Consider the following 54,412-nt stretch of genomic DNA (forward strand, 5'->3'; position numbering starts at 1 on the left):
AGGCGCGCGGGGTGGGTGGGCGGGAGCGTGCCTTGGCCGCCTTATCCCAGATGCCGCGCCGCTTCCTTGCGGGCGAAGGACTTCAACCCGGCCCCATGCGCGTCGATCCACGCCCGGCTGCGCTCAGGGTCGTGCTTGGAAAGATCGCGCACCCACCAGGCGACGGCTTTCTGCATGAACCAGTCGCGATCCGCGACGAAGCCTTCGCACCAGCCCAGAACCCGCTCTCGCACGGCCAGATCGGCCTCTTTCGGGTTCGCCATCCGCGCCCAGGGCAAGGTCATCACCAAACTCGCGCGCCGGGTCCACATGTTCTCATGCGCAATCCAGCGCTCCAGCCGGTCCAGCCGCGACGGATCGGCCACCAGCCGCCGCCCGCCCGCCGAACTGGCGTGATCCGAGACCGCCCAGCCGTTGAAGCCCTCGGCCCAGCTTGCGATCAGCGCCCAAGCCGCCTCGTCCGGCCGCAGCCGCGCCTGCGTCAACAGCTTCGCCGCCGCGACCATCGCCTCGTGGATGTCGCTGGCCCAAAGCCCCGAGGCCAAAGCCACGCGTTCCTCGACCGAGGCCTCGGCCCGCCATGCGGCGACGAGGTCATCGACCTGCGGGTTCGCAAGGCCCAGATAGGGGCGGTCGATCTTGTGATAGGCCCGCATTTCTTCGGCGCGGGCCGGATCGGCAAGGGCGGCAAGCTGCGCAAGCGCGTTTTCGGTGGCGGTGTCGGTGCTGGGTTCGGTCATTCTCGGGTCATCTCGAAGCGGACGCGCCCGACAGGGAGACCCCAGCGGCGCACAATCGCCTCGTTGATAACCTTTCCATCGGGCGCGCGGTAGATCACGTCGGAGAAAGCCAGGCGCGTCACTCCCTCGAGCGATTCGAAATCGGCGGTGTAATCCATCCTGATCGATTCGCCCTCCTCGATCACCACGGCCTCGCCCACGGTATCCTCGCGCCGTCCGGTCCAGCGGCCCGGCCCGGCGCGGTCGAAAACCCAGGTCAGCCGACCGGTCTGTCCGTCGTCATAGGTGAAGTCCTCGGCCACGGTCAGCCGATCACCTTCGAGGCGTCCGTGGAGCTGTGCATCGAAGCGACGCTCATCGCCGGTCAGATCGACGCGGAACACGCCCCGCCCCCGGATCTCGCCCACGAAGACATCGGCGAGGGTCAGGGACCCGGCGGTCTCGGGCGCGGTGGGGGTGCGGGCGCAGGCCGACAGGGCGAGCGCGGGGGGCAGCGAGCAGGATCAGGCGGCGGGAGACGTGCATGGGGACCTCCGAGGGGCTTTCCCCAAGGTACGGCCCCCTGCCCCGCCTGGATCACTCCTCGGCGTTGATGCCGGTCGGGAAGCCATCCAGCGTGCGCGTGTTCTTCTCGTCCCAATAGGCGGCCATCGCCGCCTCGTCGCGCTGATCCGCCCATTGCCGCAAGGTGTCACGATCGCCGCTGAACTCAAAGAACGGCACGGCATAGCCGCAGGAGGTCTGCACGAGGTCGACCTCCATCACATAGATCTGCCGCGCGCCCGGGATCGGATCGAACAGGGCGTAGAGGTCCGTCCACTCGGCATCGCGCTGATGCACGGCGCGGGCCTCGCCATAGGCACGCAGGATCACCGGGCGGCGGTCGAAACTGCACCACATCAGCGTCATGCGCGGGTCGAGTTGTAGATGCCCGGCGGTCTCGTTGCCCGAGCCCGTGACGTTGAGCCAGACCACCCGGTTCGGCCCCGTCACGCGCAGGCTGTCCATGCCCTTGGGCGAGATATTGACCCGGCCCGTGGGCGCGGCAGTCCCCACGAAGAACATGTGCTGCGCCGCGATCAGGCGCAGATGGTCGTCCTCGAAATGCGGGAACTGCTTGGCCATTATTCCACCGTCACGGATTTCGCGAGGTTGCGCGGCTGGTCCACGTCGGTGCCGCGCGCCAGCGCAGTGTGATAGGCCAGCATCTGCGCCGGGACCGCGTAGACGATGGGCGCGATCAGATCCGAAACCGTGGGCATCGCCAGCTGCGCCCAGACCTTGCCGGCCTCATCGAGCCCCGCGCGGTCCGAGATCAGCACCACGAGGCCCTGACGCGCCATGACCTCCTGCATGTTGGACACGGTCTTCTCGTAAAGCGCGTCGCGGGGGGCCATGACGATCACCGGCAGGGTCTTGTCGATCAGCGCGATGGGGCCGTGCTTCAGCTCGCCCGAGGCATAGCCCTCGGCGTGGATGTAGCTGATTTCCTTGAGTTTCAGCGCAGCTTCCAGCGCCAAGGGGTACATCACCCCGCGCCCCAAGAAGAGCACGTCCTGCGCCTCGGCGATCTTGCGGGCGAGCGCCTTGATCTCTTCCTCGCGGTCGAGGGCCTGGGCCAACGTGCCAGGCAGCATGCGCAGCTCGGCCAGCTTCTCGGCCAGCGCCGCATCGTCGAGGCGGCCCCGGTCATGGGCGGCCTTCAGGGCCAGCAGGCACAGGACCAGCAGCTGCGCGGTGAAGCCCTTGGTCGAGGCGACCGAGATCTCGGGCCCGGCAAGGATCGGCAGCGCCACATCGGTTTCCCGCGCGATGGACGAGGTCGGCACGTTCACCACGCCGATCGTCCGCTCCAGCTTGCCGTCCACATGGCGCAGGGCTGCCAAGGTGTCCGCGGTCTCGCCAGATTGGCTGACGAAGATGCCGATGCCCTTGTCGCTGAGGACCGGCTGGCGATAGCGGAATTCCGAGGCGATATCGATGTCGCAGGGCAGGCCCGCGATCTGCTCGAACCAGTATTTCGCCACCTGCGTCGCGTAATGGCCGGTGCCGCAGGCAACCATCGTCACGCGGTCGCATTGGCTGAAATCGACGCTCTCGGGGAAGGCCAGCGATTGCCCGTCCGGCGCAAGGTGGAAGGCCAGACCGGCGCCAAGCACCGAGGGCTGCTCGTGAATTTCCTTGGCCATGAAGTGCTTATGGCCCGCCTTGTCGACCCGCGTCTGATCCAGACGGATGGTGGTCACGGCCCGGTTCACGCGGTTGCCCGACAGGTCATAGAAGGTCGCGCCGGCGCGGGTCACGACGACCCAATCGCCTTCCTCAAGGTAAGTCACGCGGTCGGTCATCGGCGCCAAGGCAATCGCATCAGAGCCGAGGAACATCTCGCCCTCGCCCCAGCCCACGGCCAAGGGCGAGCCCTTGCGGGCGCCGATCATCAGGTCTTCCTCGCCCTCGAACAGGAAGGCGAGCGCGAAGGCCCCGTCCAGCCGCGCCAGCGTTGCGCCGACGGCCTGCTGCGGGTCCATGCCCTGATCCATGTGGTGCCGGGTCAGCAGCGCGACCGTCTCGGTATCGGTATCCGTCTCATGACCCAGACCCGCCGCCGCCAGCTCTTCACGCAGGCTGCGGAAGTTCTCGATGATGCCGTTGTGGACGACGGTCACCGGGCCCGACCGATGCGGATGCGCGTTCTTAACGTTAGGTTCGCCATGGGTGGCCCAACGGGTGTGGCCGATGCCGGCCTTCCCGGCGAGGGGTTCATGCACCAGAAGGTCCGACAGGTTCACCAGCTTGCCGACGGCGCGGCGGCGGTCGAGCTTGCCCGTGTTCACCGTGGCGATGCCCGCGCTGTCATAGCCGCGATATTCCAGCCGCTTGAGCGACTCGAGGATCAGCGGCGACACCTCATGCGATCCCAGAACCCCGACGATCCCGCACATGCTCTCAACCCTCTTTCTTTTTCGACGCTTTCAGCGCCTTCAATCGGTCCATCAGCCGAACGGCCAGACCGGGTTTGTTGTCCTGACGCGCCCGCGCGATCGCCAAAGCCTCGGCCGGGACGTCCTGCGTGATCACCGAGCCCGAGCCCGTCATCGCCCGGTCGCCGACCTTCACCGGCGCGACCAGCATGGTGTTCGAGCCGATGAAAGCGTTCTTGCCGATCACGGTGCGGTGCTTGAAGACACCGTCGTAATTGCAGGTGATGGTGCCCGCGCCGATATTCGTGCCCTCGCCCACATCCGCGTCACCAATATAGGTCAGGTGGTTCACCTTGGCGCCTTCTTCGATATTGGCGTTCTTGATCTCGACGAAATTGCCGACATGGGCATGTTCCGCCAGATAGGCATCGGGGCGCAGGCGGGCGAAGGGGCCGACCGTGGCGCCGCGGCTGACATGGCAACCCTCCAGATGGCAGAACGCGCGGATCGTGGCATCGGTCTCGACGGTGACGCCGGGGCCGAAGACCACATTGGGGCCCACGACGGCGTCGCGACCGATCACCGTGTCCAGCGCGAAATGGATGGTCTCCGGCGCGATCAGGTTCACGCCATTCTCGAACGCCTCGGCCCGCATCCGTTGCTGGAAGGCGGCCTCGGCGGCGGCCAGCTCGGCGCGGGTGTTGATGCCCAGCGTCTCGGCCTCGTCGCAGCGCACGGCGCCGACCGAGAGACCCTTTTGTCTGGCAATAGCCACAATGTCGGTTAAGTAGAATTCACCGGCAGCATTCTCGTTTCCGACACCATCGATAAGTTCGAAAAGTGTCATCGCATCCGCGCAAACAACGCCCGAGTTGCACAGGGTGATGGCGCGGTCGGCCTCGGTCGCGTCCTTGTATTCGACGATCCGCTCCAGCTGCTCACCGTCCATCACGAGGCGCCCGTAGCGGCCCGGATCGGCGGCCTCGAAGCCAAGTACGACGACGGCGTGACGCTCGCGGGCTTCGCGCATCGCTTCTAGCGTTTCGATGCGGACAAAAGGCGTGTCACCATAGAGGATCACCGCATCACCCTTGAAACCGCCGAGGGCCTCGCGCGCCTGAGCGACGGCATGGGCGGTGCCCAGCTGCTCCGCCTGATGGGCGATGTGAACCTCGGGATCTTCAGCGCGGGCGGCTTTGGCGACGGCCTCGGCACCGTGGCCGGTCACGACGACGACGCGCTCCGGCGACAGCTGCGCGCCGGTGCGCAAGGCATGGGCCAGAAGCGGTGCGCCACCCAGCGGATGCAGGACCTTCGGAAGGTCAGAGTTCATCCGGCTGCCAAGGCCGGCGGCAAGGATGACGAGGGAGACGGACATGCGGTACCTGCTCAAGATTTTCGCCCGTTTTACCCCACGGCAGAGTCAATGCAAGGCGGGGCCCGATCACAGCGCGTGACAGGCTGAAACACGGGCAGGAACCCGCGCGCGAAACGGTCACGATGATGCCTTGCGCGCCGCGGTGCGGCCCATGCTAGGCTGGGACTTCTCCCGGCAATCGGGAGGACGGAAAGACAGGGACGGTTTCGTATGAGGATCTTCGGAGCTTTCGCGGTGATACTGGCGCTGATTGCGGTCGGCTTCGCGGTCTATGTCCGCGTGGCCCCGTCAGACCCCGCGCGCTGGCATGTCGACCCGCTGACGGTGGCCGATCCTTTCCAGCCGCATTTCGCCCGTGTCGACCGTGTGGTCGCACAGCCGCCGCAGATCGTCGCGCAAAGCATTGCCCGGCACGCAGACATGGAGGGCGCCGTTCTGCTGGCCGGCGATGCGCAAGACGGCACCTGGGTGGCGCGGACACCGATCATGGGCTACCCGGATTATGTGTCGATCCGCCTGATCCCCGAGGGCGAAGGTACCCGCATCGTCGCTTTCTCGCGCTCAAGGTTCGGCTATTCCGACCGGGGCGTGAACCGCGCCCGGCTGGGTCGGTGGTTGCCCGAGTGATCCCCCAAAGTGAGCCGGCGTAGGGTGGGGTTTCACCCCACCGCTCGCGTCCCTCAGACCGCGTGCCCCATCCGTCCCGCGAGGTCGCAGAAGAACTGCCACGCCACCCGGCCCGAGCGCCCACCGCGCGTCGCCTGCCATTCGATGGCCTCGGCCCGCAGTTGCGCCGGGTCCACGACCAGCCCGTGCTCGGCGATATAGCCGTCGATCATCGCCAGATAATCGTCCTGCGAACAAGGGTGGAAGCCCAGCCACAGGCCAAAGCGGTCGGACAGCGAGACCTTCTCCTCGACGGCCTCGCCCGGCGTGATCGCGGTCGAGCGCTCGTTCTCGATCATGTCGCGCGGCATCAGGTGGCGGCGGTTCGAGGTGGCATAGAGGATCACATTGGCCGGACGGCCCTCGATCCCGCCATCCAGCACCGCCTTCAGCGATTTGTAATGCGTGTCGTCATGCGAGAACGACAGGTCATCGCAGAACAGCACGAAGCGGCGATCCGGCGCGCTGCGAAGATGGTTCAGCAGCCGGCCGACCGAGGGCAGATCCTCGCGCTGGATCTCGACCAGCGTGCAGGGGTGGCCTTGGGCCAGAACCTCGGCATGGACGGCCTTCACCAGCGACGACTTGCCCATCCCGCGCGAGCCCCAGAGCAGCGCGTTGTTCGCCGCATAGCCGCGCGCGAATTGCAGCGTGTTCTGCAGCAGGATGTCGCGCGCACGTCCGATGCCATGCAGCAGCGAGAGCGGCACGCGGCTGACCTGCGGGACGGGTTCCAGCCGGTCGGGCGTGGTGTGCCAGACAAAGGCATCGGCCCCGGTGAAATCCGGGGCCGGCGCGGGTGCAGGGCTGAGACGCTCAAGCGCCTCGGCGATGCGGGTCAGGATCAGATCAGTCATTCTTCCAGGTCTTCAGGGTCCAACAGGCCTTCGGCGATCAGCTCGGCGTTGCGCTTCTTCTCCACGCGACCAACGAGGATTACCGAGATCTCGTAGAGCGCATAGACGACCGTGAACAGGATCACCTGCGTCACCACATCCGGCGGCGTCACGAGGGCCGCGAGCACCAGGATCCCCACGACCGCCCATTTGCGACCCGCGCGCAGGGCCGCGGCCGAGATCAGCCCGGCCTTGCCCATCAGCGTCAGCAGCACGGGCAGCTGGAAGCACAGGCCGAAGGCGATGATCATCTTCAGCGTGATGTCGAGCGTCTCGTTGACCTTGCCGTTGAAGACAATGTCGATCCCTTGCGAGGCCGCCATCTCGACCGGCGTGGACCCTGCCCCGCCTTCGGTAAAATAGGCGGCGATCAGCGAAGGGACGTCGGCAAAGCCCAGAAAGAAGCCCATCGCCATCGGCACCACGACGTAATGCGCGAAGGCGGCGCCCATCAGGAACAGCACGGGCGAGGAGATCAGGAACGGCAGGAAGGCGTTCTGTTCGGATTTGTAGAGGCCCGGCGCCACGAAGCGCCACAGCTGGTAACCGATCACCGGGAAGGCCAGCACGAAGCCGCCGACCATCGAGATCTGCACCAGCGTGAAGAAATACTCCTGCGGCGCGGTGTATTGCATCACCGGGTTCGGGTTGCCCAGCGAGCGCATCGTGTCCTCGATCGGATGGAGCAGGAAATCGAGCAGCTGGTCACCGAAGGCGAAGCAGAAGACCATGGCCACCACGAAGGCGACCACGGACCAGATCAGGCGGCTGCGCAGTTCGGCCAGATGCTCGATCAGCGGGGCCGAGCTGTCGTCGATGGTATCGGCTTGGGGTTTCGCGGCCATGGTCAGCGTTCGGCTTCCGGCTGGGGACGCGGCGGGGTGGCGTCCGCGTCAGACGAAGTCTCGGGGGTCGTTTCGGCACGCGCGGAGGCCTCTGCCTCGCGGCGGGCACGGATATCCGCGGCCTGCTGGCGCGCGGCGTTCGATTTCTCGACCCGTTTCAGGCGCTCGGCCTCAGTCGCCGACAATTCGGCATTGCGACGGGCGAGGTCCTGCGCGGCGATTTCGTCATCCTCGGCCTCGGCCACATCCTCGATGGAGACCGGGCTGACCTCGGCGGAGGCGGGCGGCATCGTCGGGTTCGCCTTCGAGCCCGCAGCGGGGCTGCCGGGCTTCCGCACATCCGGTCGGTTGACGCCGATATCCTTGAATTCCTTCTCGATATCGTCGAATCCCGTGGCTTCCTTGAAGCCCTGCCCTGAGGCCGTGCGCTTGAAATCCTTGACGATGTCGTTGACGCCGGTTTCCTTGGCGGCCGCATCCATGGCGCGCTGGAACTCGCGCGCCATGCCCCGGGCCTTGCCGGTGACCTGGCCCAGCGTGTGGAACATCTTGGGCAGGTCCTTGGGACCGACCACGATCAACGCCACGACGCCGACGACCAGCATTTCGGACATGCCGATGTCGAACATGAGCCGCTCCTTGCGGTGTCAGGAAGGAAAGCGCGAAATCACGCGCGGTCGCGCGGCTCGGTCTGCGGGGTCACGTCGCGGGCGTTCTCGGCCGGGGTCTCGCGCTGGTTCTCCAGCTCCTCGCTGCCGTCCTTCACGCCGCGCTTGAACGCGGTGATGCCTTTGCCGACTTCGCCCATCAGGCTCGAGACCTTACCGCGGCCAAAGAGCACGAGGACGACCACGGCGATCAGGAGAAGGCCGGGAATACCGATATTGTTGAGCATGGCTCTGTCCTTTTCTGCGGGGCCCATTCGGCGCGGATCGGCCGGCCGGGCGCTGACTTCTCCCCTGAAATAGGCCTTTGCGCGCCGCGATCCTAGACTGATTCCGGCGCCAAAGGGGGTGGCGGGGCGGCTCTCCTGACAGTATTTTGTCAGTTGCTCCCGTCGAAAGTGAGGCGCCATGAACCGTGACCAGAGGCTCTATGACCTCGTGCAGATCCTGCGCGACGGCAAGTTGCACACGGCGAGCGAGCTGTCCGACCGGATGGGGGTTTCGACCCGGACAATCTGGCGCGACATGGCGATGATGGCGGCGACGGGCATCCCCGTCGAGGGCGAGCGCGGGCTTGGCTATATCCTGCGCGGGTCGCTGGTCCTGCCGCCGACCGCGTTGACACCGGACGAGGCCACGGTGCTGGGCGAGGCGCTGCGCAGCGTGGCCGAAGATGACAGCCATCCCCGTCAGCGTGCCGCCCGGACCCTGTTGTACAAGATCGCAACATTGCTACCGCAGGCCGGGCTGGGCGACATCTGAGCCTTGCTTCCGCCCTTGCACACGCAGGACGATCCTCACCGATTTACGATATCCGGACGACAGGCGCGGTGCTACGGATTTCACAGTTAACCCGTTCAGGATCGCCCATGATTCGCGCCGTTACCCTCCCCGCCCTTCTCGTTCTCTCGCTGTCGACCGGCATGGCCCTTGCGCAAACTGACAAGGACCCCGGCCAGCCCGCCAGCGGCGCGGCCCCCCAGCCAACCGTTCTTGGTCAGGTCGGGGAATGGACCCTGACCCGCTATGGCTCGGCCCAGCAGCCGGCGTTCTGCACCGTCTCGCACATCACCGCGAGCGAGCATGGCCTGTGGTTCAGCGCCGATGGCGTGAGCACAGCCTTCGGTTTCTCGGCCCTTGGCAGTGCGGCAATCGACACGACGATCCCGGTGACGATCGCGTGGGTCGGCAACCAGCGCGGCAGCGAGCAGGTCAACATGGTGCTGGATTGGAGCGAGGGTTTCCCGTGGCGCAGCTACCGCGCCTCGAACGCCGAGCCGGACGGGTGGATGGATGTGTTCCAGAACGCCTCGTCGATCAGCTTCCGCTATGACGGCGGCATGGCGGGCCAGCAGGAGGCGAGCTTCTCGCTGGCCGGGTCGAGCCGCGCGATGCGGGCCGCACTGGATTGCGCGATGCCGGGCAATTCCTCCGCGCCAGTGCAGCCCGATGCGGCGACGGCGGCCGCAGCGCCCCGCGTCGCGGGCGAGCCCTATGTGATCCGCGGCACCTGCCGACTGGTGGTCGAGGGCGTGACCTATATCGACCGGCGCGGCGATTGCCCGATCTGGATGGAGAATGACGGCTCGGGCGGTTTCTGGATCAACACCGACCGCGAAGGCACGCTGCCCGACTATTTCGCCGAGCTCTCGCCGATGGGGGATGGCACGGCCTCGGGCCATTGGAACGGCTCGCCCGGCGCGACCCATGCGCAAGGGTTCCTCGGCGAGGATTTCCGCATGGGCGCCGGCGGTTGCTGGATCGGTCAGCGCGCGACGATCTGCGCGGCGCGGTAAGGGAAGCCGGGCAAGCGCCGGCCCGTGGGATGGCGCTGTGACGGCTGGATGGGGCACTTTATCGGGCCAAATCCGCCTGACGGCCGAGCCGCGCTTGCGGCAACCAAAGCGCCAGCCCGTAGGGGCGGGCCGGCGCTTGCCCGGCGCCTTCGGCTTTTTCCGGGCTGACGGGTGGCAAGCGTGTCAGACCTCGGCCAGCACCCGTTGCGCGTCCACCGCGCCGACCGCCCCACGCACCCAGCCGCGGGCGCCGAAGCGGGTGGCCAACCACTCGCCGGCCAGCGGGCTGTCGGCCAGCATCACCGCGCCCGTGAGCAACATCGCCAGTGATTCCGCGAACCAGCGGGCTTCGGCTTCCATAGGCAGCCCCGGCCACCGTTCGCGATGCGCCGCCAGCGCGGTGTCGTAGCGCGGATCAAGCCCCCGCGCGCTGTCCAGCCGGGCGTTGAGCTGGGCCACGGCCTCGGGCTCCTTCACGCAAGAGCGCAGGATATCGAGGCAGATCACATTGCCCGACCCTTCCCAGATCGAGTTCAGCGGCGCCTCGCGGTAGAGCATCGGCAGGGGCGTGTCCTCGACGTAGCCCATGCCCCCCAAGGCCTCCATGCATTCATAGACCATGTTCGGCGCGAGCTTGTTGTTGAGGAACTTCGCCAAGGCCACCGACAGCCGCGCATAGGGTCTACGCGCCGGATCGTCGAAGGATCGCGCCACGTCCATCGCCAGCAGGAAGGCTCCCTCGGCCTCGAGCGCGAGGTCGGCCAGCGTCGCGGCCATCAGCGGCTGGTCAATCAGCGTCTTCTGGAACACCCGCCGCCCGCGCGCCCATTGCACCGCCTCGCCCAAAGCGGCCCGCATGAAACTGGTGGGCGCAATGGCGGTGTCGAGGCGGGTGTGATGCACCATCTCGATGATCGTCGGCACGCCGCGACCGGGCTCGCCCAGCAGATGGGCATAGGTGCCGTCGTACTCAATCTCGGACGAAGCGTTGGCCTTGTTCCCCAGCTTGTCCTTCAGCCGCAGGATGGTGAAGGGGTTGCGGGTGCCATCGGGTAGCCAACGCGGCACGAGGAAACAGCTGATCGCCCCGTCGAGCTGCGCCAAGGTCAGAAACCCGTCGCACATCGGGGCCGAGCAGAACCATTTGTGGCCGTGCAGCCGATAGCCCTCGCCATCCTTGACGGCGGTGGTCGCATTGGCGCGCACGTCCGAGCCGCCCTGCTTCTCCGTCATCGCCATGCCCAAAGTGGCCGAGCCCTTGCGGTCCACCGACACCCGCGCCGGATCATAGGCGGGCGCCATCAGCCGGGGCTGCCACAGCGCCGCCAGATCCGGGTTCGCCGACAGCGCCGGGATAGCGGCATAGGTCATGGTCATCGGGCAGCAGACCCCGGGCTCGACCTGCCCCATCATGAAGTTGATCGCGGCGTGGCGCGCGTGACTGCCGGTCCCGTCCCAAGCGGTAGCGGCATAGCCGGCCTCCATCCCCAGTTGCATCATGCGGTGATAGCCGGGATGGAAATGCACCTCGTCGATGCGGCGGCCGGAACGGTCGAAGGTCCGCAGTTGCGGCAGCACCGTCTGGGCATCGCGCGCGGCCTCGCGGACTTCATCCGAGCCCAGCGCGGCGCCCAAGGCCGCCAGCCCGGCGTCCTCGCCCATCAAGCGGCGCAGCGTGGCATCCTGCGCCCAGGGATCGCGGTGTCGCATCTGCGGCTGGTTGAAAACCTCATGCGTGCCCAAGCGGCTGCGCGGCGCGGCGGCGTCGGTCATACTCTCTCTCCCCTTTGGGCCGGAGCCTGCGCCCGTGCCCCGGGGTGTGGCAAGCATGACCCGGCGTCGGTGTTTCGCCGCCCGGTTGCGGCCACGGGGATTCCCTTTGCCCCCGGTTTCTGGCAGGGTCTGCCCAGACGGCCCCCAAAGAGGCTGCGAGCAGGTCCCATGAGCAGAAAACGCCCCGCCTTCGGGCCGGTCATCTACTACGCGATCACCGGCACCTTCGGCGCCTACCTGACCTTTGCCGCCGTGCAGGGGGAATACGGGCTGTTCCGTCGCATCCAGATCGAGGCCGACGCCGCCCAGCTGGAGGTCGAACGCGACCGACTGGCCGCCGATCTGTCCGAGATCGAGAACCGCACGCGGCGGCTGTCGGACGAGTACCTGGACCTCGACCTTCTGGACCAACAGGCGCGCGAAGTGCTGGGCTATGTCCGCGCCGACGAGATTGTCCTACGCTAACAGGATATCCATGCTAGTTTGATCCGCGAACCCTGCCATTTCGGGGGGGCGTCGGCGTGCGTTGCACAGGGCTGGCAGCAGCCCTGCGGAATTCGCCCTCGCTTTTCGACATGGCTTGGTGTAGTAGATTGTTTAATGCTAAACTATCCCGTACGCGACCAGGGGGAGGCACCGATGGCTGCGAGAAAAACCACCGAGAAATCAAACGTCTCGGGTGAGGAACTGCTCAAATATTACCGCGACATGCTTTTGATTCGACGCTTCGAAGAGAAGGCGGGTCAGCTTTATGGCATGGGCCTGATCGGTGGTTTCTGCCACCTCTACATCGGGCAGGAAGCCGTTGTCGTGGGCCTCGAGGCTGCGGCCAAGGACGGCGACAAGCGCATCACCTCGTACCGCGACCACGGCCATATGCTGGCCTGTGGCATGGACCCCAAGGGCGTGATGGCCGAGCTCACGGGCCGCGAAGGCGGATACTCGAAGGGCAAGGGCGGCTCGATGCACATGTTCTCGAAAGAGAAGCATTTCTACGGCGGCCACGGCATCGTCGGCGCGCAGGTGCCGCTGGGCACCGGTCTTGCCTTCTCGGACAAGTACAAGGGCAACGACAACGTCACCTTCACCTATTTCGGGGACGGCGCGGCGAACCAAGGCCAGGTCTACGAGAGCTATAACATGGCCGAGCTGTGGAACCTGCCGGTCGTCTACGTGATCGAGAACAACCAATACGCCATGGGCACCTCGACCAAGCGCGCGACCAAGTCGCCGAACCTGTGGGAGCGCGGTGCGGCCTACGGGATCAAGGGCGAGGCCGTCGACGGCATGGACGTGATGGCGGTCAAAGCCGCGGCGGAGAAGGCGATTGCCGCCTGCCGCGCGGGCGAAGGCCCCTATATCCTGGAAGTGATGACCTATCGCTACCGTGGCCACTCGATGTCGGACCCGGCCAAGTACCGGACCCGCGAGGAAGTGCAGAAGATGCGCGAAGAGCGCGACCCGATCGAGCGCGTGCGCGAGATGCTGGTGTCGAGCGGTCAGGCCTCGGACGAGGACCTGAAAGCCATCGACAAGGAGATCAAGGCGATCGTGAACGAGAGCGCCGAATTCTCGAAAGACAGCCCCGAGCCGTCGCTCGACGAGCTGTGGACCGATATCTACGCCTGAGGGAGGAAACTGATGGCAACGCAAATCCTGATGCCCGCCCTCTCGCCGACGATGGAAGAGGGCACCCTGGCCAAATGGCTGGTCAAAGAGGGTGACACCGTAACCTCGGGGATGATCATCGCCGAGATCGAGACCGACAAGGCGACGATGGAATTCGAAGCCGTGGACGAAGGTACCGTCGGCAAGATCCTGATCGCCGAGGGCACCGAGGGCGTGAAAGTGAACACGCCCATCGCGGTTCTGGTCGAAGAAGGCGAAAGCGCCGATGACGTGGAGGCTCCGGCCGCTGCGGCACCGGCTCCGGCGGCGGAACCCGCGCCGGCTGCGGCGCCCGCCGCTTCGGCCCCTGCGGCTCCGGCCGCACCTGCTGCTGCGCCCACGCCCGATTGGCCCGAAGGCACCAAGATGAAGTCGATGACCGTGCGGGAAGCCCTGCGCGAGGCCATGGCGGAAGAGATGCGCTCGAACGAGAACGTCTTCCTCATGGGCGAGGAAGTCGGCGAGTATCAAGGCGCCTACAAGATCAGCCAAGGCCTGCTCGATGAATTCGGCGCGCGCCGGGTGATCGACACGCCGATCACCGAAGCCGGGTTCGCCGGTCTCGCCGTCGGCGCCGCCTGGGGTGGTCTGAACCCGATCGTCGAGTTCATGACCTTCAACTTCGCGATGCAGGCGATCGACCATCTGATCAACTCGGCCGCGAAGACCAACTACATGTCGGGCGGCCAGCTGCCCTGCCCCATCGTCTTCCGCGGTCCGAACGGCGCCGCCGCCCGCGTGGGCGCGCAGCACAGCCAGGATTACGCCGCCTGGTACGGCCATGTGCCGGGCCTGAAGGTGGTGATGCCCTATTCGGCAGCTGACGCGAAAGGCCTGCTGAAATCGGCGATCCGCGACGGCAACCCGGTGGTGTTCCTCGAGAACGAGATCCTCTACGGCCGCACCTTCGAAGTGCCGGACATGGACGATTTCACCGTGCCGATCGGCAAGGCGCGCATCGCCCGTGAGGGCAAGGACGTGACCATCGTCTCCTTCGGCATCGGCATGACCTATGCGCTGGAAGCGGCCGAGAAGCTGGCCTCTGAGGGCATCGACGCCGAGGTCATCGACCTGCGTACGATCCGCCCGATGGACACCGCAACCATCCTCGCCTCGGTGAAGAAGACCAACCGTCTGGTCACCGTCGAGGAAGGTTTCCCGCAATCCTCGGTCGGCAACTTCATCTCAGCCACCGTGATGATGGAGGCCTTCGACTACCTTGACGCGCCGGTGATCAACCTGTGCGGCAAGGACGTGCCGATGCCCTATGCGGCGAATCTCGAGAAACTGGCGCTGGTTACCACCGCCGAGGTGATCGAGGCCGTCAAAAAAGTCACCTATCGCTGAGGAGGTCATCATGCCCACGGAAATCCTGATGCCCGCCCTGTCGCCCACCATGGAAGAGGGCACGCTGGCCAAATGGCTGGTCAAAGAGGGTGATACGGTCAGCTCGGGCGATGTCATCGCCGAGATCGAGACCGACAAGGCGACGATGGAATTCGAAGCCGTCGACGAAGGCGTCATCGGCAAGATCCTGATCGCGGAAGGCAGCGAAGGGGTGAAGGTCAACACCCCGATCGCCGTACTGCTGGAAGAGGGCGAAAGCGCCGATGCCATCGGGTCTGCGCCCAAGGCGGAAGCCAAGGCCGAGGCCCCTGCCCCGGCTGTCGCTCAGGCCGCGGCCCCTGCTGCGGCTCCGGCCGCCGCGCCGGCTCCGGTCGCGGATGGCAAGCGCGTCTTCGCCTCGCCGCTGGCCCGTCGCATCGCCGCGGACAAGGGGCTGGACCTGAGCCAGCTCAAGGGCTCGGGCCCGCATGGCCGCATCGTGAAAGCGGATGTCGAGAACGCGACCGCCACGCCGAAAGCGGCAGCTCCGGTGGCGGCGACTTCTGCCCCGGCAGCGGCGGCGGCTCCGGCCAAGGCCGCGATGGCCACGGGTCCGGATGCCAACACCGTGATGAAGATGTTCGAGGGCCGCGACTTCGAAGAGGTCAAGCTCGACGGCATGCGCAAGACGGTGGCCGCGCGCCTGACCGAAGCCAAGCAGACCATCCCGCATTTCTACCTGCGCCGCTCGGTGCAGCTGGATGCGCTGATGAAGTTCCGCGCGCAGCTGAATGGTCAGTTGGAAAGCCGTGGTGTGAAGCTGTCGGTCAACGACTTCATCATCAAGGCCTGCGCGATGGCCCTGCAGAAGGTGCCGGATGCCAATGCCGTCTGGGCCGGCGACCGGATGCTGAAGCTGAAGCCCTCGGACCTCGCAGTCGCGGTGGCCGTGGATGGCGGCCTGTTCACCCCGGTGATCAAGGACGCCCATCTGAAGTCGCTCTCGGCCCTCTCGGCCGAGATGAAGGACCTCGCCACCCGCGCCCGCAACCGCAAGCTCGCGCCGCATGAATATGTCGGCGGCAGCTTCGCGATCTCCAACCTCGGGATGTTCGGCATCGAGAATTTCGACGCCGTGATCAACCCGCCGCATGGCTCGATCCTGGCCGTCGGCGCGGGGATCAAGCAGCCGGTGGTCAAGGCGGATGGCGAGATCGGCGTTGCGACGGTGATGTCGATGACCCTCTCGGTCGATCACCGCGTGATCGATGGCGCACTGGGGGCCGAGTTCCTCGGGGCGATCATCGAGAACCTCGAGAACCCGATGGCCATGCTGGCCTGATCCTGCCCCAACAGAAACGCAGAACGGCCGCTCCTTCCGGGGCGGCCGTTTTGATTCTGGGTTTCAGAATATCGACATTCTGCACTCGGCATGCCTTGCACTAGCGCAGAAATGTCACTTTCCCAACATTGCCCCAAAGGCCTGACCTTCGCCCTTTCACTTTGTCGGAAATACTCGCGGGGGATCCAAGGGGGCAGCCAGCCCACTTGGCCGCGCTCTCGACAAGCGGGCGTCAGTTCTTGAAGCGGTGATCCATCGACAGCGCAGGCTGGGCGCAACCTGCCTCGCCGACGATCTTGGCAGGAATGCCAGCGACGGTCTTGCAAGGCGGCACATCGGCCAGCACGACCGACCCCGCGGCAATCCGCGAATTGGCCCCGACGGTGATGTTGCCCAGCACCTTCGCACCGGCGCCGATCAGGACGCCGTCACCAATCTTCGGATGACGGTCGCCGTCTTCCTTGCCGGTGCCACCCAGCGTCACCGAATGGAGCATCGAGACGTTGTCGCCGACCACGGCCGTCTCGCCGATGACGATGGAATGCGCGTGGTCGATCATGATGCCCTTGCCGATCCGGGCGGCGGGATGGATGTCGATACCGAACATCTCCGAGATGCGCATCTGCACGAACAGCGCCATGTCGCGGCGACCGGAATCCCACAGCCAATGGCCAACGCGGTAGGCCTGCACGGCCTGGTAGCCTTTGAAATACATCACCGGCTGCAGAAGACGGTGGCAGGCCGGGTCGCGCTCGTGCACGGCGACAAGGTCGGCACGCGCCGCCTCGCCCAGCCAAGGGGCGGCGGCATAGGCCTCTTCGGCGATCTCGCGGAGGATCTGCTCGCTGATCTCGGCCGAGGAGAGTTTCAGCGCGAAGCGATAGGCCAGCGCGCGCTCCATCGTCGGATGGTGAAGCAGATTGTTGTGCATGACCCCGCCGAGAAGCGGCTCGTCCTGCACGACTTCACGGGCCTCGTCACAGATGCGCTGCCAGACCGGGTCGAATTGCGAAAGGCGGGCTTTGATCTCGGGCATGGCGCATCTCCGGGGTTCGTCTATTTCGCAAAATAGCGATCCCGCGGAAGATTTCCAGTGGCCGAGGCTCAGGCCGGCGGCGAATGACGCAACAGCGCCTCGGTCACCTGCGCGAGGCAGGCAAGGTAGTCCCGCGCGCCGGGGCTGTCCGGATCGCGAGAGGGATGGGCGAGCGCGGCTTCCAGCAAGGTGCCGTGGCCATAGGCCGGGTGGCCGCGTCCGGCTTCACGTCGATGACGATCCGCCGTCTCAGTGCGGGCGATGAGCGCCGCCATCCCCGCCGCCCGCTGGGACTCAGGCAGAGCCAGAAGCACGCGGGCGGCGGCGGCAAGGTCCGTCAGCGTGACCGGACGCATCAGGGTGCGACGGACAGCGTGGCCCACAGGCCCGGCCCGTAGCTGCCCGAGACCTGCGCGACCTCGACCTCGACCAGGCCTGAAACACCGTCGCCCGATTGCATCGCCGCAGTATAGGTGAAGGCCGGCGCGCTCAGCGAGACCTCGCGCAGCAAGGTCCCGCCCTGACGGATGCGCAGGAGATAGGCCTCGACCTCCTCGCCCAGCGGCACGTCGGGGGCGTCCCAGCCATCGCCCGCGACGCGGGTTCGGCGGATCCAAGTCAACGACAAGTCACCGCCCGAGCGTTTGGCGGTCAGATGCGCCGGCGCATAGGGGCGCTGGCCGTTGCCCGCAAAGGTCTGGGTGCTTTCGACATAGATCGGGTCGTCATAGGCCAGCGCCGCCGGACCGACGCGCCAACGCCGGGCAACCCCGCGGGTCGAGGCCGGCAGGTCCAGCTGCTCCGGCGCGCCATCCATCAGGACGACGACGGCACCGGGTGCCCAGGCCTGCGGGATCAACGGCTCGGTCCCGAACTGACCGCGCAGCAAATCCTGCAGGCGCCAGACGCCGGGTTCGATCAGCGTGGCCGATTGGTACTGGAACAATTCCCAGCCATCCCCGGTCGAGATCGCCGCGAGGTTCTTGCCGTCCAAGAGTTCGGCCTCGGCAATCGAGGCGGGACCGACCGAGGCCGGGAAGCGCACCTCGACCCCGGCCCCACGTTGCAGCAGCGAGGGGGTTGCGGCGTCCAGCGCAGTCCGCGTCTCGCCCACGCTGGCGCGCAGGCCGATGAGCGTGTTCAAGGCAAAGCTGCCCTCGCTCGCCGGTGCGTCATAGACGGCGATCACGCCCGGCCAAGGCGTCCCGGTCACGGCCAGATGCGGCGCATGCGGGATCTCATCGCCCCGCATCAGCGGCAGATCCATCCAAAGGGGCAGCACGGGCACCGGACCGTCATAGCCCCCGACCAGTGGCAAGTCGTCCGAAGCGTCGCGATGGCGGTAGAGGCCGGGCTCGATCCGAACGGCGTCGAAGGCGCGGGCGCCGGTCAGCTCCATGCGGTCGATCCGGTAGTGCCGCGTGCCATCGCCCTGCGGCAGGGTGACGATATCGCCCACCCCCAGATCCGAGGACATCGGCAGGCCGAACCGGGCGGTATCGCGGCCGATCCGCGCCTCGGTCAGCCAACGTTTCACCGCCGTGCGGGCCTCGCCCCGCGTGAGGCCCATCGGCAACTCGCTGGTGGCTGCATCGCCCGCGGGGTCTTCCGGATGGACGGCTTCGGCCGAGCGGATCTCGAAGCTGCCCTCGGCCTCGACATAGGACAATCGCACGCGGCCCGCCGTTTCCGGGTCCGGGGCGCGGGTCAGTTCCAGATCGCCTCCCTCCCGCGCGACGAGCGTCGCGGGGTCCAGCGTCACCGCCGCCCGTCCGGTGCGCATGCGGAAAATGAGCTGCCCGTCACGCTCTAGCGCCTCGAAGCCATGGGCGAGCATCAACGGTTGCAGGGCCGCGCGCCCGGTCGCCGTCGAGGCCACGGTATAGCCGCGGACCACGCCGTACAGGTGGCTCACATCATAGCCGGTGATCCCGGCGGCATCGCAAATCTCGGCCACAACGGCGGCCAGCGGCTGGCTGGCGGACCGGCCGGTCAGCCAGTGGCCGCGCGTCCAGTTCTCGCCGTCCGACCACGTCCCGGTCAGGGCCGGGAACCAAGGCCAGGGCCGCGCATCCCACGCCCAGGCATGGCTGCGAGACCAGTCGACCATCGGACCGCCGTAATACTCCGACACCGGGTTGTTGGCCGGATCGGTCCAGAAACCGTGCATCGCCCGCAGGTATTGCATCTGCATCAGGTCGTCGCGCACGCCGGTGGAATAATAGGGCGCGAAGCTCTCTGAAGACTTGGGGTCGAGGAAGACGTTGGGCTGGTTCGCGCCCTTGTCGATCGCCGCGCAGCCGTATTCGGTGAACCACACGGGCTTGGAGCGCGGCAGCCATTCGGTGGCGTCGTCCTGCTTCACGCCGCCAAGACGCTCGGTATGGGAATTCTCCCACCACGCGCGCAGGTCCTTGTAGCGCCAGATCCAGGGTTCGGCCTCGCCCTCATCGGTGATCGGCGTGCGCAGCTGGGCGTCGCGGTTCTGCGGCGTCTCGTAGTACCAATCAAAGCCCTCGCCCGCGGCGACGTTGCCCGCGAGGTAATCGAGGTCATAGATATCGCGGAAACCGGCCTGCCAATCGGCATGCGCCTCGCCCTCGCGCCAATCGGCGAGCGGCATGTAATTATCGATGCCGATGACGTCGAGGTCATCGTCCGACCACAGGGGATCGAGGTGGAAATAGCGGTTCCCCTCTCCGGCGTCATAGCCGAAATACTCTGACCAATCGGCGGCGTAGACCAGCTTGACCGAGGCCCCGAGGATCGTACGGACCTCGCGCAACAACTCGATCAGCGCGGCGACGGCGGGGAAGCTGTCCCCCGCGCCGCGGATCTGGGTCAGGCTGCGCATTTCCGAGCCGATGCAGAACGCCTCGACTCCGTCAGACGCCGCGCAGAGCGCCGCGTAATGCAGGATGAAGCGCCTGTAGGACCATTCCGCGGGGCCGGAATAGTTGACCGCGCCCGGCATGACGGTGAAATCCGAGGCTTGCGCGGTGCCGAAGAAGGCCGCGACCTCGGCCTCGGCTGCTGCCGTGCGGTCGGTCGTTCCGGCCTGGCCGGGCGCCTTGGATGTGGTGATCCGGCCCCGCCATGGCAGCGCGGGCTGGTCGTCGGCCTCCGACCACGGATCCGGCAGGCCGTTGCCCGCCAGTTGCTCCATCAGCAGGAAGGGATAGAAGACCACCGCCTGCCCCGCCGCGTTCATGGCCGCAATCGCTTCCAGAACCGAAGCGTCATCGGGCGTGCCGCCATAGACCGGGCGGTCGGACACCTGTGCCACCACCTCTGCCGTGCTGCGATCCAGACCCGCGACGCTCCACGGCTGGCCGGGGTTGTCACGCTCGGCACTTTCGACCTTGGGGCGGATCTGGCAGTCACCACAGCGCAGATCGTCCCCGAACCACGAGGCGATCAGCAAACCGGACTGCACGTTCGGCAATTCCGCCTGAAGGGCATTCAACGAGGTGGTGAAGTCGCTGAAACCCGACGGCGTATGCACGTTGACCGAGGCATCCTGCGTGGCCTCGATGACGGAGAAGTCGTCAATGAACACATCCGTCTGGTTGCCCGAGACATGCCCTTTCGTCGTCGCCAGCGCGTATTCCCCCGCGCCGGGCAACCACGCCACCCCCTGCACCGCGTCTTGTAACGTGGTGACGCTCTCCGTCTGGGCCGCGCGTATCACCTCGAAGGCGAAGTTCGGCAGGCGGTTGCCGAACGGGCCGAGGTCCAGATCCTCAATCACCACATAGGCCGTGCCGCGATAGGCGGGCGCCGACGCTTCGCCCTCGACCGCAAGGATCTTGGGATCGGGCGACTGGTCCAGGCTGCCAGTGTAGACGCGCAGGTTCAGATCGGCCGAGGCGATCTCGTCGCCATAGGCCCAGATCCGCCCGATGCCGCCGATCTCGCCCTCGCACAGCGCGATGGCCACACTGACGATATAGCGCGACTCCTCGGTGATGCGCGGACCACCCTTGCGTTGGGACGAGGCACCCGGGATTTCCTCGAATCGCGACGCCCAGATGACGTGGCCCGCGGTGCGGACCCGGCCCCAGACGCGCGGCAAGGCCACGCCCTCGCCGGCACCGGTGATCTGCAGCCGTTGGATGCGACCGGTCTCGACCGCGCCCGAGCCTGATCCCAGCAGGCGCTGATCGATGAGACGGCCGAGGGTCGCCCCCACGGCCCGGCCAATCACCATGCCGGACAGGCCCAGGATCGCGCCGCCGAAATTCGCGCCGATCGCCGCGCCGGCACTGGAGAGAAGAAGCGTCGCCATCCGTGGGCTCCTTGTTTGGATCGGGGTTCAGATCAGGTCGAAGCGCGCCACGATCCGGCGCGCCCAGGGGCGGCTCAGCGGGCTCTCGACGACCCCGTGGCCGCTGTAGGCATGGATGAAGCGCGGGCTTGGCCCAGCCTCGGACAGAACGCCCAGATGCTTCGCGACCGCCCCCGCGCGCATGCGGAAAAGCACGATGTCACCCGGCTGCTCGGCGCTGTCCGCAGGACGCAAATGCCGCGCGAGCGCTTGCCAAAGCGCCTCGTCGCCGCGGCATTCCGCCCAATCGGGGCCATAGGCCGGCAGCGCCTCGGGCTCGGCGCCATGGTGCGCGCGCCACAGGCCCCGGATCAGCCCCAGACAATCGCACCCCGCCCCTTTGACCGAGGCCTGATGCCGATAGGGCGTGCCGATCCAGCCCCGAGCCTCGGCCACCAGAGCCGCGCGTTGCTCACTCATGGGTCAGGCTGCCGCCCGTGTTCCCGCCATTCACACGCGGTGAGGCCTGCAGCCAGTCCTCGCCCGGAACATGCGGGAAGCCCTGAAAATTCAGCTGGTTGAGGAACTTTAACCGGCAGGTGGCGAAACGCTTGTCGCACCCTGCCTCCAATCGCACCAGATCCCCCGCCGCGGGCTCAAACCCCGGCCTGGACCACAGGTGAAGCCGTCGCGCAGCAGCCCGACCTTCTTCACGGCGGATGGACACCGCCTGCCCCTCGGCAGCCCCCGTCAGGAAGCGCGCGGTGCCATCGACGAACCAAGCGGCGGTGAATTCGGGTAGCAGATCCACGTCGATCACCGCCCCGCCGTCTTCCACCGCCAGCAGCGGCACCTCGGCCGAGAAGCCCGGCTGCGACAGATCGAAACCGCAACGCGCATCGCCCAAGACTGCCGGACAGAGCGCGCCGAACACCCGCCCGCCCGACTTGGACAGCGGTTCCGTGAGGCCCCGCAGCTCTGCCCGGAAGGCGCCGCCCGCGCGGGTGATCTCGCCCAAGGTGCCGCGAAACAGCAGGCGGCGGGCATCGGGGTCGGCCCAGTCGACCTCCCAAATCACCAGCCCCGCGTTGTCATAGAGGCCCGCAAGGATGTCCCCCTCGGTCAGCGCCGCATCCGACAGCGCGCCCGAGGCCTCGGTGTTGTCCACCGCCAGCCCAGTGCCCTGCGTGATCGCGCTCGCGCTCATGCCGGTGCCGGCGCGGAAGGTCAGGCCCTCGAAGCTAAGATCGCGGTCATGGTCGGTGAAGCCCAGCACCGTGCCATCCTCGCGCGTCAGCGCCCAGGCGCGGGCGCGGGTCGTGGTCAGATCGTTCATTGCCGCACCTCGATCACCGGGACCTTGGGCACGTCGCCCGCCTGGAACGAGGCCACCGAGACCTGTACGAGGTCGGTGTCAAACCGCACCGGCACGTCGAATTCGCAGCCGATTGTCACCTCGGCGCCCACACCCGGCGGCGCGACCAAGGTCACAAGGCCTGTGGTCAGGTCGACCGACCACGCAAGCCCCTCAACCAGCTCGGTCCCGGCCACGGCGACGCGCACCGTGCCGTCGACCGGCTTCGCGATCACCCGCGCCGAAGCCCAGTCGCCCGAGCGATAGGTCTTCGCCAACTGAAACACGGTCTTGGCCCCGTCGCCAAAACCCAGCGACTGGTCCAGCGCTGTGACCTCGCCCGAGGCGCGGCAGGTCTTGAAGTCGGCCCAGTCCTTCCAGCGGAAGCCGTGCAGCATGCCCTGCCGCGCCTCGAAGAAGGCGATCAGCCGCTCCACATCATCGAGCGAGCGCAGTCCCAGCCCCGCGTCATAGCGCCGGCGCGCCTGCGCCCAGGGGGTGTTGCGCTCCTCATGGCCATTGGCCAGCGTGACGATCTCGGTCCGGCGCTCAGGCCCGCCGAGCGAGCCGAAGCTCAGGTTCGCGGGAAAGCGGATCTCGTGGAAAGCCATGTCAGTAGTTCCTTTGCCCCTGTGCGAGGAGCCGCTGCATTTGCGCGGCGATCTGGCTCTGGCTGCGCTGGAAGCCGGCGACATCGGGCGTGGTCACGTTGATGGTGACATTGGCGCTGCGGCCGCCCGCGCCCCGCACGCCCAGCTTGCCATCGGCGCCGCGAGCGAGGGGCAGGATCGCCTCGGGCCCCGCCTCACCCATCAGGCCGGTGCCGCCTCGCATCGGGAAGGTCACGGGCGAGGACACCACGCCGCCCTGCGCGAAGGGCATCACCCGCCCCTGCGCGAAACTCGCGCCATTGGCAAAGGGCAGAACCGAGTTCATCACGCCCCCCAGAACCGAGGACAAAGCCCCCCCGACCGCGTTGTGCACCGGCCGCATCGCCGCCGCGTAGATCGCGTTCGAAATGGACCGCCCGAGGCCCTGCATCGCATCCGACAACCGCTGGCCATCGAAGATCACCCCGTCAAACGCCCGGCGCAGACCGGAGCCGAGGCCGCGCGACAGCCCAGCCATCTCGCGGTTGGTCTCACCGAGGCTGCGGCCCATGTCGGCGAGACTGGAATCGAAGCCCGCCACCCGGTCCGAGGTCGCCCCGATCTGTGTCTCCAGCGCCGCCAGCTGTGCGTTCAACTCGTCCAGATTGGCCATTGCCGCCCCCCTTCGCCGCCCCTTTGTCAGGAAAGCGACCCATGAGCGCATCGAGACGCGCTCGCGTTAACCCGGGCCGGGCCGCACCGTCGCGCCCCAGCATGATCATCAACTCGGCCGGGGTGAGCGCCCAGAACTCGGCCGGACGGAGGCCCAGCCCATGCAGTCCCGCGCGCATCAGCCCCGGCCAGTCCAGCGCGCCCACCCCCCGCGTCATGCCGCGTCCTCGCCCGGCAAGGCGAAGGCCCGTGCGAGCAGCAGACCCGCCACCCGCGCACCCTCGATGGGCCCGCCGGCGATCTCGCCGCCGACAAGGGCCGAGGCCGCAACCGCATGCCCACCGCCATGGAGCCCCGCCAGCAGCACCGCTAGGACGTCCTTTGCCCGGAACCGCCCGGCTTCGAACCGCTCGACCAGTGCGACGAGGCTGTCAGCGCCCAGCGCCTCCTCCAGCTCGGCCAGCGCGCCCAGCGTCAGCTTCAGCACTAGCCGCTCGCCATCGAGCGTGAGCGCCACCTCGCCCGCCATCGGATTGGCCATCAGACCGGCTCTCCGCTCGGCTCCTCCTCGGGCGGCTGGTCGCCGCCATCGCCGAGGTAATCCTCAGGGTCCGCGGCGAGCGGCGTCACCGCCACGAAGGCCAGCGCGCCGGCCGAGGCCATCGACATCTCGAACGTCGCCTCGCCGTTGTAACTGCCGGCGTATTCCAGCGACGTGATCTGGAACGGGCCCTCGACGGTGCCGAAATCCGGGATCACCACCTGGAAATCCGGGATCTCGCCGTTGAAGAACACCGCCCGGGCACGCTCGTCCGTGGCCTCGTCGCGGAACACGCCCGAGCCCGACAGCGAGGCCGCCTTCACGCCCGCGCCCGCCAGCAATTCGCGCCAGCCTCCGGTGCTGTCGAGGCTCGTCACATCGACCGTCTCGGCGTTGAAGCTCACCCGCGTGGCGCGCAGGCCCGCGATGGTCTCGAACTGACCGGCGCCGGTCATGTCCATCTTGATCAGAAGATCCTTGCCGCTCTGCACAGCCATGAGCTTGCTCCTTTGAGTGTCAGATTTCGACGCGCACGCGGAAGCGCAGGTCGATGCGCCTGAGCGCATTGCCCTCGGCGCGGCGCGCCTGGGCCTGGTGGAACCAGATCGCCACGACCCGTCCCGTGGACAGTACGGGCGTCGCGTCGGGCAAAAGCGCACCGATGCGGGCGCTCGCGGCCTTGGCAGTGGCGAAACCGGCAGCATCCGAGACGACCTGCACCAGCACGCGATGCTCGGCGCCGGGGCCGGTCACGTCCGAGCGGTCGATCACATCCTCCTCGCCGAGCACGACATAGGTTCCCTGCGGCGTCGCGGGCGGCGGCGCGTCGAAGATCCCGCCGGGCACGAGGCCCGCAAGCGTCGGATCGCCCGTGAGCAGGTCATAGAGCGCGGTCTGCAGCGCGGCGGCGGTCTGGTAGCTCATGCCGGCACCTCCTCGCGCGCGTGGCAGACGAGGTAGGCCCCCGCCGGATCGGCCTCGCTGACCGCGAGGATGGTGAAAATGCGGGCGCCCTCGGTCAGGCGCTGATCGGGGCGCGGGCGCTGCGGGCTGCCCTGGGGCGCGGCGCGCAGGAAGACGCGGAACAGCATCCGCCCCTCGGGCGCAATGAGGCCCCGCCGTTCGCTGCCCGAGCCCGCGCGCAGCTCGCACCACAGCGTGCCCAAGGCGTCCCAGCTGGTCGAGTAGCCGCCCGCGCCATCGGGAGTGGTGACGGCTTCCTCCAGCACCATCGGCCGGTTCAGCGCATAGGCCATCAGCGATGCCCCCCGGCGGTCACCCGCACCGGCGCCCAGCGCTGCAGCAGCGCGGCAATCGGCCCGTCGATGGGCTCGGCCCCGGTGCGGCCATCGTAGAATTGCGCGGCCAGCCGCAGGACCGCCTGTTTCAGATCGTCCGGCACCGCATCCCAGCTCGCGCCGAAGCCCGCCGTGAAGGCGATCTCGACCCTTCCGTTTGTCGGCACGCCCGGCAGAACGGCGCCCGTGGCGAGGATCTGCGGGCGGTGACGATCCACCACCAGCCGCCACGCGGTCGCCGGGGCCTCGGTCTCGGTCCCCTCGACATCGACCAGCGTGACCGAGGCCACGGCGGTCACCGGCGCGACCGGGATCGCCTGCGCATCGGGCCAGCGCCAGCCGAGCAACGTCAGCCGGAAATCACGCGAGATCAGCGCCTTGCCGATCCGCCCTTCGATCAGCGCGATGGCACCGCGCAGGTGTTGCACCAGCAGCGCATCCCCGCTCGCGTCGTCGGCAAAGCCGGTGCCCAGCCGCAGATGCGCGCGGAAGGCGGCGACCGGCAGATCCTCGTCCGCCACCACGCTCGTCTCAATCAGGTCCATGCTTGCCTCCTGAAAACTCTCATCCGGCGGGATCGGCGCAGACACGCCCCCCGCACCGCTCGCACGGAGGGGAGCAGCCGGACGATGCGGATCAACCCGCGCGCCTGCGCCGCCAACGGGCGAGGGACCAAGGACCCCCCGCCCGATTCAGACCGCTTACGAGGCGGCGAATTTCAGCAGCTTGATGGCCGAGAAATCGGTCACGTCGCCGCCCACGCGCTTGGTGGCGTAGAACAGCACATGCGGCTTCGCGCTGAACGGATCGCGCAGCACGCGCAGATCGGGACGCTCGGCCACGGTATAGCCCGCGCGGAAGTCGCCGAAGGCCACGGCATGCGCGTCGGCGGCGATGTCAGGCATGTCCTCGGCAATGAGCACCGGGTAGCCCATCAGGCGCGCCGGCTCGCCGGCCGCCAGACCATCCGACCACAGGAAGCGGCCATCACCGTCCTTCATCTTGCGCACGGCGCCGGCGGTCTTCGAGTTCATCACGAAGGCCGCATTGGCGCGGTAGCCCGCCTCCAGCGCATAGACCAGATCGACGATGGCATCGGCCGGGTTCGACGCGGCGAAATCGCCGGCCGCACCCGTCGCGACATAGCCAAGCTCGCCCCAAGTCTCGGTGCCATTGGCGACGATGTCATGGTCGAGGAACCCGCGCGGCTGGTCGGTGCCGGTGCCGTTGATGAAGGCCGCAGCCTCGGCGCGGGCGAATTTCATCGCGATGCGCTCGGCCAGCCAACCCTCGACGTCGAAGGCGGAATCCTCGAGCAGCCGCTGCGAGGCCTTCGGCATCGCCGACAGCTCGTGCAGCTTGATCGAGATGCGGTCGATGGCCGCGGTGCCGGTCTCCGTCAGCGTCGAGGCTTCGTTCTCCCAGCCCGAACCCACATCGCCATGGTCGACCAGCACGTCGAACGAGCCCGCCTCGACCGCCACGACACTGGCGATGGCGCGGATCGAGGCCGAGGCGTCGAGCACCGCATGGATGCGCTCCGAGGTCTGCGGATCGACGAGGTAGCCGCCCTCGGCATTGACCGCCGTGTTCAGGCCCTTGCCCTCCAGCACCAGCCCGCGCAGGCCGTCGTCATCGCCCTGACGCAGATAAGCGTCGAACGCCTTAAGGTGCAGACCTTCGCCCGCGTCAGCCTGAGCCAGCACGGGGCGGGCGGTCTTGGTGGTGAATTTGCGATCCAGCATGGTCAGTCGCTCGTCCTGTTCTTTCAGATTGCCCATCACGTCGGCGCGGAAGGTCTTGATCTCGGTCACGAACCCGTCCAGCGCCGTCTTCAGCTGCGCGGCCTCGTCGCCGGGCTGCGCAGACTTCATCTCGACCGTCTGCTGGCGGCCGGGAGTGTCGCTTGTCATCGCATCCATCCTTTCATGCATGCCTTGCACGGGCTCCCGACAGGCAACCCGCCCCCACCGCGCGGAAGTCCCCCCCGCGCGCTGTTCCATCCCGAACCGGGAAATTCAGCGCCGCAGCGCGTCGGTCGCAGCCTCGATGCCGGCCGCAAAAGCTCGCAGCAGCCCGTCCGACTTGGCCGAGACGCGCGCCGCCGGCAGCATCGGGAAGGTCACCAACGAGACCTCCCAGAGCTCCAGCTCGATCAGCTTGCGGCCCCCGTCCGGCAGCTTCTCGGCGCGGATCGTGCGATAGCCGATGGACAGCCCGTCCACCGCGCCCGCCGCCATCAGCGCCGCCGCCTCGCGGCCCTTGGCCACATCGGTCAGCAACCGGCCCTTCACGCGCAGCCCATGGTCGTCCTCGACCACCTCGTCCCAGATGCCGATCGGCTGTGCCTGATCGTGCTGCCACAGCATCCGCACCCGACCCTCACGCGCTGCCAGCCGCTTCAGCGAGGCCGCATAGGCCCCCGGCGCGACCACATCACCGCCCTGATCGCGCAGCCCGAAGACGGAGGCATAGCCCTCGATCACAGAGCCCTCGGCCCGCACCAGCCCCGGCTGATGAAATTTCGTTTCCAGAGAGAGCATCCCCGCCTCCTCAGAATTGCGTCGCCAGAAAGGCCAGCGCGCCATGCACCACCACGCCCGAGGCCACGCCGTACACCGCCAGCCACAGCCGCTTTTCCAGCCGCACGAGGTCTTCCTCGATCTTGCCCAGCCGGAAATCGAGCCCTGCGCGGCGCTCTTCCTCGACCCGCTCCTGCGCGTCGATCCGCGCCTGCGCGAGGTCGAAACTGTCGTAGAGGAACCGCGACCCCCCCACGCTCTTGCGCTGCGCACTCGCCATCACTCCGCCTTGGGCGGCAGGCCCAGCATCGCGCGCTTCTCGGCCTCGGTCAGGAAATCCGCCTCGCTGACCCGGCGCCATTGCGCCTCGCGCTCGATGGACAAGGCCGGAACCTGATCCAGATCGGGCCGCAACACCAAGGAGGCGCCCAGAAAGCCCGACAGCCAATGCGACAGCGCATCCGTCAGCTTCGCCGCCATCGGCAGCACGGTGAGCCGGTAGAACGCCCGATTGGCCTCCTGGTAATTCGCATAGGTCGCATCGCCCGGGATACCCAACAGCATCGGCGGCACCCCAAACGCCAGCGCGATCTCCCGCGCGGCGGCTTCCTTGGTCTTGTGGAATTCCATGTCCGAGGGGCTGAACCCCATCGGTTTCCAGTCCAGACCGCCCTCCAGCAACATCGGCCGCCCGGCATTGCGCGCGCCCTGATGGTGCATCTCCATCTCGTGCTGCAGGCGCTCGAACTGCTCGTTGGTCAGCCCGCCCTGCCCGTCCGGCCCGGAATAGACGATCGCACCCGAAGGCCGGGCCGCATTGTCCAACAGCGCTTTCGACCAGCGCGAGGCCGAGTTATGCACATCAATCGCCGTCGCCGCCGCCTCGACCGCCGACAACCCGTAATGGTCGTCGAGCGGATGGAAGGCCCGGACATGGCAGATTGGCGCGGCCTCGTCGGTCATGGTGAAGCGGTGCTTGCGCCCGCCGACCGCGTAATCATAGCCCGCTGGCCAGCCATCCGCGCCCGGCACCACCGACATCCGGTCCGAGCGCAACACATGCAGCTCGCCCGGCAAACCGCCCTCCGGTGCGGCCACGGCCTCCAGATAGGCGTTGCCCGACAGCAGAAGCTGGGCATAGGCCGCCTCCAGAAACTCGGCCCGCCCCTGCGCCGGGTTCGGACGGCGCAGCAGGTCCAGCACCGGATGCGCCTCGTAGCGGCCGTCGCAATCCTGCAGCACCAAGGGCAAGGCGGCGGCGGCTTCCGACAGCAGTCGCACCACGCGGAAGCCGACCGGGTTACCCTGAAACCCCGCGCGGGTCAGCGAGACCGTGTCCCGCGCCGTCCAGCGCACCCCGCTGGCCCCCTGCGCCACGAGGCGGCCGGCGCCAGCGCCCCCGAACCCTGCCGTCAGCGGCCCCACGGCCGAGGCCTTGGCCTCGGGCACCGCATGGGCCCCAGTGTTGGGCTTGCGAAAGAAGTCGAACATGCCTCTGCCTCCTCGTCCTGCGGCACCTGCCGATCCCGAAGGATCCACCGCATCGGCCTTGGAGCGCAGTTATGAGCGACAGGCCTTACCATCGCGCGAGGTCACCGTGCGCTGCCACCACCGACACGCAACACCCCCGACGGAAAAGGGAGACCGAAGCCCCCCTCCCCCTTTCACAACGACCGCGCCCGTGGTGCCGCCACCGGCCTCGGGGCCGAGATCATGAGCTCGTGCAGGGCCCAGACCAGCGCATCCACCCGGTCAGGGCTACCAGTGCCGTGAAAGCCCCGCGCCGTCATCTGCGCCATCTGCTCCTCCAGCGCGCCGAGCCCCGGAAGATGTGCGACCCGCCCCTGCTCATACAGCGCGGCGACCGGCTCGGCCCGCGCGGCCTTGCCCTGCCGCGCATGCACCGCCTTGACCGGCACCAACGGGTCCACCTGCCGCAGAACGCTGGCCACCAGATCCCCGCCCTGGTTCACCTCGGCCACCAGCCGATCAGCCCCGTGCCGCTGCATCGCCGCGATCGCTGCCTGCGCCCAATCCGTCGGGCTGCTGGCCCGCAGGCTGGCATCCTCCAGCACCACCGCCCGCCAAGTCTCGGGTGGCCCCTCGGTCACCGCGCCGACGGCAACGATGCCGCACAGGTCCGAGGCCTTGCCGCCGCTCACGGCCGGATCGACGGCTACGACCACCCGGCTGAACGCGGGCAGCTTCGTGGTCCGGCAGCCGTCCAGCAGGGCCTGCGGGAACAGCGTTCCCTCGACATCCTCCAGCAGCACGCCCTCCAGCTCCTGCCGCCCCAGCCGAGAGCCGCCGTAGCGCGCCTCGACCTCGTGCAAAAACGACCGCGCCAGAAACGCCCGATTGGCCGACGTCGGCGCCTGAGTCTCCACAGTAGAGGGCAAGGCCAGCACCCGCTTCAACACCCCCTCGGCCCGGGGTGTGGTGGTCACCACGCAGCGCGGATCGTCGCCCAGCCGCAAAGCGAACTGCAGCTGGTCCCAGGCCTCTTCGGACTTCTTCCACTTGCCCAATTCATCCGCCCAGGCCGCATCGAACTGCGGGCCGCGCAGGGCCTCCGGCTCGTGCGCCGAGAACAGCTGCGCCACCGCGCCATTGGGCCAGACCAGCCGCTTGCGCGTGGCCTCCCAGACCGGGCGCCGGTCGGGCGGCGAACAGGCGAGGATCCCGCTCTCGCCGAACACCATTACCTCGCGCGCCTGATCCAGGGTCTCGCCGACCAAGGCCACGCGCCGGGCACGGCCGGGATCCCGCGGGCCCGCCCCCTCGACCTGCGCGCGCACCCATTCGGCCCCGGCGCGTGTCTTGCCCGCCCCGCGCCCGCCCATGCAGACCCAGCTGCGCCACGCGCCCTCGGGCGCCACCTGATGCGGCAGCGCCCAGAAGTCGAACAGCCACGGGAGGGCCAGCAGTGCTTCCCTACTCAACCCGGCCAGAAAGCTCTCCCGGATCGTTTGCGGCGCGCAGGCGAGCCATTCGGCGTCGCACCTCGGCCCCTGCGGCGGCGAGATCCAGCTCTCCGTCGCGTCGTCCCTCATCGCGTCCGATCTTCTCAAGTTTTGCCCGCTCACTGAACACGGCCTCCAAGGCTTTGCGCAAAGATGCCACGACCGTCGCCAACTCCCGCGACGCGGCGACATCCCCGCTCTTGATGGTTTGAATGATGAGATCCAGCTCGGCGCCATAGGCCGCCAGCTGCCGTTCCGCCTGAGCCACAAGATGGCCCGGCGGGTGTTCCCCCGTCGAAGGGTCGCGCTTTTTCATCGGTTTTTCCGCTGCTCGCTGCCCCGCGCGACGAGAACGGCAAAGGCCCGGGGCGCAAACCCCGGGCCTGAAGCCGAACTCTTCCAGCTTGGCAAGATCCTTACATCGGACCGTGCAAAAAGTCAACGCGCAACACTTTGGCGTTTAAGGGAAATTTCCCTAAAACCTTAGTTGTCGCCGCGCTGCGCCTCGATCTCGCGCCAGCGCGCGACGTTGCTGTTATGCTCGGCAAGCGTGCTGGCGAAGACATGCCCGCCGGTGCCATCGGCGACGAAATACAGGTAATCCGTCTCGTCCGGGTTCAGCACCGCCTCGATGGCGGCCCGGCCCGGATTGGCGATCGGCGTCGGCGGCAGGCCGTCGATGCGGTAGGTGTTGTAGGGCGTCTCACGGTCCAGTTCCGAGCGCCGCAGCCCCCGGCCCAGCGTGCCCTGCCCCAAGGTGATGCCATAGATCACCGTCGGGTCGGTCTGCAGCCGCATCGGCGCGCGCAGGCGGTTGATGAAGACGCCGGCGACAACGCCCCGCTCATCGGCCACGCCGGTTTCCTTCTCCACGATCGAGGCCAGCGTCAACGCTTCCTCGGGCGTGTCGAAGGGCAGCCCTTCTACCCGGTTCTCCCAGGCGGTCGCGAGGAAGGTCTCCTGCCGCGACTGCATCTCGGCCAGAAACGCCGCACGGTCCGCACCGCGGCGCAGCTCGTAGCCGTCGGGCGCCAGATGGCCCTCAGGCGGCAGCTCGCCGGCCTCGCCGGACAGGAATTCGGCATTGCTCACCGCGTTCCAGATCTGCCAGCTGGTCGCGCCCTCGGCCACGACGACGCGGAAGCGCGTGTCGGCCTGGTTGGCCACCTGGGTGTATTCCGCCGGGAACTCGGTGGTCTCCAGCGGCAGGTCCACCGTCTCGATGAAACGGTTGGTCTGCGGGTCCAGCTCGCGCACCTCGTAATTCACCGCAGTGACACCGATCCGCAGCACCACCTCGGTGCCGCAGGTCGAAGCCCCGCCGCGCGTCACGATATCGAGGATCTCATCCATCGAGGCCCCGGCCGGCACCAGATACGAGCCGAACCGCAAACGGCTGTCACGCCCGTCATACTGTGCACCGACGCGGAACAGCATCGGGCTGGTCACCGCGCCCTGCTCATCGAGCGAGGACGCGACGCCCCGAAGGTTAGCCCCTTGCTCGACCCGCAGGCAGATCGCCTGTTCCAGCGGTCCCTCGGACACGAACATCCGCTGACCCATCGCCACCAAGCCCGCCAGCAGGACGAAGGCGACGATCAGCAGCGTCAGCGCATTCGCCGCAACGTGTTTCCACATCAGCCGCGCACCTTGCCCAGCACGAGGCTTGCGTTGGTGCCGCCGAAGCCGAACGAGTTCGACAGAGCCACATCCACCTTGCGCTTCACCGCCTTGTTCGGCGCGAGGTCAAGCTTCGGCTCGATGGCAGGGTTGTCGAGGTTGATCGTCGGCGGTGCGACCTGATCACGGATCGCCAGCACGCAGAAGATCGCCTCGACGGCCCCGGCCGCACCCAGCAGGTGCCCGATGGCCGATTTGGTCGAGGACATGGTCGCGCCCGAGGCCGCATCGCCCATCAGGCGCTCAACGGCGCCCAGCTCGATCGTGTCGGCCATGGTCGAGGTGCCATGCGCGTTGATGTAATCGACGTCCGAGGGCTGCAGGCCCGCGCGCTTCAGGGCTGCCGACATCGAGCGGAAGCCGCCATCGCCATCCTCGGAGGGGGCGGTGATGTGATAGGCGTCGCCCGACAGGCCATAGCCAAGCACTTCGCAATAGATCTTCGCACCGCGCGCCTTGGCGTGCTCGTATTCCTCCAGCACCACGCAGCCCGCGCCCTCGCCCATGACGAAGCCGTCACGATCCGAATCGTAGGGGCGCGAGGCCTTCTGCGGCTCGTCACCGCGCTTCGTCGACAGCGCCTTGCAGGCGTTGAAGCCGGCGATGCCGATCTCGCTGATCGGGGCTTCTGCGCCGCCCGCGACCATGACGTCCGCATCGCCCAGCATGATCAGCCGCGCCGCGTCGCCGATGGCATGCGCGCCGGTGGAACAAGCCGTGACCACCGCGTGGTTCGGGCCCTTGAAGCCGTATTTGATCGAGACCTGACCCGAGACGAGGTTGATCAGCGAGCCGGGGATGAAGAACGGCGAGACGCGCTTCGGCCCCTTCTCCTTGATCAGGATCGCGGTGTCGGCAATCGTCGTCAGACCCCCGATGCCCGAACCGATCATCACGCCGGTGCGCTCGCGGTCCTCATCGTTCTCGGGGGTCCAGCCGGAATCCTCGACCGCCTGCGTCGCGGCAACCAGACCATAGAGGATGAAGTCGTCGACCTTGCGACGGTCCTTGGCGGCCATCCAGTCGTCGGGGTTGAACGTGCCGTCCGAACCATCACCGAAGGGGATCTCGCAGGCATAGGTCGTCGCCAGATGGCTCGCATCGAAGCGCGTGATCGGGCCTGCGCCCGACTGGCCCTCAAGAAGCCGCTTCCAGGTTTCTTCGACCCCGCAGGCCAGCGGCGTCACCATTCCCAGACCCGTCACCACGACTCGGCGCATCTGCATTCCTCCGAACTTGGGCTTCGCCCGTCATTATCTGTTGTCTTGCCACATACACATTGTTCCCGCGCGGGAAAAGGCTCCCGAACCGTCCCGGCGGCATCCTGCGCGCTGGCGCCACCGCTTCGTGACTGCTAGAAACCCCGCCAATGCGCCGGGACCTTGGTTTCGGCAGCGACGCGACACTGACAGAAGGATCAGCCCCATGTTCGACCTCAGCGGCAAACGCGCCCTCATCACCGGCGCCTCGGGCGGCATCGGCGCCTCCATCGCCCGCGCCCTGCACGGCGCCGGCGCGACCGTGGGCCTGTCCGGCACCCGCGAGGCCCCGCTGCAGGAGCTGGCCGCCGAACTCGGCGAGCGTGCCTTCGTGCTGCCCTGCAACCTGTCGGACCCGGCCTCGGTCGAAGCCCTGCCGAAAGCCGCCGCCGAAGCGATGGGCGGTCTTGATATCCTCGTGAACAACGCCGGGATCACCCGCGACCAGATCTTCATGCGCATGTCGGATGACGACTGGGCCTCGGTCATCGACGTGAACCTGACCGCCACCATGCGCCTGTGCCGCGCTGTGATGCGCCCGATGATGAAGGCGCGCTGGGGCCGGATCATCAACATCTCGTCGATCGTCGGCGCCACCGGCAACGCCGGTCAGGTGAACTACGCCGCCTCGAAGGCCGGCATGGTGGGCCTGACGAAGTCGATCGCGGCCGAAGTCGCCTCGCGCAACATCACCGCCAACGCCGTCGCGCCCGGCTTCATCGCCACGCCGATGACCGACAAGCTCAACGACGAGCAGAAGGACAAGATCAACGGCCAGATCCCGGCTGGCCGCATGGGCACGCCCGAGGAAATCGCCGCCGCCGTGCTGTACCTCGCCTCGAACGAAGCGGGCTACGTGACCGGCACGACGCTGCACGTCAACGGCGGCATGGCGATGCTCTGACCCCTACGGGCTGGCGGCTCACCCGAACTGCCAGCCCTTTCCGGTCCACAGGCGGCGCAGCACATGCGCGAAAAGCCCCAGCGGACCGAAGACCAGCGCCAGCAGCAGGACCGGCACCGTTCCGGCGTGCCGCAGTCCCAGCGCCTGCGCATCCCGCGCGATCCACGCCCCGACGAACAGGTCGAAGACGAGGAAATGCGCCCATCCCGTCAGCGTGCCCACGGGATGCGAGAACAGGGCCATCACCCCCGCCAACGATCCCATGCCCGCGCCGGGCGCCGAAAAGCCCAGAACCGCGCCGCAAAACAGCAACACGGCATAGGCTGCGCCCAGGATCAGCGGAATCACCCCGGAATGAACGTATTGCCGCGTCAACGCGGCCTGCGGTGCGAAGATCAGCAAAGCCCAGGCCGGAAGCACCGGCAGGTGCAGCAGATAATACAGAAACGCCAAGAAAAACCCCCTGTTGCGCGACGCCCCCCGCGCGATGTAGCGTCGATCCTACTGGGGCTTCGCAGCTTGCGAAAGCGTTTGCCTATGGTCACGCTTGTGCTATAGGCGGCGTCGATCGAGGCAGGGCCTGCCCCTGCAGGTCCGGCAAGGGCGTCAATCGGGCGTCCACGTCGACAGAGCCGCGCAAGCGGTTTCAACCACGGGGCGGGTTCCGCCGAAAGGTAAACGAGGACAGAACATGAGCGACATCGCTGATCGCGTGAAGAAGATTGTGGTCGAGCACCTGGGCGTCGAAGAAGACAAGATCACCGAGAACGCTTCGTTCATCGACGATCTGGGCGCCGACTCGCTCGACACCGTTGAGCTGGTCATGGCCTTCGAAGAAGAGTTCGGCATCGAGATCCCGGACGACGCCGCCGAGAACATCCAGACCTTCGGCGACGCGGTGAAGTTCATCAGCGAAGCGGTCTGAGTGGCCCCGGCCCTGCCCCAGCGTTGACGCGGGCGGGCCGAGACCCCGACCCAGAGACACGCGCGGCCGTTCCTTGCCGGATCGGCCGCGTTTTTCGTTCCCCAATGTCCGGACGCGCATGACGCTCCCTGACGATCCGCTCGCCGCACCACAGGATCCCGCACCGCCCCCGCGTGAGAGCGGTCGTGACCGGGCGATCCGCCTCCTTGTCGATGCGCTGATGCTGCTGCCCTTCCGCCTGCGGACCGCGCTGGCGTATCGGGTCGGTCGCTTCGCTGCCGGACGCAGCCGCTCCAGCCAGCGCGTCAATGACGCCATCCACCATTTCCTGCCCGATCTGCCGCCGGCCGAGGTCGCCCGTATCGCCACCGAGGCCCAGGGCAATTTCGCCCGCATGATCGTCGAGGTCCTCTCGGCCCGCGACATGGCCGCGTTGGCGCCGACCCTGCCGATCGAAGGCCCCGGCCTTGCCGCGCTCGATGAGGCGCATGCGCAGGGCCGGCCGGTGATCCTCGTCTCCGCGCATTTCGGCAATTACGACGCCTGGCGGCTGGCGCTGATCCGGCGCGGCTTTTCCATCGGCGGCTATTTCAAGGAACTCGGCAACCCGGTGATGAACCAGCGCTATGTCGAAGCCGTCTCGGCCTCGGGCCAGCCGATGTTCCCCGATACCGGCGAGGGCCTGCGCGCTTTGGTGAAGTTCCTGCGCAAGGGCGGCATGCTGGGCATCCTGATGGATCTCGACCGACCGCAGGGCGTGCTGCTCGATTTCCTCGGGCGGCCCACCCGCACCGTGCTGTCGATGGCCGAGATGGCCCTGCGCTACAACGCCCTGCTGGTGCCCGTCTGGGGCATCCGCACCGAGGGTAAGCCCGGCTTCCGTGTCGTGGTCGAAGCCCCTGTGCCGCCCTCTGACGCCGAGACGATGACGCAGGCCCTGAACGACGCCTTCGGCGCGCAGGTCCGCGCCCATCCCGGCCAATGGGTCTGGTGGCACAACCGCCGCAAGGGCGATCACCCCTGACGCCCCGCTGCCACCGCTCTGGCCCCGCATCTCTGACCCGCCGATGTGGCCCGCCCTTGCTGGACAGCCATCTAGGCCGGGACTAGAACCGCAGGCATGAGCCAGACAAGCGACATCCCTCCGCAACGCCTCTCGGTCCGCCACTGGATCGAGGACCGCGCGGGCGCCTTGGTGATCGGCGCCGCCAAGCAGGTGCCCTATCGCTGGCGCGTGCCCTTCATGGGCTGGTTCAGCCGCACCGTCCTTGCCCCCTTGGCGATGAACCGCCGGGTCCGTGCGAATCTCGACCATGTCTTGCCGGACATGTCTGACGCCGATAAGCGCCGCATCTGCCGCGAGATGGCCGACAATTTCGGCCGCTCGCTGATCGAGCTGCATTCGGGCCGGGAATTCGCCGAGCGTGCCGCGCAGTTCCAGCCCTCGGGCCCCGGCCTCGCCGCGCTGGACGAGGCCCATGCACAGGGCCGTCCGGTGATCCTGATCTCGGCGCATTACGGCAATTACGATGCCTGGCGCGCCAATCTCTCGGCCCGCGGCTTTGCCGTGGGGGGGCTCTACAAGCCGATGTCGAACCCCGCCACCAACCGCCGCTATGTCGATACGATCGAGAGCATCGCCAAACCCCTCTTCCCGCGCGGGGCCGAGGGTATGACCGACATGATCCGCTTCCTGCGCAAGGGCGGCATGCTGGGCCTTTTGGGCGATCAGCACATGGCCCATGGCGAGCTGGTGGATTTCCTCGGCAAACCCGCGCGCACCGCAACCTCGGCCGCGAAGATGGCGCTGAAGTACAAGGCGCTGCTGGTCCCGCTCTATGCCACGCGCAATCCGGACGGGCTGACCTTCACCATCACCGTCGAGGAACCGATCCCGCACAGTGACGCCCTGACGATGACCCAGGCGATCAACGACAGTGCCTCGGCACAGGTGCTCGCGCATCCCGGCCAGTGGTTCTGGGCACATCGTCGTTGGAAAGGCGCGGCGGATACCGGCGATCTGCCGGACACGCTGCCAGAGTAAATCAGCGAAAGAAGGAGGGCCTTAGCGCAACCGCGCCGAGGCCACGACCTCGCCCTGCCCGGTTTCCTGCACGATGACCACGGCGGGCTCGTCGCCCTCCAGCGGCACGGTCACTTCCAGCGGAGACATCATGTCCCAGCTGCCCAGGACCTGCCAGCTGGTGACGATATTCGCGTATTGCGAGGTCCGGCCAGCATTCTCGCCGCCAAGAATATCGACCTCGTCCATCGGGCGATAGCGGACCAGTTGCACGGCATAGGGCCCGCTTCCGGGGCGGCCCAGCGTGTTACGCGCGGGCTCGGCCTGCGGAGCGGGAATGGCCAGCCGGGCCTCTGGCGCCGCGGCGATCTGCGGTGCGGCCTCGGCCTCGCCAGCGCCGCCTTCCGCGACGGGTGCCTCAGGCTCGGCCGCCGCAACCTCGGGCGCATCGGCGGCTTCGGCCTCGGCGGCCTGCGGGCGGGTCATGGTCAACGTGCCGACAACGGAATTTGTCCCCATCCCCGCGGTCGCCGACCGGCGCGAGGCCATGGCGATCTGCGGCGCGGCCTCTTCGGTCGGCACGGCGCGGATCGTCAGCCCCTCGGCCGAGCGCGACAGGCTCAGCGAGACCTCGCCTGCCCGTTCCCGCTGCATGGAGATCGTGTCCATGACCTCCATCACCCGGAAGCCCTCGACAATCTGGGTGCCGTTGACGATCACCTGCGGCGTATAGATCGTGGAATGACCATACCGGCGCGCGTAACGCTGTTGACGCTCGGTATTGGCGCGGCTGGCGAAGGTGTCGGCCCAGCCGATGTAATCCCAGTAATCAACATGAAGTGCCAAGGCGATGACATCCTCGCGCGAGGCGAGGTCAATGAGCATGTCATCCGCTGGCGGGCACGAGGCGCAGCCTTGGGCGGTGTAGAGCTCCAGCAGGACCGGATGATCAACGACACCGCCGGTGTTCTCGCCCTGCGCCTGTCCGGCGACCGGGGCGAAGACCAGAACCATGCCCAGACAGGACAGCCGCAACGCCCGCAGGGTTGCCCGTGACATTCCGGCCGCGGGGTCAGTGACCACCCGCGCCAAGATGCCCTTCTGCATCCGTGCGATCAGCGTCATGCGCTCTCTCCTGAAACCTTGCGCTACCAAACCGGCAAATGGACTGCCACGCAAGCCGGGGCAACCCGCCCGGGGGCCGGTTACACCAGCTTGTGACACCCCGGCAACGCCGCGTGAGCCTGACCGCCACACCCTGCCCTGCCAAGGTTGCGAGCGTCGAAAATTGGCCACTGGGCCGGGAGACCCAATGCCACAAGGCTCCCCCTTCTCCCCGGAGCGCAGGACCGCTTGGCAGCCCCGTGGCAAGGCGCCGCCGGATCGGGCGCTAACACCGATTTTCTGTGCACAATGGTATACAAAATGCCGTCGCCCCCCTTGATCGGTGGGGCCAGATGAGGCATGTGCAGGACAGCCAAACCCCTCTTGACCCGAAGGGAGCCTCCCCCAATGACTGTTATCGTCGGTAAAGACACCGCCAAGACGCGCAAGACGCTGACCGTTGGCGGTCAGTCGATCGCCTATTATTCGATCCCGGCCGCTCAGGCCGCGGGCCTCGGCGACTTCTCGAAGCTGCCCGCTTCGCTGAAAGTCGTGCTCGAGAACATGCTGCGCTTCGAGGATGGCGGGTTCACCGTCTCGGTCGAGGACATCAAGGCCTTCGCCGAATGGGGCGCCAAGGGCGGCAAGAACCCCCGCGAGATCGCCTATCGCCCGGCCCGCGTGCTGATGCAGGACTTCACCGGCGTGCCCGCCGTGGTCGACCTCGCCGCCATGCGTGACGGCATCAAGGGCCTCGGTGGCGACGCCCAGAAGATCAACCCGCTGGTGCCCGTCGACCTCGTGATCGACCACTCGGTGATGATCGACGAATTCGGCAACCCGCGCGCCTTCCAGAAGAACGTCGACCTGGAATACGAGCGCAACATGGAGCGCTACGAGTTCCTGAAATGGGGCCAGACCGCGTTCGAAAACTTCCGCGTCGTGCCCCCCGGCACCGGCATCTGCCACCAGGTCAACCTGGAATACCTCGCGCAGACCGTCTGGACCGACAAGGACCAGTCGGGTGAGCAGGTCGCCTACCCGGATACGCTCGTCGGCACCGACAGCCACACCACCATGGTCAACGGCGCGGCCGTTCTGGGCTGGGGCGTGGGCGGTATCGAGGCCGAGGCCGCGATGCTCGGTCAGCCGATCTCGATGCTGATCCCCGAAGTCGTCGGCTTCAAGCTGACCGGCAAGATGGTCGAAGGCACCACCGGCACCGACCTCGTGCTGAAGGTCGTGCAGATGCTGCGCAAACACGGCGTGGTCGGCAAATTCGTCGAATTCTACGGCGAAGGCCTCGACAACCTGCCGCTGGCCCAGCGTGCGACGATCGCCAACATGGCACCGGAGTACGGCGCGACCTGCGGCTTCTTCCCGATCGACGACGAGACCCTGCGCTACCTGCGCAACACCGGCCGCGACGAAGCCCGCGTGGCCCTCGTCGAAGCCTATGCCAAGGAAAACGGCTTCTGGCGTGGCTCGGACTATGCGCCGATCTACTCGTCGACGCTGGAACTGGACATGGGCACCATCGTGCCGGCGATCTCGGGCCCGAAACGCCCGCAGGACTACGTCGCGCTGACCGACTCGTCCTCGTCCTTCACCAAGGTTGTCGCCGATTACCGTGGCCTCGACATGTCGGACGCTGCGAAGGACATGGCCGACGAAGGCCCCGTCGCGACCAAGCCGGTCGACATCTGCAAGACCGCAGCCGTCGAAGGCGAAGACTACCAGCTGCGTGACGGCTCGGTCGTGATCGCCTCGATCACCTCGTGCACCAACACCTCGAACCCCTATGTGCTGATCGGCGCCGGCCTCGTGGCCCGCAAGGCCCGTCAGCTGGGCCTGAACCGCAAGCCCTGGGTGAAAACCTCGCTGGCGCCGGGCTCGCAGGTCGTCGAGGAGTATCTGAAGGCCGCCGGCCTGCAGGACGATCTGGACGCTGTCGGCTTCAACATCGTCGGCTTCGGCTGCACCACCTGCATCGGCAACTCGGGTCCGCTGCAGCCCGAGATCTCGAAGGCGATCAACGAAAACGACCTGATCGCGACCTCGGTTCTGTCGGGCAACCGGAACTTCGAAGGCCGCATCTCGCCGGACGTCCGCGCCAACTACCTGGCCTCGCCGCCGCTGGTCGTGGCCTATGCGCTGGCAGGTGACATGAACATCGACCTGACCTCCGAGCCGCTGGCGCAAACCGCCGACGGCAAGGACGTCTACCTGAAGGACATCTGGCCGACCGATGCCGAGATCGCCGAGCTGGTCGACCGCGTCGTCACCCGCGAAGCCTTCCAGGCCAAGTATGCCGACGTCTTCAAGGGCGACGAAAAATGGCAGGGCGTGAAGGTCTCGGGCGGTGAAACCTACGACTGGCCGGCCTCGTCGACCTACATCCAGAACCCGCCCTACTTCCAGGGCATGTCGAAGGAGAAGGGCCATATCGCCCCGATCACCGGCGCCCGGGTTCTGGCTGTGCTGGGCGACATGATCACCACCGACCACATCTCGCCCGCGGGTTCGTTCAAGGCGACCACCCCGGCCGGCAAGTACCTGACCGAGCGTCAGGTCGCGCCGAAGGACTTCAACAGCTACGGTTCGCGCCGCGGCAACCACGAAGTCATGATGCGCGGCACCTTCGCCAACATCCGCATCAAGAACGAGATGCTGGACGGCGTTGAAGGCGGCTACACCAAGGGCCCGAACGGCGAACAGACCTCGATCTACGACGCCGCGATGGAATACCAGGACGCCGGCGTGCCGCTGGTGATCTTCGGTGGCATCGAATACGGCGCCGGCTCGTCGCGCGACTGGGCGGCCAAGGGCACCAACCTGCTGGGCGTCAAGGCGGTCATCGCCGAGAGCTTCGAGCGTATCCACCGCTCGAACCTCGTCGGCATGGGCGTCATCCCGTTCGAGTTCACCGGCGGCGACACCCGCAAGACGCTGGGTCTGACCGGCGACGAGACGGTGGCGATCGACGGGCTGTCGGACGACATCAAGCCGCTCTCGACCGTGCCCTGCACGATCACCTTCAAGGACGGCTCGACCAAGACCATCCAGCTGAAGTGCCGCATCGATACGGAAATCGAGGTGGATTACGTCAAGCACGGTGGCGTGCTGCACTACGTGCTGCGCGATCTGGCCAAGAGCTGATCGGTCCCGATCCGAGATTGAAAGGCCCCGCCCCGTGCGGGGCCTTTTGCTGTTGTGGCTGCCGGAGAGGGGTTTCGCCCTTGTCCCCCGCCCCTTCGGGACGGGCTCCGCGGGCGACCGGGGGCCTCGCTACGCTCGGCCGCCTGAAGGAAGGAAGGGGGCGCTGCCCCCTCGCCCTGCGGGCTCACCCCCGGGATATTTTAGGAACGAAGATGACAAGGGGCGCGACGCAGGGAGCTTCGAGCCTGAACACGGGGGTGTTATCGCTCGCGGCTGCGGCGTTTTCCCCTCCCCCCCTCGCTTGAACTCGTATCAGCCCCCATATAGGGTGCGCGCCAATTCTGCCGGGCTTTCCCGGCCCGATGATCAACCGAGGAGCCCCATGTTCATCACCCCCGCCTTTGCCCAGACCGCCGGTGCCGCCGGTGCGGGCAGCCTCGTCTCGTCGCTCGTCCCCTTCGTCCTGATCTTCGGGATCATGTGGCTGCTGCTGATCCGTCCGCAGCAGAAGAAGGCCAAAGAGCACCGCAGCATGATCGAGGCCCTGCGCCGGGGCGACCAGGTCGTCACCGCGGGCGGCCTGATCGGCAAGGTGTCGAAGGTCAAGGAAGACGGCGAGGTCGAGATCGAAATCGCCGAGGGGGTCAAGGTCCGGGTGGTCCGTTCGACGATCACCGGCGTGCTCTCCAAGACCGAGCCCGCGGTCAGCGAATAAGCCGCTCTCTCCCGGCCGCCGCGCTCCTGCGCTGCGGCCTTTCGCGTTTCCGGGCCCCGGCGTTCCCGCCTCACGGGCCCGTTCGCATCGCAAGGTATCCCCATGCTGCAACTGTCCCTGTGGAAGCGCGCGCTGATCTTGCTGATCTGCCTCGGTGCCGTCGCTTTCTCTGCCCCCAACCTGTTCTACGACCGGGTCGAGCGTCACAATGACGCCGTCACCGCCATCGAGGCCGGCACCGACACCGCCGAGACCCAGGCCGCCCGCGCGCTCTGGCCCGACTGGCTGCCCACCGACCTCGTGAACCTCGGCCTCGACCTGCGCGGTGGCGCGCATCTTCTGGCCGAAGTCCATGTCTCCGACGTCTATGCCGACCGCATCGACGCCCTCTGGCCCGAGGTCCGCGACCTGCTGCGCGGCGAGCGTGCGACCTTCGGTGGCGTGCGCCGCATGCCGTCCGATGATGCGGGCACCCTGCGTGTCGCCATCGCCAATGCCGAGCATCTGCAACAGGCGCTGACCATGGTTCAGACGCTGTCGCAGCCGATGCAGACCCTGACCGGCATCGGCCAGCAAGACCTCGACATCCATATCGAGGGCGAGCAGATCGTCGTCACCCTGTCCGAGGCCGAGCGTCTGGCCACCGATGATCGCACCATGCGCCAGTCGCTGGAGATCATCCGCCGCCGCGTCGACGAAGTCGGCACGCGCGAGCCGACGATCCTGCGTCAGGGCGCGGACCGCATCTTGATCCAGGTGCCCGGCATCGGCTCCGCCGAGGAGCTGAAGGACCTGATCGGCACCACGGCCCGCCTGACCTTCCACCCAGTGGTCCGCGTGACCTCGGATGCCGAGGCCTCGCTGGAAGCCCGCCAGATGATCGCACCGTCGATGAACGATGAGGGCCTCTACTACATCCTCGAATCGACGGCCGTCGTCAGCGGCGAGCAGCTGACCGACGCCCAGCCGACCTTCGACCAGAACAACCGCCCCGCCGTGAGCTTCCGCTTCAACCCGGCCGGTGCGCGGGCCTTCGGCGTCTACACCGCCGAGAACATCGGCAGCCCCTTCGCCATCGTGCTGGACAACGAGGTCGTCTCGGCCCCGACCATCCAGTCGGCCATCCCCGGCGGCTCGGGTATCATCACCGGCCGCTTCACGGTTGAGGAATCGACCCAGCTGGCCGTGCTGCTGCGTGCCGGCGCCCTGCCCGCCCAGATGACCTTCCTCGAAGAGCGCACCATCGGCCCGGAACTGGGTCAGGACAGCATCGACTCGGGCAAGATCGCCGCCGTGGTCGCCATGGTGGCCGTGCTGCTGTACATGGGCCTCAGCTATGGTCTGTTCGGCTGGATCGCGAACCTGGCGCTGGCGTTCAACATCGCCATGATCTTCGCCATCCTCTCGCTCATCGGCGGCACCCTGACACTGCCGGGCATCGCCGGGATCGTGCTGACGATCGGTATGGCCGTCGACGCGAACGTGCTGATCTTCGAGCGTATCCGCGAGGAACTGCGCACGACCCGTGGCCCTGCCCGCGCCATCGAGCTGGGTTACGAGCGGGCGATGTCGGCCATCCTTGACGCCAACATCACCACCTTCATCACCGCCGCCATCCTGTTCGCCCTCGGCTCGGGCCCGGTGCGCGGCTTTGCCATCACGCTGGGACTGGGGATCATCACCTCGGTCTTCTCGGCGATCTTCGTCACGCGGCTGATCATCGTCTGGTGGTTCGAACGCCGCCGTCCCAAGACGCTGAACCTCTGAGGAGCCTGCCATCATGTTCCGTCTGAAAATCGTCCCTGACGACACCAACTTCAACTTCATGGCGCCGTGGAAATACACCTTCGGCCTGTCCATGATCCTTGTGGTCGCCTCGATCGTCGCCTTCTTCTCGATCGGGCTCAACTTCGGCATCGACTTCCGGGGCGGCACCTCAATCCGGACCGAGGCCACCCAGCCGATCGACATCGGCGCCTACCGCGACGCCATTGCGCCGCTGGAGCTGGGCGACGTGGCCATTACCGAGGTCTTCGACCCGACCTATGGCCCCGAGCAGAACGTCGCCATGATCCGCATCCAGGCGCAGGGCGAGGCCGAATCCGTCACGCCCGCGACCCTGTCGCAGGTCGAGGCCGCGCTGCAGGGCTATGACGACACGCTGCAGTTCACCTCGGTGGAATCGGTGGGTCCGAAAGTCTCGGGCGAGCTGGTGCAGGAAGCGATCCTCGCCGTCATCGCCGCCCTCGGCGCGGTGCTGGTCTACATCTGGCTGCGGTTCGAGTGGCAATTCGCCCTCGGGGCCGTCGCCGCGCTGGTGCACGACATCATCCTGACCATCGGTGTCTTCGTCGTGCTGCAGATGCGCTTCGATCTGACCACCATTGCGGCCCTGCTGACCATCGTCGGCTATTCGCTGAACGACACCGTGGTGGTCTTCGACCGCGTCCGCGAGAACCTCATCAAGTTCAAGCAGCGCCCGGTCGAGGAGATCATCAACCTCTCGCTCAACGAGACGCTGACCCGCACCTTGATGACCTCGTTCACCACCCTGATCGCACTGATCTCGCTGTTCGTGCTGGGTGGCGACGTGATCCGCGGCTTCGTCTTCGCGATGATCTGGGGCGTCTTCGTCGGTACCTGGTCGTCGGTCTATGTGGCTGCGGTCGTCGTGAAGCGCCTCGGCGTGAAGCGTGATTGGGGCAAGGGCGCCGACAAGGCCGGAACCCAGTTCAAGACCTCGGACGCGAAATGAAACTGACCGAGATCGACTTCGGTGAAGCGAAGCCCATCGAGGGCTATGGCGCGGATTACTTCCGGCTGGATGGCACCGCCCATCCTGCGCCGGTGGTGATCGCGCCGGGTCAGGTTGTGGCCTGGGGCGGGATTGGCGACCTCGAGACGCTGAAGCCGCTCGCCGGTCAGGTGGACGTGCTGTTCATCGGCATGGGCCCGGACGTGGCCCATCTGCCGCCTGAGTTCCGCAAGGCGCTGGACGAGGCCGGTGTCCCGGCCGAGGTCATGGCCTCACCCGCCGCCTGCCGGACCTACAACGTTCTTCTGTCCGAAGGCCGCCGCGTCGCCGTGGCGCTGTTGCCGGTGGGCGAGACAAAGGCCTGAACGGGCCTGCAGCAAAACGAAAACGGGCGCGCCCTCACGGCGCGCCCGTTTTTCATCGCCGGGTTCAGGCTGCTCAGACCCGCTCGGCCTCGGGGACGCTCACCGCGACGCCGTCGGCAGTCAGGGGTCCTTCGGCCCGGTCCAGCCGCATCAGCGCCAGCCCCTTGCCGCCCGATTGGGTGTACAGCACCCCGGCCTCGCGCCCGTCGGCCATCAACACCGGCGTACCGACCGGCACCGACGCCGCCACCTCCACCCGCACCAGACGTTTGCGCAGGGTGGTCTTGTGGTGCATGCGGGCGGTGACCTCCTGTCCCACATAGCAGCCCTTGCGGAAATCGACGCCGCGCAGACGCTCGAACTCCAGTTCGAGGATGAAACTGTCGCCCGACACCAGCTCGGCCCCCGTCTCGGGCACGCGGGCGGCGATGCGGAGCGCATCCCAATCGACCGCCTCGCCCTGCTCCAGCGCCGCGCCATACAGCCGCCAACCCATCCCCTCGGCCCGCGGATCCGCCAGCGCGCCCTCGGGCGCCGGGCCCACGCCAAGCGTCACCGGCATCGCCACCGGCTCCAGCGCGACTTGGCTGCGCAGCTTGAACATCGACAGACGCCGTGCCAGATCCTCGACCAGATCCTCGGCCACATCGACAAGGATCGCCTCGCCCTGCACCACGAGGAAGAAATCCGCGATCAGCTTGCCCTGAGGCGTCAGCAGCGCGGCATAGCCGATCCCCTCGCGCATCACGCGGCCCATGTCCTGCGTCACGAGGCCCTGCAGGTACTTCTCACGGTCCGGCCCCGTCACCCGCAACAAGGCACGGCCCGAAACGGGAGCGCAACGGGTGTCAGGCGAAAGCGGGGGCGTCTGGGTCTGGGTCATGCCCCCGATATAGGCGCGCGATCCGGTCAAGGACAGCCCCGCGGCCGTGGCTATCGCTTGAGCCAGCGCTGGAAACGCTCGGGCAGGCCCTCAGGGTCGTAAAGAGTTGCGGCCCAGTCGCGCATCCCTATGCCCTCGGCCTCGCCCTGCGCCGCGTAGTCCCGCAAGATCTGGCCCATCAGCCCCGCCCGCCCGCGCGGATTATGGCCATGCAGCCACGACAAGGCCCGCGAGGCCTCGGCCACACTGTCGCCCTGCCGCAGGATCCGCCACAAAGCCACGGCCAGCCCGGTCCGATCGGCCCCGGACTTGCAATGCAGCACGACCGGCGGCTCAAGCTCCGTCAAAAGATCCACCAGCGCCAGCAGCATCGCGCGATCGGGCGCCTTGCGCGAGATCAACGGCAGGTCGATCAGTTCCAGCCCCTCGGCCCGGCAGGCCGCTGCCTCGTACAGATACGGCCCGCGGTCCGAGGCCCCGCGCAGGTTCACCACCCGCTGGATCCCCATCGCCGAGAACCGCGCGATATCCAGCGGCCCCGGTTGATTCGAGCGCCAGACGCCCGGCGCCACCTGCGCACGGGTCTTCCACCAAAGCCGCAGCGCGCCGTGATCCTGCCAAAGCGCCTGCGCCCATGCCGCGCGCCTCTCGGCCGCGCTGCGCTGCGTGACGCAAACCACCCGCTCGGCCAATTCCGTTTCGGCCAATGCCGCCTCGATCATCCCGTCCGTCTCCGCAAGGGGCGGGAACGCGCCCATGATGCAGGCAACCGCGCAGAGCCTGCATCTTTACACCTGTTCAGCGTTGACCCTGCTCGGGCCCGGATCTAACGATATCGGCGTAAGGAGACACTGCTATGACCCTGTCCAACGGACGCACCTACCTCGCCATTCCCGGCCCGTCGGTCATGCCCGACCGCGTGCTCAACGCGATGCATAACGCCGCGCCGAACATCTACGAGGGCGACCTTGTGGACATGGTCGCCGGCCTGCGCGAGGACCTGAAGACCGTAGCCCGGGCCAAGCAGAACCTCGCCATCTACATCGGCAACGGCCACGCGACCTGGGAAGCGGCGAACACCAACGTCTTCTCACGCGGGGACAAGGCCATCGTGCTGGCGACCGGCCGTTTCGGCCACGGCTGGGCGGAACATGCCGCCGCGCTGGGGGTCGAGGCGCTGATCACCGATTTCGGCCTCAACTCGCCCATCGACCTGAACCGGGCCGAGGCCGCGCTGAAAGCCGCGCCCGACGCCAAGGCCGTGCTGGTCACGCATGTCGACACCGCCACCTCGGTGCGCAACGACGTCGCCGCGATCCGCAAGTTGATGGATGACCTCGGCCATCCGGGCCTTCTGATGGTCGATTGCATCGCCTCCCTTGGCTGTGACGAGTTCCACACCGAGGCCTGGGGCGTCGACGTGATGATCACCGCCAGCCAGAAGGGTCTGATGACCCCGCCGGGCCTCGGTCTGGTGTATTTCTCGGACAAGGCCCGCGACGTCGGTGCCAAGGCCGATCTGCGCACCCCCTATTGGGACTGGCGCACCCGCGGCAGCGCCAAGTTCTTCTATGAGAACTGGTTCGGCACCGCGCCGACGCACCACCTGTTCGGCCTGCGCGAAGCCGTCACCATGCTGCTGGAAGAGGGCATGGAGAACGTCTGGAACCGCCACACCGCGCTCGCCTCGGCCGTCTGGGCCGCGGCAGAGGCCTGGGGCACCGACGGCGCCTTCCGCCTGAACATCGCCAATCCCGAGCACCGCGCCCATGCCGTGACCGCCGCCCGCCTCTCGGGCGCCGACGGCACGCGCCTGCGTCAATGGACCGAGCATGAGGCCGGTGTCACGCTGGGCATCGGCCTCGGTATGGCCGAGCCGGGCGATCCCAAGGGCGACGCCTTCTTCCGCCTCGCGCATATGGGTCATGTGAACGCACCGATGACCCTCGGCATGCTGGCGGTGGTCGACACCGGGCTCAAGGCGCTTGGCATTCCGCATGGATCGGGCGCGCTGGATGCGGCGGCCCGCACCCTCGCGGATTTCAGCGCCGGGGCGAAACTGGCCTCAACCTCGAACGCGGCCTGAAGTTTTTCTCGCGAATTGAAGGCGCCGGTTTTGAACCCGGCGCCTTTTTGCCTAGACTGACCGGAAAGCGACCCCTTTCCGGAGCCTGCTCATGTCCCGACCGCGATTGTCGCTCAAGGCCGCGACCAGCCCAGTGACCCTCTGGCTGGGGTTGGTCCTTGTCGTGCTGATGGCCGTCTTCGGCTACGGCGCCAGCCAGACGCTGGGCGAAGCCGCCCTGCTCGCCCGGGACGGGATCGAGACCTCCGCCGTTGCCATCGACCGGGCCCGTGAGCGGCACCGCAGTGGCACCGGGCGGATCCGCATCACCTATGCCATCGTCCTGCGCTACGAGGATCAGACCGGCGCGCCCCATTTCGCCCGGCAACCCGCCAGCTCGTCGGAATATGACAATTTCGAACCGGGCGAGGTCGTCGCCCTGCGCTACTCAGCCTCTCGCCCCGAGATCTGGGAGCTGTCCGACGGCGGCACCCAACGCACCGCTTGGGGCGCCCTCACCGGCGCCACGATCTTCGGCGTCTTGGCCGCCGCCAGCCTCGGCGCCTACGCCCGCGGCCTGTTCCGCCAGCGCCGCGCAGCCCGCAAGGGACAGCCGATCGTCGCCGAGGTCACGGACATCCGCCGCTACGGTCGCCGCAAGGGCGGCAAACGCCCACCCCGGGCCGAGATGGCATGGATCGGCCATGCCTATGGGGGTGGCGCCACCGGCCTGATCGCCGGGCGGACCCGCCCGCTTCCCCGCGCGGACCTGCCCCCGGAAGGCAGCGAGATCACCGTCTGGATCGACCCCAAAAGTGGTCGTGGCTATTGGGAGGGAGAGTTTTGACCCAAACCACCCCCCGCCCGGCCCCGCCGCCTTTCCGCCCGTTCCGAAGCGCTGCCTTCGTGATCGGACTGCTTCTGATGCTAGCCGCTGCCGGCCTGCTGGCCCTCTCGGCGTGGCATGCGTTTGAGGCCTCGACACTGGCGCGCGGCGGCGTGCAGGTCGAGGCCCTGATCCCCGACCGCCGGATCGATGACCGCCGCTCGACCAATGGCACCCATCAGCGCAGCTACCGCGTCACGGCGCGCTACACCCTCCCCTCGGGTCCGACGACCACCCGCGAGTTCGGCGTGTCCGAGAGGTTTTACGAACAGGCCCGCCCCGGCACATCGTATCCGGTCACGCTGCTGCCCGACGCCCCGGAGATCGCCCAGCTCGACCCTGGCCGAAATGCGGCGGTCGGTGGGATGTCACTCTGGGTCGGGCTGGCGCTGCTGCTGGCCGGCGGTGGACTTTGTGGCCTCGGTCAGCGCGCCCATCAGCCGCTCCGTCGCGCGGCCCGCCACGGCGAACGGCGCGAGGCCGAGGTCCGCGCGATCCAGCCCGTCAACGCCGCCTCTCCCTCGCCCGCGATCCTCGCCTTTCGCGACAGCGCCGGCGTGATCGGCACCTCCCGCCCCTACCCGGCCGTCGATCTGCCCGCGTTGGGCGAGACTGTCACCGTCTACGCCGATCCCGCGACCGGCCGCACCTTCTGGGAGCGCGACCTGCAAGGCTGATCGCCTGCCCCTTGCCCTCGGCCCCTGCGCTTGTATCCTCCCGCCCGACAGGATGGGGGAGGATCATGCGCGCATTCGGAAAATCGCAAGGCGTCGCCCGACGCGAGGATATCCGCTTCCTCACCGGCACCGGACGCTATCTGGCGGACACCCTGCCCGAGGGCTGCCTGCACGCCGCCTTCCTCCGCGCACCCGTCGCGCATGGGGTGATCACCGAACTCGACACCTCGGACGCCAAGGAGATGCCCGGCGTCCATGCCGTTCTCACCGCCTTTGACCTGAAGCAGGCGGGCGTCACGGCGGGCCTCTGGGCCGTGCTGTCCAAGGACCGTCTCGGCCGCCAAGGCCGCGCCACGCACCGCCCGATCCTCGCCGATGGCGTCATGCGCCATGTCGGCGAGCCCGTCGCCATGGTCGTGGCCGAGACGCTGGAACAGGCCCGCGACGCGGTCGAGGCGATCCTCTTGGACTTCGACGAACAGCCCGCCCATCTGGACCTCTGGCGCGGCGGCCCTCTCGTTCATGCCGAGGTCGCTGAGAACCTGCCCGTCGAATTCCACCTCGGCGACACCGAGGCCGTCGAGACCGCCTTCGCCAAGGCCGCGCATGTGACCACCCTCTCGGTGCGCCAGAACCGCGTCACCACCGTCAGCATGGAGCCCCGCGCCGCGCTGGCCGATTGGGACGGCGAGCGGCTGCATTTCGCCTTCAACGGCCAGGGCGTCTGGAACCACAAGCGCGAACTCGCACGCGTGCTGAACCTGACGCCTGAGCAGGTCCATGTCACCACGCCGGACGTGGGCGGCGGCTTCGGCATGAAGACCATGCAATACCCCGAGCAATACGCGACCGCGCAGGCGGCGATCCAGCTGGGCCGCCCGGTCGCCTGGATCTCCGACCGCTCGGAAGCGATGCTCGCCGACAACGGCGCGCGGGATCTGGAAAGCACGGCGGAACTGGCCTTTAACGCCGACCACCGCATCCTCGCCTACCGGGTCAACACGCGCTCGAATCTCGGCGCCTACAACTCGCAATTCGCCCAGAACATCCAGTCCGAGCTGTTCTCCAAGGTCTTCACCGGCGTCTACGCCATCCCCTGCGCGACCCTCGACGTCGAGGGCATCTACACCCACACCACCCCCGTCGACGCCTATCGCGGCGCCGGCCGGCCCGAGGCGATCACGCTCTTGGAACGCACCATGGACACCGCCGCGCGCGAGCTGGGCCTCTCGCCGTTCGAGCTCCGTCGCCGCAACTTCATCCCCGAAGCCGCCTTCCCCTACACCACGCCCGGCGAGATGACCTATGACGTCGGCTCCTTCGCCCGCGTGCTGGCCCGCGCCGATAACCTCGGCGAGGTCGACGGCTACGAAGCCCGGCGAAAAGCCAGCGAAGCCAAGGGGATGCTGCGCGGCTTGGGCCTCGCCTATTACATCGAATCCATCCTTGGCGAGGATACCGAGGGCGCGGTGATCGAATTCACCGAGACGGGCGTGAAGCTCTATGTCGGCACCCAGTCGAATGGTCAGGGGCATGAGACCGTCTATGCCCAATACCTCGCCGACATCACCGGCCTGCCGTTCGAGCAGATCGAAATCGTCCAGGGCGACAGCGATCTGATCGTGCGTGGCGGCGGCACCGGCGGATCGCGTTCGGTCACCGTGCAGACCACGGCGGCGCATGGCACGGCCGAACAGATGGTCGCCGCCTTCACCAGTTTCCTCGAAGCCGAGATCGAGGCCGCTCCCTTCAGCTTCGAGGACGGCATCTTCTCGGCCCCCGGCTCGAACCGCCGGCTGACACTGTTGGAGGCCGCCGACCTCGCGCGTTCCAAAGGCCGCACCGACCTTCTGCGCCATGAGAAGCGCACGAAACTGCCCGGGCGGTCGTTCCCCAACGGCGCGCATCTCTGCGAGGTCGAGATCGACCCAGAGACCGGCGCGCTGAGGCTGGACCGCTACCTTGCCGTCGATGACCTCGGCGTGCTGATGCATCCGCAGCTGGCCGAGGGGCAGGTGCATGGCGGTGTCGTGCAGGGTTTCGGGCAGGCGGTGATGGAAGACATCGCCTTTGACGCCGATGGCCAGTTGCAGACAGGCAGCCTGATGGATTACGCCGTTCCGCGCGCGGCGGATGTGCCGAACATCCGCTTCGTCAGCGAACCCACGCCGTCGAAGAACAACCCGATCGGCATGAAGGGCTGCGGCGAGGCCGGCACCGTCGGTGCGCTGGCCGCCCTGTCCAATGCCGCGCTGGATGCGCTCTGGCCGCGCGGGGTGCGCCATGTCGACATGCCCCTGACCCCGCTCCGCGTCTGGAGCTGGCTGCAGAACCCTGAGGAAACCGCCGAATGAGCCCCCGCTACACCGCCCTCGTGCAGACCCTGCCCGCCACCGTACCCTTCGTCGGCCCCGAGACGCAGGAACGCGCGCGCGGCGGCGCCTTCGAGGCCCGTTTGGGCGCCAACGAGAACGGCTTCGGCCCCTCGTCCCGCGCTATTGCGGCGATGGAGGCCGCTTCGGCGGGCCAGTGGATGTATGGCGACCCTGAGAACCACGACCTGAAACAGGCGCTTGCCGCGAAGCTGGGCGTCAGCCCCGCCAATATCATCGTGGGCGAAGGCATCGACGGGTTGCTCGGTTATCTGGTCCGGCTGCTGGTGGAACAGGGCGATCCGGTGGTCACGTCCGAGGGCGCCTATCCGACCTTCAACTACCACGTCGCAGGCTTCGGCGGCACCCTGCACAAGGTGCCCTACAAGGGCGACCACGAGGACCCCGAGGCGCTGATCTCCAAGGCTACCGAGGTCGGCGCGAAGATCGTCTACCTTGCGAACCCTGACAACCCGATGGCCAGCTGGCACCCGGCCGAGGTGATCCAGAAGGCCATTGATGCCGTGCCGGCGGGCACCCTGCTGGCGCTGGACGAGGCCTATATCGAATTCGCCCCCGAAGGCACTGCCCCGGCGATCGACCCGAGCGACGAGCGCGTGATCCGCTTCCGCACTTTCTCGAAGGGTTACGGCATGGCGGGCGCGCGGGTGGGCTATGCCATCGCTGCACCGGGCCTCGTCGCGGCCTTCGACAAGGTGCGCAACCATTTCGGCATGAACCGCGCGGCGCAGATCGGCGCGCTGGCCGCCCTGCAGGACGAGGCCTATCTGGCCGAAACCGTCGCCAAGGTGGTGGCCGCCCGCGCCCGCATCGGCCAGATCGCCGCCGATAACGGGCTCACCGCCCTGCCCTCGGCCACCAATTTCGTCACCATCGACTGCGGCCGCGACGGCGATTTCGCCCGCAAGGTGCTGGCCGGGGTGGTGAAGCGCGGGGTCTTCATCCGCATGCCCTTCGTCGCGCCGCATGACCGCTGTATCCGCGTCAGCGTCGGCCCCGACGCCGAGCTCGACGCCTTCGCCCGCGTCCTGCCCGAGGCACTGGCGGAAGCCCGCACCGCCTGATCACCAAACCGATCCGATCCGGGGAACCCGCACCGCCCGTGCCGGGTTCTCCCTCCGTCCCCGATCCGAGAGCCCTCCATGTTTCGCCTTCTCGCCGCCTTGACCCTGCTTGCCACCCCGACCCAGGCCCAGACGCCCAACACCCCCTCGGGTCAGGCCATGGCCGCCATCGACATGCAGGCGGCCGAGATGCTCGACGTGCCCCTCACCGGCGACGCCGATCTGGATTTCGTCCGCGCCATGGTTCCCCAGCATCAACGCGCCATCGAGCTGGCCGAGGTCGTCCTGACCCATGG

General features: G+C 67.5%; 55 protein-coding genes and 2 pseudogenes (1 of these 57 cut by a window edge). 22 read left to right on the forward strand and 35 right to left on the reverse strand.

Annotation, left to right across the window (positions count from 1 at the left end):
* Nucleotides 1-41 precede the first annotated feature (41 nt).
* From BCY78_RS16785 to glmU, 5 genes are all read right to left on the reverse strand, one after another.
* A complete protein-coding gene (locus BCY78_RS16785; protein WP_068304226.1) occupies nt 42-740 on the reverse strand; it encodes a DNA alkylation repair protein in 699 nt (232 codons plus the stop codon).
* A complete protein-coding gene (locus BCY78_RS16790; RefSeq protein WP_083195101.1) occupies nt 737-1,234 on the reverse strand; it encodes a DUF3833 family protein in 498 nt (165 codons plus the stop codon). The genes BCY78_RS16785 and BCY78_RS16790 overlap by 4 nt, the downstream gene beginning before the upstream one ends.
* A gap of 82 nt (nt 1,235-1,316) precedes the next feature.
* Nucleotides 1,317-1,865: a pyridoxamine 5'-phosphate oxidase family protein gene (locus BCY78_RS16795; protein ID WP_068304229.1), complete on the reverse strand. Its 549-nt coding sequence runs from the start codon at nt 1,863-1,865 to the stop codon at nt 1,317-1,319.
* Nucleotides 1,865-3,682: a glutamine--fructose-6-phosphate transaminase (isomerizing) gene (gene glmS / locus BCY78_RS16800; RefSeq protein ID WP_068304231.1), complete on the reverse strand. Its 1,818-nt coding sequence runs from the start codon at nt 3,680-3,682 to the stop codon at nt 1,865-1,867. The genes BCY78_RS16795 and glmS overlap by 1 nt, the downstream gene beginning before the upstream one ends.
* 4 nt (nt 3,683-3,686) lie before the next feature.
* On the reverse strand, nt 3,687-5,039 hold the full coding sequence (glmU, locus tag BCY78_RS16805) for a bifunctional UDP-N-acetylglucosamine diphosphorylase/glucosamine-1-phosphate N-acetyltransferase GlmU (protein WP_068304233.1): 1,353 nt from the start codon (nt 5,037-5,039) through the stop codon (nt 3,687-3,689).
* Nucleotides 5,040-5,249: 210 nt separating this feature from the next.
* Here glmU and BCY78_RS16810 point away from each other — a divergent pair, with 210 nt between their 5' ends.
* Complete coding sequence (locus BCY78_RS16810; protein ID WP_068304237.1) at nt 5,250-5,666, forward strand: DUF1499 domain-containing protein; 417 nt, start codon at nt 5,250-5,252, stop codon at nt 5,664-5,666.
* A gap of 53 nt (nt 5,667-5,719) precedes the next feature.
* Here the strand turns inward: BCY78_RS16810 and BCY78_RS16815 are convergent, their stop codons facing one another.
* From BCY78_RS16815 to BCY78_RS16830, 4 genes and pseudogenes are all read right to left on the reverse strand, one after another.
* Nucleotides 5,720-6,562 (reverse strand): ATP-binding protein, encoded by an 843-nt coding sequence (locus tag BCY78_RS16815; RefSeq protein WP_068304238.1) that lies wholly within the window; start codon nt 6,560-6,562, stop codon nt 5,720-5,722.
* Nucleotides 6,559-7,446, reverse strand: a complete 888-nt coding sequence (gene tatC / locus BCY78_RS16820) for a twin-arginine translocase subunit TatC (RefSeq protein ID WP_068304240.1) — start codon at nt 7,444-7,446, stop codon at nt 6,559-6,561. The genes BCY78_RS16815 and tatC overlap by 4 nt, the downstream gene beginning before the upstream one ends.
* Before the next feature lie 424 nt (nt 7,447-7,870).
* A pseudogene (tatB, locus tag BCY78_RS26320) lies at nt 7,871-8,075 on the reverse strand (Sec-independent protein translocase protein TatB); the annotation flags it as partial.
* A gap of 38 nt (nt 8,076-8,113) precedes the next feature.
* The gene (locus tag BCY78_RS16830) at nt 8,114-8,341 is read right to left on the reverse strand and encodes a twin-arginine translocase TatA/TatE family subunit (RefSeq protein WP_068304241.1); all 228 of its coding nucleotides are present in this window, start codon (nt 8,339-8,341) and stop codon (nt 8,114-8,116) included.
* Between the two features lie 178 nt (nt 8,342-8,519).
* Here BCY78_RS16830 and BCY78_RS16835 point away from each other — a divergent pair, with 178 nt between their 5' ends.
* Both BCY78_RS16835 and BCY78_RS16840 read left to right on the forward strand, forming a co-directional pair.
* Complete coding sequence (locus BCY78_RS16835) at nt 8,520-8,873, forward strand: YafY family protein (protein WP_068304243.1); 354 nt, start codon at nt 8,520-8,522, stop codon at nt 8,871-8,873.
* Between the two features lie 107 nt (nt 8,874-8,980).
* Nucleotides 8,981-9,907 carry a hypothetical protein gene (locus BCY78_RS16840; RefSeq protein WP_068304244.1) on the forward strand — a complete coding sequence of 309 codons (927 nt, stop codon included), beginning with the start codon at nt 8,981-8,983 and terminating at the stop codon, nt 9,905-9,907.
* 183 nt (nt 9,908-10,090) lie between these two features.
* On the opposite strand, the gene BCY78_RS16845 is transcribed toward BCY78_RS16840, so the two are convergent.
* The gene (locus BCY78_RS16845; RefSeq protein ID WP_068304245.1) at nt 10,091-11,680 is read right to left on the reverse strand and encodes an acyl-CoA dehydrogenase family protein; all 1,590 of its coding nucleotides are present in this window, start codon (nt 11,678-11,680) and stop codon (nt 10,091-10,093) included.
* 168 nt (nt 11,681-11,848) lie between these two features.
* Here BCY78_RS16845 and BCY78_RS16850 point away from each other — a divergent pair, with 168 nt between their 5' ends.
* From BCY78_RS16850 to BCY78_RS16865, 4 genes are all read left to right on the forward strand, one after another.
* Entirely contained in the window at nt 11,849-12,145 is a 297-nt protein-coding gene (locus BCY78_RS16850; RefSeq protein WP_068304247.1) for a septum formation initiator family protein, read from the forward strand.
* Between the two features lie 174 nt (nt 12,146-12,319).
* A complete protein-coding gene (gene pdhA / locus BCY78_RS16855) occupies nt 12,320-13,309 on the forward strand; it encodes a pyruvate dehydrogenase (acetyl-transferring) E1 component subunit alpha (protein ID WP_068304249.1) in 990 nt (329 codons plus the stop codon).
* A gap of 12 nt (nt 13,310-13,321) precedes the next feature.
* Nucleotides 13,322-14,695, forward strand: a complete 1,374-nt coding sequence (locus BCY78_RS16860) for a pyruvate dehydrogenase complex E1 component subunit beta (RefSeq protein ID WP_068304251.1) — start codon at nt 13,322-13,324, stop codon at nt 14,693-14,695.
* 10 nt (nt 14,696-14,705) lie between these two features.
* On the forward strand, nt 14,706-16,016 hold the full coding sequence (locus BCY78_RS16865; protein ID WP_068304252.1) for a pyruvate dehydrogenase complex dihydrolipoamide acetyltransferase: 1,311 nt from the start codon (nt 14,706-14,708) through the stop codon (nt 16,014-16,016).
* A 232-nt stretch (nt 16,017-16,248) separates the two neighbouring features.
* Here BCY78_RS16865 and cysE read toward each other — a convergent pair whose 3' ends face one another.
* From cysE to fabF, 21 genes and pseudogenes are all read right to left on the reverse strand, one after another.
* Nucleotides 16,249-17,052, reverse strand: a complete 804-nt coding sequence (gene cysE, locus BCY78_RS16870) for a serine O-acetyltransferase (RefSeq protein WP_068304257.1) — start codon at nt 17,050-17,052, stop codon at nt 16,249-16,251.
* A gap of 68 nt (nt 17,053-17,120) precedes the next feature.
* Nucleotides 17,121-17,408 (reverse strand): hypothetical protein, encoded by a 288-nt coding sequence (locus tag BCY78_RS16875; RefSeq protein ID WP_068304342.1) that lies wholly within the window; start codon nt 17,406-17,408, stop codon nt 17,121-17,123.
* Nucleotides 17,408-21,340 (reverse strand): glycoside hydrolase TIM-barrel-like domain-containing protein, encoded by a 3,933-nt coding sequence (locus tag BCY78_RS16880; protein WP_068304259.1) that lies wholly within the window; start codon nt 21,338-21,340, stop codon nt 17,408-17,410. Before BCY78_RS16880 ends, BCY78_RS16875 begins: the two co-directional genes overlap by 1 nt.
* A 27-nt stretch (nt 21,341-21,367) precedes the next feature.
* Entirely contained in the window at nt 21,368-21,799 is a 432-nt protein-coding gene (locus tag BCY78_RS16885) for an NlpC/P60 family protein (protein ID WP_068304260.1), read from the reverse strand.
* Nucleotides 21,792-22,655 (reverse strand): DUF2163 domain-containing protein, encoded by an 864-nt coding sequence (locus BCY78_RS16890; RefSeq protein WP_068304262.1) that lies wholly within the window; start codon nt 22,653-22,655, stop codon nt 21,792-21,794. The genes BCY78_RS16885 and BCY78_RS16890 overlap by 8 nt, the downstream gene beginning before the upstream one ends.
* Nucleotides 22,652-23,284, reverse strand: a complete 633-nt coding sequence (locus BCY78_RS16895) for a DUF2460 domain-containing protein (RefSeq protein WP_068304264.1) — start codon at nt 23,282-23,284, stop codon at nt 22,652-22,654. The genes BCY78_RS16890 and BCY78_RS16895 overlap by 4 nt, the downstream gene beginning before the upstream one ends.
* A gap of 1 nt (nt 23,285) precedes the next feature.
* A complete protein-coding gene (locus tag BCY78_RS16900; protein WP_369808711.1) occupies nt 23,286-23,927 on the reverse strand; it encodes a phage tail tape measure protein in 642 nt (213 codons plus the stop codon).
* Entirely contained in the window at nt 23,815-24,153 is a 339-nt protein-coding gene (locus tag BCY78_RS26325; protein WP_083195104.1) for a rcc01693 family protein, read from the reverse strand. Before BCY78_RS26325 ends, BCY78_RS16900 begins: the two co-directional genes overlap by 113 nt.
* On the reverse strand, nt 24,150-24,476 hold the full coding sequence (locus BCY78_RS16905) for a gene transfer agent family protein (RefSeq protein ID WP_068304266.1): 327 nt from the start codon (nt 24,474-24,476) through the stop codon (nt 24,150-24,152). The genes BCY78_RS26325 and BCY78_RS16905 overlap by 4 nt, the downstream gene beginning before the upstream one ends.
* A gap of 86 nt (nt 24,477-24,562) precedes the next feature.
* Nucleotides 24,563-24,973 (reverse strand): annotated as a pseudogene (locus BCY78_RS16910) (phage major tail protein, TP901-1 family); the annotation flags it as partial.
* 19 nt (nt 24,974-24,992) lie between these two features.
* Nucleotides 24,993-25,400, reverse strand: coding sequence for a DUF3168 domain-containing protein (locus tag BCY78_RS16915; RefSeq protein ID WP_068304267.1), 408 nt, complete (start codon nt 25,398-25,400; stop codon nt 24,993-24,995).
* Complete coding sequence (locus BCY78_RS16920; RefSeq protein WP_068304268.1) at nt 25,397-25,732, reverse strand: head-tail adaptor protein; 336 nt, start codon at nt 25,730-25,732, stop codon at nt 25,397-25,399. The genes BCY78_RS16915 and BCY78_RS16920 overlap by 4 nt, the downstream gene beginning before the upstream one ends.
* Nucleotides 25,732-26,319 (reverse strand): hypothetical protein, encoded by a 588-nt coding sequence (locus tag BCY78_RS16925; protein WP_068304270.1) that lies wholly within the window; start codon nt 26,317-26,319, stop codon nt 25,732-25,734. The genes BCY78_RS16920 and BCY78_RS16925 overlap by 1 nt, the downstream gene beginning before the upstream one ends.
* A 156-nt stretch (nt 26,320-26,475) precedes the next feature.
* Nucleotides 26,476-27,687, reverse strand: coding sequence for a phage major capsid protein (locus BCY78_RS16930; protein WP_083195106.1), 1,212 nt, complete (start codon nt 27,685-27,687; stop codon nt 26,476-26,478).
* Between the two features lie 105 nt (nt 27,688-27,792).
* The gene (locus BCY78_RS16935) at nt 27,793-28,317 is read right to left on the reverse strand and encodes an HK97 family phage prohead protease (RefSeq protein WP_068304271.1); all 525 of its coding nucleotides are present in this window, start codon (nt 28,315-28,317) and stop codon (nt 27,793-27,795) included.
* A 10-nt stretch (nt 28,318-28,327) separates the two neighbouring features.
* Entirely contained in the window at nt 28,328-28,576 is a 249-nt protein-coding gene (locus BCY78_RS16940; protein ID WP_068304273.1) for a hypothetical protein, read from the reverse strand.
* Nucleotides 28,576-29,787 carry a phage portal protein gene (locus BCY78_RS16945; RefSeq protein WP_068304275.1) on the reverse strand — a complete coding sequence of 404 codons (1,212 nt, stop codon included), beginning with the start codon at nt 29,785-29,787 and terminating at the stop codon, nt 28,576-28,578. The genes BCY78_RS16940 and BCY78_RS16945 overlap by 1 nt, the downstream gene beginning before the upstream one ends.
* Nucleotides 29,788-29,960: 173 nt before the next feature.
* Nucleotides 29,961-31,349, reverse strand: a complete 1,389-nt coding sequence (locus BCY78_RS16950) for a DNA-packaging protein (protein WP_083195107.1) — start codon at nt 31,347-31,349, stop codon at nt 29,961-29,963.
* Nucleotides 31,231-31,575: a hypothetical protein gene (locus BCY78_RS25625; RefSeq protein WP_068304277.1), complete on the reverse strand. Its 345-nt coding sequence runs from the start codon at nt 31,573-31,575 to the stop codon at nt 31,231-31,233. Before BCY78_RS25625 ends, BCY78_RS16950 begins: the two co-directional genes overlap by 119 nt.
* Before the next feature lie 167 nt (nt 31,576-31,742).
* Nucleotides 31,743-32,897 carry an endolytic transglycosylase MltG gene (gene mltG, locus BCY78_RS16960; protein ID WP_068304278.1) on the reverse strand — a complete coding sequence of 385 codons (1,155 nt, stop codon included), beginning with the start codon at nt 32,895-32,897 and terminating at the stop codon, nt 31,743-31,745.
* Complete coding sequence (fabF, locus tag BCY78_RS16965; RefSeq protein ID WP_068304280.1) at nt 32,897-34,159, reverse strand: beta-ketoacyl-ACP synthase II; 1,263 nt, start codon at nt 34,157-34,159, stop codon at nt 32,897-32,899. Before fabF ends, mltG begins: the two co-directional genes overlap by 1 nt.
* Nucleotides 34,160-34,364: 205 nt before the next feature.
* Here fabF and fabG point away from each other — a divergent pair, with 205 nt between their 5' ends.
* Nucleotides 34,365-35,102: a 3-oxoacyl-[acyl-carrier-protein] reductase gene (gene fabG / locus BCY78_RS16970; protein WP_068304281.1), complete on the forward strand. Its 738-nt coding sequence runs from the start codon at nt 34,365-34,367 to the stop codon at nt 35,100-35,102.
* An 18-nt stretch (nt 35,103-35,120) separates the two neighbouring features.
* Here the strand turns inward: fabG and BCY78_RS16975 are convergent, their stop codons facing one another.
* On the reverse strand, nt 35,121-35,555 hold the full coding sequence (locus BCY78_RS16975; RefSeq protein ID WP_068304282.1) for an ABA4-like family protein: 435 nt from the start codon (nt 35,553-35,555) through the stop codon (nt 35,121-35,123).
* A gap of 238 nt (nt 35,556-35,793) precedes the next feature.
* On the opposite strand from BCY78_RS16975, the gene BCY78_RS16980 reads away from it, so the two are divergent.
* The 3 genes from BCY78_RS16980 (at nt 35,794) to BCY78_RS16990 (ending at nt 38,071) form a co-directional block, all read left to right on the forward strand.
* The gene (locus tag BCY78_RS16980) at nt 35,794-36,027 is read left to right on the forward strand and encodes an acyl carrier protein (RefSeq protein ID WP_068304285.1); all 234 of its coding nucleotides are present in this window, start codon (nt 35,794-35,796) and stop codon (nt 36,025-36,027) included.
* Nucleotides 36,028-36,145: 118 nt separating this feature from the next.
* On the forward strand, nt 36,146-37,051 hold the full coding sequence (locus tag BCY78_RS16985; RefSeq protein WP_083195108.1) for a lysophospholipid acyltransferase family protein: 906 nt from the start codon (nt 36,146-36,148) through the stop codon (nt 37,049-37,051).
* A gap of 96 nt (nt 37,052-37,147) precedes the next feature.
* Nucleotides 37,148-38,071 carry a lysophospholipid acyltransferase family protein gene (locus tag BCY78_RS16990; RefSeq protein ID WP_068304287.1) on the forward strand — a complete coding sequence of 308 codons (924 nt, stop codon included), beginning with the start codon at nt 37,148-37,150 and terminating at the stop codon, nt 38,069-38,071.
* A gap of 21 nt (nt 38,072-38,092) precedes the next feature.
* Here the strand turns inward: BCY78_RS16990 and BCY78_RS25295 are convergent, their stop codons facing one another.
* The gene (locus BCY78_RS25295) at nt 38,093-39,175 is read right to left on the reverse strand and encodes a thioredoxin family protein (RefSeq protein WP_068304288.1); all 1,083 of its coding nucleotides are present in this window, start codon (nt 39,173-39,175) and stop codon (nt 38,093-38,095) included.
* A 387-nt stretch (nt 39,176-39,562) separates the two neighbouring features.
* On the opposite strand from BCY78_RS25295, the gene acnA reads away from it, so the two are divergent.
* From acnA to BCY78_RS17020, 5 genes are all read left to right on the forward strand, one after another.
* Complete coding sequence (gene acnA / locus BCY78_RS17000) at nt 39,563-42,313, forward strand: aconitate hydratase AcnA (RefSeq protein WP_068304289.1); 2,751 nt, start codon at nt 39,563-39,565, stop codon at nt 42,311-42,313.
* A gap of 382 nt (nt 42,314-42,695) precedes the next feature.
* The gene (yajC, locus tag BCY78_RS17005) at nt 42,696-43,028 is read left to right on the forward strand and encodes a preprotein translocase subunit YajC (RefSeq protein ID WP_068304291.1); all 333 of its coding nucleotides are present in this window, start codon (nt 42,696-42,698) and stop codon (nt 43,026-43,028) included.
* A 102-nt stretch (nt 43,029-43,130) separates the two neighbouring features.
* Nucleotides 43,131-44,795, forward strand: a complete 1,665-nt coding sequence (gene secD, locus BCY78_RS17010) for a protein translocase subunit SecD (RefSeq protein WP_068304292.1) — start codon at nt 43,131-43,133, stop codon at nt 44,793-44,795.
* A 13-nt stretch (nt 44,796-44,808) separates the two neighbouring features.
* Nucleotides 44,809-45,783 (forward strand): protein translocase subunit SecF, encoded by a 975-nt coding sequence (gene secF, locus BCY78_RS17015; protein ID WP_068304294.1) that lies wholly within the window; start codon nt 44,809-44,811, stop codon nt 45,781-45,783.
* Complete coding sequence (locus BCY78_RS17020) at nt 45,780-46,148, forward strand: Mth938-like domain-containing protein (protein ID WP_068304296.1); 369 nt, start codon at nt 45,780-45,782, stop codon at nt 46,146-46,148. Before secF ends, BCY78_RS17020 begins: the two co-directional genes overlap by 4 nt.
* A 73-nt stretch (nt 46,149-46,221) precedes the next feature.
* Here BCY78_RS17020 and BCY78_RS17025 read toward each other — a convergent pair whose 3' ends face one another.
* Both BCY78_RS17025 and BCY78_RS17030 read right to left on the reverse strand, forming a co-directional pair.
* On the reverse strand, nt 46,222-47,031 hold the full coding sequence (locus BCY78_RS17025) for a folate-binding protein YgfZ (protein WP_068304349.1): 810 nt from the start codon (nt 47,029-47,031) through the stop codon (nt 46,222-46,224).
* Nucleotides 47,032-47,081: 50 nt separating this feature from the next.
* Nucleotides 47,082-47,789, reverse strand: a complete 708-nt coding sequence (locus BCY78_RS17030; protein WP_083195109.1) for a tyrosine-protein phosphatase — start codon at nt 47,787-47,789, stop codon at nt 47,082-47,084.
* 98 nt (nt 47,790-47,887) lie between these two features.
* On the opposite strand from BCY78_RS17030, the gene BCY78_RS17035 reads away from it, so the two are divergent.
* The 6 genes from BCY78_RS17035 to BCY78_RS17060 form a co-directional block, all read left to right on the forward strand.
* Nucleotides 47,888-49,117, forward strand: coding sequence for an alanine--glyoxylate aminotransferase family protein (locus BCY78_RS17035; RefSeq protein ID WP_068304298.1), 1,230 nt, complete (start codon nt 47,888-47,890; stop codon nt 49,115-49,117).
* A gap of 91 nt (nt 49,118-49,208) precedes the next feature.
* Nucleotides 49,209-49,943 (forward strand): DUF3592 domain-containing protein, encoded by a 735-nt coding sequence (locus tag BCY78_RS25630; RefSeq protein WP_068304301.1) that lies wholly within the window; start codon nt 49,209-49,211, stop codon nt 49,941-49,943.
* 59 nt (nt 49,944-50,002) lie between these two features.
* Nucleotides 50,003-50,659 carry a DUF3592 domain-containing protein gene (locus tag BCY78_RS17045; protein WP_158515948.1) on the forward strand — a complete coding sequence of 219 codons (657 nt, stop codon included), beginning with the start codon at nt 50,003-50,005 and terminating at the stop codon, nt 50,657-50,659.
* Between the two features lie 65 nt (nt 50,660-50,724).
* On the forward strand, nt 50,725-53,013 hold the full coding sequence (locus tag BCY78_RS17050) for a xanthine dehydrogenase family protein molybdopterin-binding subunit (RefSeq protein WP_068304305.1): 2,289 nt from the start codon (nt 50,725-50,727) through the stop codon (nt 53,011-53,013).
* The gene (locus tag BCY78_RS17055) at nt 53,010-54,116 is read left to right on the forward strand and encodes a pyridoxal phosphate-dependent aminotransferase (RefSeq protein WP_068304307.1); all 1,107 of its coding nucleotides are present in this window, start codon (nt 53,010-53,012) and stop codon (nt 54,114-54,116) included. Before BCY78_RS17050 ends, BCY78_RS17055 begins: the two co-directional genes overlap by 4 nt.
* Before the next feature lie 78 nt (nt 54,117-54,194).
* Nucleotides 54,195-54,412, forward strand: partial view of a DUF305 domain-containing protein gene (locus tag BCY78_RS17060; protein WP_068304308.1) — the 5' portion only. The gene runs 97 nt beyond the window's last position; only the first 218 of its 315 coding nucleotides appear in the window; its start codon is at nt 54,195-54,197; its stop codon lies off the right edge, out of view.

The organism is Pararhodobacter sp. CCB-MM2 (genome assembly GCF_001691415.1).
Taxonomy (GTDB): Bacteria; Pseudomonadota; Alphaproteobacteria; order Rhodobacterales; family Rhodobacteraceae; genus Pararhodobacter.

Excerpts from the sequence above, each read along its gene's own strand:
- BCY78_RS16785 (WP_068304226.1), bottom strand. The coding sequence starts at position 740 with ATGACCGAACCCAGCACCGACACCGCCACCGAAAACGCGCTTGCGCAG.
- BCY78_RS16795 (WP_068304229.1), bottom strand. The coding sequence starts at position 1,865 with ATGGCCAAGCAGTTCCCGCATTTCGAGGACGACCATCTGCGCCTGATC.
- glmS (WP_068304231.1), bottom strand. The coding sequence starts at position 3,682 with ATGTGCGGGATCGTCGGGGTTCTGGGATCGCATGAGGTGTCGCCGCTG.
- glmU (WP_068304233.1), bottom strand. The coding sequence starts at position 5,039 with ATGTCCGTCTCCCTCGTCATCCTTGCCGCCGGCCTTGGCAGCCGGATG.
- BCY78_RS16810 (WP_068304237.1), top strand. The coding sequence starts at position 5,250 with ATGAGGATCTTCGGAGCTTTCGCGGTGATACTGGCGCTGATTGCGGTC.
- BCY78_RS16815 (WP_068304238.1), bottom strand. The coding sequence starts at position 6,562 with ATGACTGATCTGATCCTGACCCGCATCGCCGAGGCGCTTGAGCGTCTC.
- tatC (WP_068304240.1), bottom strand. The coding sequence starts at position 7,446 with ATGGCCGCGAAACCCCAAGCCGATACCATCGACGACAGCTCGGCCCCG.
- BCY78_RS16830 (WP_068304241.1), bottom strand. The coding sequence starts at position 8,341 with ATGCTCAACAATATCGGTATTCCCGGCCTTCTCCTGATCGCCGTGGTC.
- BCY78_RS16835 (WP_068304243.1), top strand. The coding sequence starts at position 8,520 with ATGAACCGTGACCAGAGGCTCTATGACCTCGTGCAGATCCTGCGCGAC.
- BCY78_RS16840 (WP_068304244.1), top strand. The coding sequence starts at position 8,981 with ATGATTCGCGCCGTTACCCTCCCCGCCCTTCTCGTTCTCTCGCTGTCG.
- BCY78_RS16845 (WP_068304245.1), bottom strand. The coding sequence starts at position 11,680 with ATGACCGACGCCGCCGCGCCGCGCAGCCGCTTGGGCACGCATGAGGTT.
- BCY78_RS16850 (WP_068304247.1), top strand. The coding sequence starts at position 11,849 with ATGAGCAGAAAACGCCCCGCCTTCGGGCCGGTCATCTACTACGCGATC.
- pdhA (WP_068304249.1), top strand. The coding sequence starts at position 12,320 with ATGGCTGCGAGAAAAACCACCGAGAAATCAAACGTCTCGGGTGAGGAA.
- BCY78_RS16860 (WP_068304251.1), top strand. The coding sequence starts at position 13,322 with ATGGCAACGCAAATCCTGATGCCCGCCCTCTCGCCGACGATGGAAGAG.
- BCY78_RS16865 (WP_068304252.1), top strand. The coding sequence starts at position 14,706 with ATGCCCACGGAAATCCTGATGCCCGCCCTGTCGCCCACCATGGAAGAG.
- cysE (WP_068304257.1), bottom strand. The coding sequence starts at position 17,052 with ATGCCCGAGATCAAAGCCCGCCTTTCGCAATTCGACCCGGTCTGGCAG.
- BCY78_RS16875 (WP_068304342.1), bottom strand. The coding sequence starts at position 17,408 with ATGCGTCCGGTCACGCTGACGGACCTTGCCGCCGCCGCCCGCGTGCTT.
- BCY78_RS16880 (WP_068304259.1), bottom strand. The coding sequence starts at position 21,340 with ATGGCGACGCTTCTTCTCTCCAGTGCCGGCGCGGCGATCGGCGCGAAT.
- BCY78_RS16885 (WP_068304260.1), bottom strand. The coding sequence starts at position 21,799 with ATGAGTGAGCAACGCGCGGCTCTGGTGGCCGAGGCTCGGGGCTGGATC.
- BCY78_RS16890 (WP_068304262.1), bottom strand. The coding sequence starts at position 22,655 with ATGAACGATCTGACCACGACCCGCGCCCGCGCCTGGGCGCTGACGCGC.
- BCY78_RS16895 (WP_068304264.1), bottom strand. The coding sequence starts at position 23,284 with ATGGCTTTCCACGAGATCCGCTTTCCCGCGAACCTGAGCTTCGGCTCG.
- BCY78_RS26325 (WP_083195104.1), bottom strand. The coding sequence starts at position 24,153 with ATGACGCGGGGGGTGGGCGCGCTGGACTGGCCGGGGCTGATGCGCGCG.
- BCY78_RS16905 (WP_068304266.1), bottom strand. The coding sequence starts at position 24,476 with ATGGCCAATCCGATGGCGGGCGAGGTGGCGCTCACGCTCGATGGCGAG.
- BCY78_RS16915 (WP_068304267.1), bottom strand. The coding sequence starts at position 25,400 with ATGAGCTACCAGACCGCCGCCGCGCTGCAGACCGCGCTCTATGACCTG.
- BCY78_RS16920 (WP_068304268.1), bottom strand. The coding sequence starts at position 25,732 with ATGGCCTATGCGCTGAACCGGCCGATGGTGCTGGAGGAAGCCGTCACC.
- BCY78_RS16925 (WP_068304270.1), bottom strand. The coding sequence starts at position 26,319 with ATGGACCTGATTGAGACGAGCGTGGTGGCGGACGAGGATCTGCCGGTC.
- BCY78_RS16930 (WP_083195106.1), bottom strand. The coding sequence starts at position 27,687 with ATGACAAGCGACACTCCCGGCCGCCAGCAGACGGTCGAGATGAAGTCT.
- BCY78_RS16935 (WP_068304271.1), bottom strand. The coding sequence starts at position 28,317 with ATGCTCTCTCTGGAAACGAAATTTCATCAGCCGGGGCTGGTGCGGGCC.
- BCY78_RS16940 (WP_068304273.1), bottom strand. The coding sequence starts at position 28,576 with ATGGCGAGTGCGCAGCGCAAGAGCGTGGGGGGGTCGCGGTTCCTCTAC.
- BCY78_RS16945 (WP_068304275.1), bottom strand. The coding sequence starts at position 29,787 with ATGTTCGACTTCTTTCGCAAGCCCAACACTGGGGCCCATGCGGTGCCC.
- BCY78_RS16950 (WP_083195107.1), bottom strand. The coding sequence starts at position 31,349 with ATGAGGGACGACGCGACGGAGAGCTGGATCTCGCCGCCGCAGGGGCCG.
- BCY78_RS25625 (WP_068304277.1), bottom strand. The coding sequence starts at position 31,575 with ATGAAAAAGCGCGACCCTTCGACGGGGGAACACCCGCCGGGCCATCTT.
- mltG (WP_068304278.1), bottom strand. The coding sequence starts at position 32,897 with ATGTGGAAACACGTTGCGGCGAATGCGCTGACGCTGCTGATCGTCGCC.
- fabF (WP_068304280.1), bottom strand. The coding sequence starts at position 34,159 with ATGCGCCGAGTCGTGGTGACGGGTCTGGGAATGGTGACGCCGCTGGCC.
- fabG (WP_068304281.1), top strand. The coding sequence starts at position 34,365 with ATGTTCGACCTCAGCGGCAAACGCGCCCTCATCACCGGCGCCTCGGGC.
- BCY78_RS16980 (WP_068304285.1), top strand. The coding sequence starts at position 35,794 with ATGAGCGACATCGCTGATCGCGTGAAGAAGATTGTGGTCGAGCACCTG.
- BCY78_RS16985 (WP_083195108.1), top strand. The coding sequence starts at position 36,146 with ATGACGCTCCCTGACGATCCGCTCGCCGCACCACAGGATCCCGCACCG.
- BCY78_RS16990 (WP_068304287.1), top strand. The coding sequence starts at position 37,148 with ATGAGCCAGACAAGCGACATCCCTCCGCAACGCCTCTCGGTCCGCCAC.
- BCY78_RS25295 (WP_068304288.1), bottom strand. The coding sequence starts at position 39,175 with ATGACGCTGATCGCACGGATGCAGAAGGGCATCTTGGCGCGGGTGGTC.
- acnA (WP_068304289.1), top strand. The coding sequence starts at position 39,563 with ATGACTGTTATCGTCGGTAAAGACACCGCCAAGACGCGCAAGACGCTG.
- yajC (WP_068304291.1), top strand. The coding sequence starts at position 42,696 with ATGTTCATCACCCCCGCCTTTGCCCAGACCGCCGGTGCCGCCGGTGCG.
- secD (WP_068304292.1), top strand. The coding sequence starts at position 43,131 with ATGCTGCAACTGTCCCTGTGGAAGCGCGCGCTGATCTTGCTGATCTGC.
- secF (WP_068304294.1), top strand. The coding sequence starts at position 44,809 with ATGTTCCGTCTGAAAATCGTCCCTGACGACACCAACTTCAACTTCATG.
- BCY78_RS17020 (WP_068304296.1), top strand. The coding sequence starts at position 45,780 with ATGAAACTGACCGAGATCGACTTCGGTGAAGCGAAGCCCATCGAGGGC.
- BCY78_RS17025 (WP_068304349.1), bottom strand. The coding sequence starts at position 47,031 with ATGACCCAGACCCAGACGCCCCCGCTTTCGCCTGACACCCGTTGCGCT.
- BCY78_RS17030 (WP_083195109.1), bottom strand. The coding sequence starts at position 47,789 with ATGGGCGCGTTCCCGCCCCTTGCGGAGACGGACGGGATGATCGAGGCG.
- BCY78_RS17035 (WP_068304298.1), top strand. The coding sequence starts at position 47,888 with ATGACCCTGTCCAACGGACGCACCTACCTCGCCATTCCCGGCCCGTCG.
- BCY78_RS25630 (WP_068304301.1), top strand. The coding sequence starts at position 49,209 with ATGTCCCGACCGCGATTGTCGCTCAAGGCCGCGACCAGCCCAGTGACC.
- BCY78_RS17050 (WP_068304305.1), top strand. The coding sequence starts at position 50,725 with ATGCGCGCATTCGGAAAATCGCAAGGCGTCGCCCGACGCGAGGATATC.
- BCY78_RS17055 (WP_068304307.1), top strand. The coding sequence starts at position 53,010 with ATGAGCCCCCGCTACACCGCCCTCGTGCAGACCCTGCCCGCCACCGTA.